Genomic DNA, 56,679 nt, shown 5'->3' on the forward strand with positions numbered 1-56,679 from the left:
TAAAGTTAGTTTGTCTAGCATCTAAAAATAAAAATTGACGTTTCACGTTGTTTGTTTCGTTCAGTTTTCAAAGAACTACTTGGTCGCTCATTTGCGACTTCCTTATGTTAACATCTTCGTTTTTCGATGTCAACTAAGTTTTTTAATTTCTTTTTTGTCGTTTTCTGCGTTTCCGCATCAGCGACGGTTATTAATATATCATGGTGAAAATTGAAATGCAACACCTTTTATAAACTTTTTTTAAAACCACCCACATTTCTTTTTTAATATCATATACTTAAACGAAATATCTCTTTCATGTATAAGCAATTCCTACATATATTCTATATAAAGTTACTCTATCAAAAAACGTTTCTTTCTATAATAAACGTTTTATTCCTATAAAATATCATACAAGGAGGAATACATATGGACTATACCGATTTATTACTCAAACTAGGTCTCTCGGCTATTTTAGGATTCGCCATCGGTTTAGAACGTGAATTAAAACGTAAACCACTTGGTTTAAAGACTTGTTTAGTTATCTCTATTATTAGTTGCCTCCTCACTATTGTTTCTATTAAAGCAGCTTACAATTTACCACATACCGACCATATGAATATGGACCCCCTTCGACTTGCTGCTCAAATTGTATCAGGAATTGGTTTTTTAGGTGCAGGTGTTATTTTACGAAGAGGAAACGATAGTATTGCTGGGCTAACGACCGCCGCCATGATTTGGGGTGCTTCTGGTATTGGCATTGCCGTTGGAGCTGGTTTCTATATTGAAGCGATTTTCGGAATGTGCTTCCTTATGATTAGTGTAGAACTTATACCATTAACGATGAAATTTATAGGACCTAGGTCATTTCGTCAACGTGATATCGCAGTGAAACTTGTTGTACGAAATATGGACAATATCCCGATCGTAATTGAAGAAATAAAAGAAATGGATATAAAAGTTAAGAACATGAAGCTCAAAACATTGGAAAATGGTTCGCACTATTTACATTTAAAATTGTCTATCGATCAAAAAAGACATACTGCTGATGTTTATTATGCTCTTCAACACCTTGAAAGTGTTCAACAAACTGAAGTTGAAAGTATGTAATAGAAAACAAACTCTCTTTTAAATTAGAGAGTTTTTCTTTTTTCTATAATGGTAACAATGAATGTAGTCCTGCAAAGTAAGGAGGAATTAGCAATTGAAATCCCGTCCAAATTTAGTAGATACATTTCGTGATTCCATTATTTTTCGTTTAATTTGCTTTATTGTTGTACTTACTGCTTTTTCCGGCTTTCTTATACATAGATTAGAACCATCGCACTTCACCACATGGTTTGATGGAATTTGGTGGTCAATCGTTACAATTTTCACTGTTGGCTATGGTGACTTTGCCCCACATACACTAATAGGCAAACTCATCGGTATGAGTATTATTTTATTTGGAACCGGTTTTTGTTCTTATTATATGGTTCTATTCGCCACTGATATGATTAATAAACAATATATGAAAGTTAAAGGAGAAGAAGCTGCGACTGCTAGCGGTCATATGATTATTGTCGGCTGGAACGAACGGGCAAAACATGTTGTAAAACAAATGCACATCTTACAACCAAACCTTGATATCGTTTTAATTGATGAAACACTTTCTTTACTTCCAAAACCATTTCATCATTTAGAGTTTATAAAAGGTTGTCCACATCACGATCAAACGTTATTAAAAGCTAACATTACAACGGCACACACCATATTAATAACGGCTGATAAAGAAAAAAATGAAAGCTTAGCTGATACACAGTCCATCTTAAATATTTTAACTGCAAAAGGACTTAATCCAAACATTCATTGCATCGCTGAACTTCTTACTTCGGATCAAATTCAAAATGCAACGAGAGCTGGTGTATCAGAAATTATAGAAGGAAATAAATTAACGAGCTATGTATTTACCGCTTCTCTTTTATTTCCTTCTATTTCAGGTGTACTATTCTCACTTTACGATGAAATCTCTGATAACAAATTACAACTGATGGAGCTTTCTCCGCCTTGCACCGGACAAACTTTTGCAAATTGTAGCTATACTCTTTTAAAACAAAACATTCTCTTACTAGGTATAAAGCGTGACGATCAATATATGATTAACCCAGTCCATACCTTCATTCTTATCGAAAGCGACATACTCATTGTTATTCACCATTAAAAAAGTGACGCTCTAGTTCCTGTACTAATACTTTCCCAATATTAATATACTTACTTTTCACATGTCCATCTGGATCTTTCGGCTCAGCAAATTGATCAAATCCGCTCGTTCCAGCTGTTAAAGCATTCACATTATCATCTAGTTCGTCTTGATACACATGCGAAAGAATATACGGCGTTTCAAGACGGACTATTACACCAGGCACATCTAATTCCCCATCCACAGCTGTAAATGGCACTCGTAAAAATTGATAGCCATCTTCTTCGTCGATTTTGTAATCAAAGCACCCTTTATCGTAATCCCAATTGCCACCAATACTATATCCAAGTGGTTTCATAACCTCTTCTAACTTATATAACGCATATGTATGTCCTTTTAACTTTGATTGAATCGGAATCAAGCCCATCCCTCCAAGACTTTTCCTTTAGCATACCCATTCTAGTTTGAATATACCGATGGACATTTCAGTAAAATAATAAAAAGCGACCGGAGATCCGGTCGCTTTTTATTATTTTAAACGCTCTTCTAATTCTGCTTTCAATTCTTCAAATCCTGGTTTACCAAGTAAAGCAAACATGTTTTTCTTGTATGCTTCTACTCCTGGTTGGTCAAATGGATTTACGCCTAATAAGTAGCCGCTCATCGCACATGCTTTTTCGAAGAAGTATACAAGGTAACCGAATGTGTACTCATTTAATTCAGGAATATTTACGATTAAGTTTGGTACTCCACCATCGCTATGTGCAAGTAATGTACCTTCGTATGCTTTTGTGTTTACGAAGTCTACAGTTTCACCAGCAAGGTAGTTTAATCCATCTAAATCGTTTTCTTCTGATTCGATTGTCAGTTCATGTGTAGATTTACCCACTTTAAGAACTGTTTCAAATAAGTCACGACGACCTTCTTGAACGTATTGACCTAATGAGTGTAAGTCAGTTGAGAAATTTGCTGAAGATGGGAAAATACCTTTTTGATCTTTTCCTTCACTTTCACCAAATAACTGTTTCCACCACTCAGCGAAGTATTGAAGTGCTGGCTCATAGTTAACAAGCATTTCAATTGTTTTTCCTTTATTGTATAAAGCGTTACGAACTACTGCGTATTGATAAGCTGGGTTTTCTTCTAGTTCTGATGCCCCGAAGTCGTCATGGCCAGCAGCTGCCCCTTTCATCATCTCTTCAATATTTAAGCCACTTACTGCGATTGGTAATAAACCAACTGGCGTTAATACAGAGAAACGTCCTCCAACATCATCTGGAATTACGAATGTTTCGTAGCCTTCGTTATCAGCTAATGTTTTTAATGCACCACGCGCTTTATCTGTAGTTGCATAAATACGTTGGCGAGCTTCTTCTTTTCCATACTTCTCTTCTAATAACTTACGGAAAATACGGAATGCAAGTGCAGGCTCTGTTGTTGTACCTGATTTGGAAATAACGTTAATAGAGAAGTCTTTACCTTCTAATACATCCATTAAATCTTTCATGTAAGTGGAGCTAATGTTTTGTCCAACAAATAGCACTTGTGGAGTTTTACGTTGTTCTTTAGAAAGCGTATTGTAGAATGAATGGTTTAACATTTCGATTGCTGCACGTGCTCCTAGGTAAGAACCACCGATACCTACAACAAGTAAAATGTCAGAGTCATTTTTAATTTTTTCTGCGCATTTTTGAATGCGAGCAAATTCTTCTTTGTCATATTGAAGCGGAAGCTCTACCCACCCAAGGAAATCGTTCCCAGCTCCAGTTTTTTCGTGGATTGCATGATGTGTTACTTTCACTGCATCACGTAAATAAGTGATTTCATGTTCACCGATGAAGGATAACGCTTTAGAATAGTCGAACGTTACGTGTGTACTCATCTTTTTCCCTCCAATTATGGATATGTATTTCTGTATTCACTTTAGCGAAACTGAAGTTGTAAATCAAGCGATTCAACCAGTGTAAACGTAACCAATATATATTTTTTAGAAAAAGTTCATTTTTTGCATAAAAATTCGCATTTTTCGGTATAGATGTATATACATCCTTTTTTCACACATTTTTTATGTATAAAAACAACATAACTGCACCATTCTATAAAAGAGTTGATTAACTCAGCGCTTGCTCATGCTTCACAATTAAGGGGGGCTTTTTCATGAGTACATTGCAACGTATCGCATTAGTCTTTACTGTAATTGGTGCAGTAAACTGGGGACTAATCGGGTTCTTCCAGTTTGACTTAGTAGCAGCCATTTTCGGCGGACAAAACTCAGCTCTTGCACGTATTATTTACGGCATCGTTGGTATATCTGGGCTTATCAATCTTGGTTTACTCTTTAAACCATCTGAAAATCTTGGTACACACCCAGAAACAAACGAAATTCGATAACCAGTATGTCCTCTTCACCTCCGACATACGAATATGATTGCATGCAATCATATTTGCAAATATATATCATAAGATAAAGTAAAAGAGGAACGCTCATATGCGCTCCTCTTTTACTTTGTTAACTCGGACTCTTCAATCCATTCTGTCAGCTTTTCTCGCAACGTATTAAATCCGTCCTTAGATGGATTCGGTATAAGAATCCTTCCTTGTTTTCTTTTCGCCGCTTTTAACGATAAACTCATTTTTCTGTGCTCTTCATCAATTGAAAGTACTTTTACTTCTACTGTATCGCCGACTTTCAAAAAGTCATGAATATCCTTTACATATCCATTTGTAATTTCAGATATATGCACAAGTCCTTGTGTTTCTGCATCTAACGCTACAAATGCACCGTAATCTTGAATTCCAGTCACTTTCCCTGTTACAACCACTCCTGTTGTATATTGTTCTGACATATGAAACACTCCCATACGTTTACCATTTTCTCTACAAATGTAGATTGCAAAACAGATGTACTTATTTTAAATATCCGATTAATTAGTACGCCTGTTACGTATCGCTGCCTAACAGGCGCATACCTTATATTAGTAAATTATACCACTATGACAGAACTCATTCAAAATTCACGAAAAAATTTCCTGTAGCACGTATAATTCTCCAATATTGGGATAGAATACTAACACATGGCTTTCTAGTATTCCCCCCCTTTTATGGACAAAACGTATTATGTTTTGTCCTTTTTTTATTCTCAACGAACCGTTCCATTCTCTTCATTGCTTCCATAAGTTGTTCAAGCGATGTTGCATACGAACAACGAATAAATCCTTCACCACTTTCTCCAAATACACTTCCAGGTACAACAGCCACTTTTTCTTCTAGTAATAACTGTTCTGCAAATTCCACTGAAGTTAGTCCAGTTGAGGCAACAGAAGGAAAGACATAAAACGCTCCGCCCGGCACATGACACGTTAATCCCATCTCATTGAAAGATGTCGCCATAAAATTACGGCGTTTCTTATAGCTATCTCTCATTCGAATGACTTCATCATTCCCTCCGCGTAATGCTTCAAGAGCTGCGAACTGGGACATCGTTGGTGCACACATCATGGAATATTGATGAATTTTAAGCATCAACTCTGAAAATTGAACGGGAGCTGCGATCATACCGAGACGCCATCCTGTCATCGCAAATCCTTTTGAAAATCCCGAAATTAAAATCGTATGTTCGCGCATGTTTTGAATGCTCGCGAAACTCGTATACACTTCGTCATATACAAGCTCTGCATAAATTTCATCAGATAATACGATTAAATTGTACTTCTCAACCATTACTGCTAACTTTTCTAGTTCGGATTTGTTTAACATTGCACCTGTTGGATTATTAGGGGAACAAAGTAAAATTGCCTTTGTTTTCGCTGTAATAGCTGCTTCAATTTGTTCGGGTTGTACTTTAAACTCTTTTTCTAAAGTAGTCGCTATAGGAACTGGAACTCCTCCAGCTAATGTTACAAGCGGTGCATAAGAAACGAAGCTCGGTTCAATAATGAGTACTTCATCATCAGGATTTATAATGGCACGCATCGCTACATCTAACGCTTGGCTCGCTCCAACTGTAACAATGATTTCATCGTTTGGATCATAAGATACTGCAAATTGTTTTTTTAGATACTTTGCTATTTCTTGACGGAGCTCCAATAATCCTGCATTTGCTGTATACGCTGTATATCCTTGCTCTAAAGAACGGATACATGCTTGCCTTACATTCCAAGGTGTAACAAAGTCAGGCTCTCCCACTCCAAGTGAAATAACACCTTTCATACTTGCGGCTAAATCGAAAAACTTTCGAATACCAGACGGTTGTAAAGATTCTGCTACTCTAGATAGTTCAAACTGCTTCATGGTGTCACCACAATCCGCTTATCATCATCGTTTTTTTCATAAATAATTCCCTCATGTTTATACTTCTTCAAAATGAAATGAGTTGTTGTAGAAACGACAGATTCAATCGTTGCTAATTTCTCAGAAACAAACATCGCTACTTCTCCCATCGTCTTTCCTTCTAATGTAATAGAAAGATCATATGTCCCTGACATTAAATACACGGATTTCACTTCTGAATAGCGATAAATTTGTTCAGCAACTGCATCAAACCCAACACCGTGCTTCGGCGTAACTTTCACATCAATCATCGCTGTTAAACCCGTATGTTCTTTTACTTTTGTCCAATCAATATGTGTTACATAATCCACAATAATCTTTTCACTTTCTAATTTCGCAACCATCTTCTTCACTTCTTCTGCTTCTATATTTAACAGCTTTGCCAATGTATCTACAGACAAACGACTACTTTTTTCAAGACAAGCCAATAATTCTAATTCCTTTTCAGTCACCATATAAATCATCCTTCCTTTTCGTTTCTGTCTAAATTATACAAATACCCTTTCCAGTTTGAAAAGAAGATTTTTTTAGAGAATTATGTCAAAATAAAGTGAAACTTTAATCAGTGGAAAGGTTCATCCCGCTGATTATTAGTTGATCCAATCGGGCATTTACGGACAGTTGCTTTCCAACTTATATTCTTTGCCTTAGCTGTTCTTCAAGGTGGAAAGCTTACTGTCCTTTAATGCGGGGTAAAGTGAAACTTTAATCAGCGGAAAGGTTCATCCCGCTGATTATTAGCCCACACCAATCGGACTTTTACGGGCAGTTAGTCTCCCCCTATCTTCTTTGCTTCAGGCATTTTTAGGGGCGGGAGGCTTATTGTCCGTTAACAAGGGATAAAAGTGAGAGGGGATGGAACCGTGAAACCAAAAGTATATATCGCTGAACCAGTTCCAACATTTGTAGAAAACTATTTATCAGAACACTGTGATTATGAAACATGGAATCAAAATGAGAAAGTACCTCGTGATGTTCTATTAGAGAAAATACAAGATAAAGATGGGTTATTAAATTTCGGATCTGCCATAAATGAAGAATTGTTAAATGTTGCACCGAAATTAAAAGTAGTGAGTAACATTTCTGTTGGCTATGATAATTTTGATTTACTAGCGATGGAAAAGCGAAATGTCATCGGAACGAATACACCATACGTATTGGATGATACAGTAGCTGACCTCGTTTTCGCTCTTATGTTATCTGCTGGTCGTCGTGTTTGCGAACTCGATTCCTATGTGAAAAATGGTGAGTGGAACGCTGAAATCGGAAAAGAACATTTCGGACTAGATGTGCACCATAGTACAATCGGTATTATCGGAATGGGACGAATTGGTGAGGCCGTTGCAAAACGAGCAAAATTCGGATTTGATATGGATGTTCTTTATTATAACCGTCGCCGTAAAGAAGAAGCAGAGCAAAAATTCGATGCTACATATTGTGATTTACAGACGCTACTAAAACAGTCTGACTTTATTGTTCTTCTTACTCCATTAACAGATGAAACGTATCATCTTATCGGAGAAAAGGAATTTTCATTAATGAAAGAAACAGCAATCTTCATTAATGCTTCTCGCGGGAAAACAGTAGATGAAGAAGCTTTAATCCATGCCTTAACAGAAAAGAAAATCTTTGCAGCAGGCATTGATACTTTTACACAAGAGCCGATTCAAAAAGATAATCCGCTCTTATCATTACAAAAGGTTGTGACTTTACCGCACATCGGATCTGCGACATTAAAAACTCGGCAGCAAATGGCCATGACAGCCGCTGAAAATTTAGTTGCAGGGTTACAAGGAAAAACACCGCCTAATATTGTTCGCGGGTAATGATGAATAAGTGAAAGGCAAGATGACAATGTCATCTTGCCTTTTTTTGTTAACATATTTTTTTCTACCTTGGAGATGATATGAACAAAAATCAATGGAGTGACAAAAAATGAATCATGAATATACTTGTCCTTATTTCACTTTTTCCACTCGCGGCACTACTATTCATTACGAATTGTATGAACATAAAAATAAAACAAAACGTCCTACTTTCGTACTCGTTCACGGCTTTTTATCTTCCTCATTCAGTTACCGCCGTCTCATTCCTTTACTATCGAAAGCAGGAACAGTACTGGCTCTTGATTTGCCTCCATTCGGAAAAAGTGATAAGTCTCATCTCTTTAAGTATTCTTATCACAATTTAGCAACCATTATTATCGATTTAATCGAACATTTATCTCTCTCAAATATTGTGTTAATTGGGCATTCTATGGGCGGGCAAATTTCTCTCTATGTAAACCGTATACGTCCTGAACTAATCTCAAAGACGATTTTACTATGTAGCTCTAGCTATTTAGCACGCGCAACCTTACCTTTACTGTATTCTTCTTATTTACCGTTCTTTCATTTATACGTAAAGAACTGGATTATAAGGCGCGGAATTGTTCATAACTTAATGAATGTCGTTCATGATCACTCATTAATTGATGATGAAATGAAGGAAGGCTACTCCGCTCCTTTTTATGACAACCGTATATTCCCCGCCCTAACTCGCATGATACGAGACCGTGAAGGTGACTTATCTTCAACTGAATTACAAAAAATTGAAACGCCTATACTACTCATTTGGGGTGAAAAAGATCGCGTCGTCCCTGTACATGTAGGACACCGTCTCCATAAAGATTTACCGAATTCAACATTTATCTCTTACGAAAATACAGGGCATTTACTACCTGAGGAAAAGCCTGAACATGTTTATGAAGAAATTATCGCTTTTTCCGCGCAATAAAGTGAAACTTTAATCAGCGGAATGTTTCACCCCGCTGATTATTAGCCCGCACCAATCGGGCTTTTACGAGCAGTGGGTCTCCCACCTCACTTCTTTGCCTCAACCGTCTTTTTAGGTGGGGGTCTTACTGCCCTGCAAATAGCGGGATAATATAAAAAAGACTGTCGGAAATTCCGACAGTCTATAATGAGCAACTTCCGCCTTCTTTTAATACAAGTAACTCTTCAGCTAATTTCTCACATTTTTCAAGCGCAGGTACTTCCTCAAAAGACATAAAGTATATATGTTGAATCTTCTTTGCAATATATTTCGAATCGTCAAACACAGTTACGACGTTCACTACATCGCTCGCTTCTGTTTCATAAAACTCCGGTCCCATTCGAAACGGATCCCAATTCTTCACAACCTCTATCATCTTTTCATATGTACCCATCTACTTCCCGCCTTTTCACTTTTTAATACTTTTCTTTATCCTATCACATCAGCTATTCTATAAGAAGAGAGAGAACTTTCATAACTTAGCAGTTTCACAGAAGAAAGGGGCAAACATATGCAGCTATTTCATAAAACGGTAAATCGGCGCGGAACACATAGTACAAAATGGGATACTTATAAAAACGAAGAACTCATTCATGCCTGGATTGCCGATATGGATTTTGAAGTACCAAAACCAATTCAAACTGCATTACAAAAACGTATCGAACACCCTATTTTTGGCTATACACTTCCACCTGAACATATTGGAGACATTATTTGTAACTGGACAAAAAAACAGTACAACTGGGATATTCAAAAAGAATGGATCGTATTTAGTGCGGGGATCGTTCCAGCTCTTAGTACGAGCATACAAGCTTTCACAAAAGAAAACGAACCCGTTCTTGTACAACCACCTATTTATCCTCCATTTTTCGAAATGGTTACAACAAACAACAGACAATTATGCGTGAGCCCATTATATAAACAAAATGGCGCATATATGATAGACTTCGATCATTTAGAAAAACAATTTCAACAAGGGATTAAACTAATGCTTCTTTGTAGTCCTCACAATCCTATTGGACGCGTTTGGACGAAAGACGAGCTAATGAAGCTCGGAGCGTTATGTACAAAATATAATGTAATTGTTGTCTCAGACGAAATTCATGCCGATATTATTTACGGAGATCGTACTCATACACCATTCGCCTCTTTATCTGAAGAATTAGCAGCACGTACCATTACTTGTATGGCTCCAAGTAAAACATTTAATATAGCTGGATTACAAGCATCTATCATTATTATTCCAAATGAAAAACTACGTAATACCTTTACGTCTATTCAATATAGACAAGGGTTCCATGGGCTAAATATATTTGCTTATACAGCGATGCAAAGCGCCTATACAGAATGTAATGATTGGCTAAATGAAATCCGACTATATATAGAAGATAACGCTCAATTCGCTTGTGAATATATCAAAAATCACATACCTACTCTTTCCGTAACGAAGCCCGAAGGTAGCTTTTTATTATGGATTGATTGTTCTCACCTAAAACTTTCTCAAAACGAGCGCACCACGTTACTTGAGGAAAAAGGAAAACTTATCGTCGAACCTGGTGAAAAGTACGGATTAGGCGGCGAAGAACATATTCGAATTAACATTGGCTGCCCACGATCTGTTTTAGAAGAAATTTTAAACAGACTGCGCCATACGTTTTCATAATAAGAAAGGAGCCTGCCCACGAATCAATTTGGGGCAGGCTCCTTTCTCAATTGTTGTCGGTAAATTGATATATTTTAAAAATCGCTGATATATGTTGAGTTGCGGTCGATATATTCCCATAATTGCTGATATATTTCCGATTACGTTTCACAAAGAAAGCTACCATCCACGGTAGCTTTTACTTTTTCTTCATATCCGACGCTTTTTTTACAATCACACCGCAAGCAATTCGATCACCAGATTTACCCGTTGGTTGTGTCATGCCATCATCAGGGTTTTCAGTAATAATAATAGACGCTCCATCTTTTCTATGAATCGTCGTTTTCCCTTCTTCAAGCGTTATGTGCGGTGCATCGATATCCGCTTTAATCTTTCCAGAACCATCTGCAATTACATTCGGTAAATCACCATTTTCCGCACCCTTCGGATTGAGTAAGCCATGCTTTTTATTATCTGGATTAAAATGATTACCAGACGATTCAAAACGAGGCGCTTTACACTCTCCAATTTCATGTACATGTATGCCGTGCGGACCAGGTGCGAAACCTTCCCCTTTAATCGTAATTTTCACTCCACTTGTTTGCTGAACTACTTTCGCAGTCCCTACTTCATCTCCTGAAGCATTATGTAATTTCACTTCAATTTCTTTCGGCTTTCCTTGGTCACAACCTGCCATCAGAAATAATAAACAACAACTGAAAAAAAGCCGTCTTTTCATTCTATTCCCTCCAAAATACATTCTGCCCTTAGATTGTCCGAGCATAGAGGGAAACATACAAAAATGAATTACCGTTTCTTTTCAGCTAAAAGCTTTTCTTCTACTTTCTGTAATCGCTCTGCTTCTCGTTTGGACACACGAATGAACATACGCCACGTAGCAACGGCACCAATGATAAATAGAACGCAAACAATCCCTGGAATAATATATTCTGTTTTATCTTCCGGAAAATATAAAGGCATCATATGAAACACTCCTTATTGTAGGATTCAAAAACCATCAGAATTTTCTGTTATATTATTTTAAATTATAGTTGAACCAATTCATATTCTCAAGGGGGCGTTCCGAAAGCGAATGATTTCTTTGACTCCTTCTCCTACTTTCCTTACTATAAACTTGAGGTGAAAAATATGAGAGAAACATTTGAAATTGGTGAAATCGTTACTGGTATTTATAAAACGGGCAAATACATCGGCGAAGTTACAAATAGCCGCCCTGGCAGTTACGTCGTAAAAGTATTAGCTGTTTTAAAACATCCGGTGCAAGGTGACTTACATAACGTAAAACAAGCTGACGTACCATTTTTCCATGAAAGACGCGCTTTAGCTTTCCGTGAACAGACAAACATTCCCGAACAAATGGTGAAGAAATATGAAGGAGAGATTCTAGATTATACAGATTCACTCAAATTAGCATTAGAAACTCAAATAAATTCATTTTCTGAAGATGATTCACCTTTTGCGGTTCGTAGTCTAGAAACATTAGAGCAGTTAAAACAAGACTACAAACTTTAAAAAACAAAACGACCAAATTACATACTGTGCAATTTGGTCGTTACTGTGTACTCACTTTCTTTAACACTTTTGAAAAGTCCACGAGTTCCCCTAATGTTGGAGGTGCTGGTTTCACTAAATACTCTTTATCTTTTTCTACTAATTTAAAAATATTGTACGTCGTCATCGCATCATCTAGCGCACAATGATGCTTACCCGTTCCTACTTTTCCATACGCCTCAATCGCTTTCCATAATCCTGTTTGATTTCTTTCTCCAAAAAACTTCTTATACTCAAGCGATAAATCACGACACTGTCCGAAAAACGGAAAAGCTACTCCCGACATTTCACAATTATGCTTCAGCACTTTCATATCCATATTTCCCCACGTTACAATGGTCGGTTTACATCTTTTTTCGTATTCTGCAAGTTTATCAATGAGTTCAGGAAATGAAATTCCTTTATCCACGATTTCTTGTTTAATTCCTAAAAATTTCTTGCATCGATCCGTTAAAGAAGGAAATGTTTTCGGCCTGACATGTGATGAATACGTATCTTCTACCTTACAACCTACAACCGAGACGAGTCCTACCTCAATAATTTCTGGGAAAAATCCTTTTGGTTTCTTTCGATGCTGGGGCATCGTAAACTCAAAATCTAAAAATAAAAATCGTTGTTCATCCATACGATCCCTTCCTTATCATCTTTGTCATTCCTTTCTATTTGACACTCCTACACGAACAAGCTCGAATGCTAATTCCATTTTAAATATTCAGATTGGATGTATCTTATATATATGTCAAATGCCCACAAATATTTTTAAAAATGAGAAAAAATGACCTATGCAGAAAATATGACAAAATCCCTCCTTTCATTTACATCCGCAGTTTTTCTACTTTATAATGACGTTATGTGTGTTTCATCTAGTTAATATTTGACACACTAAGAAAAATGAATGAAAGGAGATGAGATTTTTGCACGAAACAACGCAAGAACTCGCTAACTGGCAGTATTATTTTGCTATCGCAGTCTTTTTAATTACATATGCCATTATTATTTCTGAAAAAATTAATCGCGCTGTCATCGCACTTCTTGGTGCAGCACTCATGGTAATTGTGGGGGTCGTCGATTTACATAACGCCTTTACGAAACATATTGAATGGGGAACGATTACGCTACTCATCGGTATGATGATTTTGGTGAACATTACGAGTAAATCCGGTGTTTTCCAATACGTTGCCATTAAAGCAGCAAAAGGGGCACAAGGAAATCCAATTAAAATTTTAATTTCCCTTTCCCTACTTACCGCGCTTGGCTCCGCATTTTTAGATAACGTTACAACTGTACTTCTTGTTGTTCCAGTTACTTTATCTATTACGCGCATCTTGCAAGTAAATCCTGTTCCTTATTTACTTTCTGAAATTATTTTTTCAAACATTGGGGGAACAGCAACATTAATTGGTGATCCGCCAAATATTATGATTGGTTCTGCAAATAAGCACCTAGACTTCAATGCTTTCTTACTGAATCTAGCACCAATCGTAATTATTATTATTGCAGTTACAGCAACAATACTTTACTTCATGTACCGTAAACAATTAATTGCTGATCCTGTACAAGTTAAAAAATTAATGAGCTTAGATGAAAAACAATACATTAAAGATCCAGTATTAATGAAAAAATCTTTAACAGTACTTGGACTTACAATTGTAGGTTTCATGACTCATTCCATTTTCCATGTTGATGCAGCTATTATCGCCTTGACTGGTGCTACTGTACTTATGCTAATCGGTGTGAAAGAACATGAAATTGAAGAAGTATTCGCAAGCGTAGAATGGGTGACAATTTTCTTCTTCGCGGGACTATTCGTACTCGTTGGAGGACTTATCGATATCGGTCTTATCAAAATGTTAGCTCAAAAGGTAGTCGGAATAACAGGCGGAGATATTTCTCATGCATCTATCCTTATTCTATGGGTATCTGGTATCGCCTCTGCAACAATCGATAACATTCCATTCGTTGCAACAATGATTCCACTTATTAACGATATGGCAGTTGGGCTAGGTTTATCACCTTCTGACGCACAAATCGACGTATTATGGTGGGCATTAGCATTAGGTGCTTGCCTAGGTGGAAACGGAACTTTAATTGGGGCTTCTGCTAACGTAATCGTAGCCGGAATCGCAAGTCGTGAAGGACATAAATTTAGCTACATGGAATTCCTTAAAGTCGGCTTCCCAATTATGATTGTTTCATTAATCATTTCTCATATTTATATTTATTTACGCTATCTTATGTAGTAGAAAAAGGGCTGTCCTATGTGGCAGCCCTTTTTTCTTGGTCAACGAAATATCAATTAACCAACAAAGAGCTGTTCCAAAATAACTTCGAAACAGCTCCCCGCATATATCTACTCGTTATATCTTACCGGCTCATTTCGGATAATGAATAAATGAATCGGCAAGAAAACCGAAAATGTGATTACATGAATAATCGTAAATAGTATAGAGTTCGTTCCGTATCTGTCTAAAATAGCGTAGATGAGATAAATGGACAGCACAATCGATACGGCTGTTGCTAGTAAACTTATAATTGGTACGAAGTTAAAGATAAAACATGCGACATATATACCGAATACTTTCCACCCTGCCTCTTCTTTCAAGAAATCTGGTAATTTATCCTTCGCCAAGTCACCCCACGTCTTACTATTCAAAAATGGAATAAACGCAAGAACCCCATCAGTTGCACCATCATTTTTTGCCATCGTATAAAGTGCAAAAGCCGTTAACAAATACGAAATAATTGCCCAAATTATTATAACAAGAATAAACGCAAAACTAAGAGCAAAGAAACCTGCTAGTACGCTCTGATCTTCCATCTTATCCTCTCCCCTCTCTTTTCAACATATTTCATTACATTGCAAGTTATGTTTTAAAATTTAACCAAACTCTTTGTATAATAAGAGAAGAAAGGTAATAAGAGAGGAGAAACACTTATGCATCCATTTGTACAAGCATTACAAGAGCATTTTACAGCTCATCAAAATCCTGAAAAAGCAGAACCAATGGCTCGTTATATGAAAAATCACTTCCCATTTCTAGGTATTCAAACACCGGAAAGACGCCAATTATTAAAAGACGTCATTCAAATACATACTCTCCCAGATAAAAAAGACTTCCAAATTATCGTACGTGAACTTTGGAACTTACCAGAACGTGAATATCAAGCTGCCGCACTTGATATTATGCAAAAATATAAAAAGCATATAAACGAAACTCATATCCCATTTTTAGAAGAACTTATTGTTACGAAATCTTGGTGGGATTCTGTTGATAGCATCGTCCCTACATTTTTAGGTACTATCTTTTTACAACATCCCGAATTAATTTCTGCATATATTCCAAAATGGATTGCATCAGATAACATATGGTTACAACGTGCCGCTATTTTATTCCAACTAAAATATAAACAAAAGATGGATGAAGAACTTCTTTTCTGGATTATTGGACAACTACATTCTTCAAAAGAATTTTTCATTCAAAAAGCGATCGGCTGGGTTCTTCGCGAGTATGCAAAAACAAAGCCTGATATCGTTTGGGAATACGTGCAAAATAACGAGCTTGCCCCGCTCAGTAAACGTGAAGCAATTAAGCATATTAAACAAAATTACGGAATAAATAACGAAAAAATAGGCGAGACTCTATCATAGATAGACGCGTTCCTCTATTGAGATTTAAAAAAGAACGTGTTAGAATATGTTCATTATTATTAATATAAGTAGCGATGACGGACTTATAAGTACTTGCACAAAAAGCGATTCAGGGATAGTGAAAGCCTGAAGACGCAAGGAAACGGCAGTCTCGAGCATTACATGATAAAGTGGATGCACCTTTTGTGTATCAACTAGGGTGGAACCGCGGGCAAACGCTCGTCCCTAGGCAAATATGCCTTGGGATGAGCGTTTTTTTATGTTTTTCAAAGCATATACTGCTCATTTCACAAGTACCAGAGCACGTCATCGCCAATACGTTAACTTTCAAAAGGAGGATTTTATTATGTATTCAATGGAACAAGTTGTAAACTTAGCGAAACATCGCGGTTTTGTTTTCCCTGGTTCTGAAATTTACGGTGGTCTTGCAAACACTTGGGATTACGGTCCACTTGGAATCGAATTAAAAAATAACGTTAAAAAAGCTTGGTGGAAAAAATTCATTCAAGAATCTCCACACAACGTTGGTTTAGATGCAGCTATTTTAATGAACCCAAAAACTTGGATCGCTTCTGGTCACGTTGGTAACTTCAACGATCCAATGATCGACTGTAAAAAATGTAAAGCGCGTCACCGTGCTGACAAATTAATTGAAGATGCATTAGATGCAAAAGGCATTGAAATGGTTGTTGACGGTCTTACTTTCGACCAAATGGCCGACTTAATGAAAGAACATGAAGTAAAATGTCCTGATTGTGGTAGTGAAGAGTTCACTGAAATTCGTCAGTTCAACTTAATGTTCAAAACATTCCAAGGTGTTACAGAGTCTAGCACAAACGAAATCTTCCTTCGTCCTGAAACAGCACAAGGTATTTTCGTAAACTTCAAAAACGTACAACGCTCTATGCGTAAAAAACTTCCATTTGGTATTGGCCAAATTGGTAAGAGTTTCCGTAACGAAATCACGCCTGGTAACTTCACATTCCGTACACGTGAATTCGAACAAATGGAACTTGAATTCTTCTGTAAGCCTGGTGAAGATTTAGAGTGGTTCGCATTCTGGCGTGAAACTTGTAAAAACTGGTTACTTTCACTTGGTATGCATGAAGAGAGCATGCGTCTTCGTGACCACGGTGAGGAAGAGCTATCTCACTACAGTAACGCAACAACTGACATTGAATTCAAATTCCCATTCGGTTGGGGCGAACTATGGGGCGTTGCATCTCGTACAGACTTCGATTTAAAACGTCACATGGAACACTCTAACGAAGACTTTAACTATATCGATCCACAAACGAACGAGCGTTACGTACCATACTGCATCGAGCCATCTTTAGGCGCAGACCGTGTAACATTAGCGTTCTTATGTGATGCATATGAAGAAGAGCAATTAGAAAACGATTCTCGTACAGTTCTTCGTTTCCACCCTGCTTTAGCACCATACAAAGCAGCAATCTTACCATTATCTAAAAAGCTATCTGAAGGTGCTACTGAAGTATTCGCAGAACTAGCTAAAGACTTCATGGTAGACTTTGATGAAACTGGTTCTATCGGTAAACGTTACCGTCGTCAAGACGAAATCGGTACACCATTCTGTATCACATACGACTTCGACTCTGTTGAAGACAAAGCTGTTACAGTACGTGACCGTGACACAATGGAACAAGTTCGTATGCCAATTAGCGAACTAAAAGGTTTCTTAGAAAAGAAAATCCAGTTCTAATTATAAAAAAAGAGGCAGCTCATTAGAGCTGCCTCTTTTTTATTTTTCACGTTTTTCTTTAATTGCTACTGTACATCTTGAAATACATATTAAATCATCATTTTCATCAATGATACGAATATCCCAAACCATCGTTGAATGTCCTCTATGTATCGGTGTCCCGATTGCTGTTACGATTCCATCTTTCTTTGAGCGAATATGATTTGCATTAATTTCTAGACCGAAACAAATACATTTCTCTTGATCAATTAAATTATATGATCCAACACTTGCTACTGTTTCCGCTAACGCTATAGAAGCACCACCATGTAAAAATCCAAACGGCTGATGCGTACGCTCGTCAACAGGCATCGTAGCAACTACTTTATCTTCTGTCATTTCTAACAACTCAATTCCAAGTGAGTCCATTAAAGTTTTTGCCATATCGTTTTCGCCTTCTCTCTTTAATTAAATGTATAATTTTACCTATTTATTTTCAAACTACCTATAACACTTATATAAGGAGGTTTCACCACAATGAAACAGAAACTTTGTATACTATTGCTCATGCTCTCCTTGCTGACTATTGTACCAAATTGTGCAATGGCAGCCAAAGCATCTAACCTGACAATCGATGTTCAGACTATAACGCAAAAAGGTAAGAAACCTTATATAGAATATCAAATTAGTAGGCCTTCTTTTCACAATTTTTCCGATTCTAAATTTCAAAATAAGCTCAATTTCTATTACAAAAAATCTACTGACAAATTTAAAAACAAATTAGAAAAAGAAGCAAAAAAATATTATAAAGAAACAGAAGGGTCTAGTACACCCTTCCATCCGTACGTGGCGAATGTTGATTATAAAATCTCCTTAAATAAACCACCTTTTCTCAGCCTATATGTGAATTACTATCAATATACGGGCGGGGCACACGGCCTTTATACGTGGAAAGCAAACACATTTGATTTAAATGAAAAAAAATTACTACGCTTAGACGATTTATTTCAACAAGAAGATAAATATAAAGAAGTAATCCGTGCAGAAATTGTAAGGCAAATTAAACAAAATGAAAGTATTTATTTTCCTGATGCAACGGAAAAAGTAATGAGTGCTAAAAAGTTTCACTTCTTTTTAGAACCAAACAATCTCGTTATTTATTTCCCTTTATATGAGATCGCTCCTTATTCAAGCGGCATTCCACAATTTCGTATTCCGTATACGTTGCTAAGAGACTATTTGAAGCCTTCTTATCAAAATAATTTGATTGACAACAAGTAAATATTTTCGCTACGATAATGTTAACCTAAAAACAACAGGAGGTTAACATTATGAGAATATTTCATGTTTTAGATTTAGCATTAGCTGCCATGTTTGTTGCTCTTATGGCCATTGGTGCAAATATTGTATCTTGGGCGCCATTCCTGCAAATAGCGGGCGTTCCGTTATCTATGCAACCATTTTTCGCAATTTTAGCAGGCCTTCTTCTTGGAAGTAGACTTGGTGCATTATCAATGACTGTGTATATGCTAGTTGGCGTAGCCGGCGCACCAATCTTCGCTAACTTCAAAGCCGGATTCGGAGCACTTTTAGATCCTACTGGTGGTTTTATTATCGCATTTATTATCGTTGCTTACGTATCAGGAAAAATAGTAGAACAAAAAGAAAGACCAACATTCAGTATATTTGCTATCGCTTCTTTCACAGGAATCATTTTAACTTATATTATCGGTACTACTTACATGTACGGGGCGGTCAATCTCTTCATGGGCGGTAATATGAGTTATAAAGCTGCCTGGATGATTATGATGTGGTTTGCAGTAAAAGATATTGCATTTACAATTATCGGTGCTATTATCGCACCTCGCATATACTATGCTGTACGCCGTTCTGCTTATCAACGTTCTCATTCGACGATTTCTTAATAAAAAAGAGTTATTTCAGTACACTGAAATAACTCTTTTTTTATATTAAGACTCTTGATTCGTTTGTTCGTCTAAAATTCTCTTCATCATTGTAACCATGTCACCACGTAATTCTGGGTGTTGCAGGGCCATTTCAATTGTCGTTTGAACGAATCCTAACTTTTCACCAACATCGTAGCGTTTTCCTTCGAAGTCGTAAGCAAATACTCGTTGAATTTCATTTAAGTTTTGAATTGCATCTGTTAACTGGATTTCACCGCCAGCACCGACATTTTGCTGTTCTAAGAACATGAAAATTTCAGGCGTTAAGACGTAACGTCCCATAATTGCTAAGTTTGATGGTGCTGTACCTGCTGCTGGTTTCTCAACGAAATTACGAACTTGGTAACGACGTCCTTCCTGCTCTAATGGGTCGATAATTCCATAGCGATGTGTTTCATCTTCTGGAACCGTTTGTACACCAATAACAGAAGAAAGTGTTTTATCATATTCGTCCATTAACTGACGTAAACATGGTTTTTCAGCTTGAACGATATCATCACCTAATAAAACAGCAAATGGCTCATCACCGATGAATTTACGTGCACACCAAACTGCGTGTCCTAATCCTCTTGGTTCTTTTTGACGGATATAATGAATGTCTACCATTTTTGAAGAAGCCTGTACTTTTTCAAGTAACTCATACTTTTTCTTTTCTAATAAATTTTGCTCTAATTCAAATGCATTATCAAAATGATCTTCAATAGATCGCTTTGTTTTACCAGTAACGATAATAATATCTTCGATTCCTGATTGTATTGCTTCTTCGACAATATATTGAATAGTTGGTTTATCTACTATCGGTAACATTTCTTTTGGCATTGCTTTTGTAGCTGGTAAAAAACGTGTTCCTAATCCAGCTGCTGGGATTATCGCTTTTCTTACTTTTTTCATAACAAAATACCCTCTCTTCTGTCAGGATCAATAACAATTATTTCCTTACATAGAACAAAAGGGAAGTTTTGCTTCCCTTTTGTTCTGACTACCTAAAATTAATTTATATTATAAACGATTCATAATATCTTCTTTAATAGTAAGTAACTTTTGTTCACTATTTTGTAAAGAATTATCTTTTACACCGAAGTAAAACTTGATTTTCGGCTCTGTTCCAGATGGACGTAAGCAGAACCAAGAACCATCTTCTAATTGATATTTTAACACATTTGATTTCGGTAAGTGAATCTCTTCTTTATGTCCATCTTGTAAAGATGTAACGATGCTTGCTTTATAGTCTTCAACCGCTACGACTGTTAAGCCTGCTACTTCTTTCGGAGGATTTTCACGGAATGTCGCCATCATCTCTTGAATTTGTTCCGCTCCATCTTTCCCTTTTAACGTTAATGACACAAGATCTTCACGGAAGAAACCGTACTTCTCAAATACTTCTAATAAACCATCATATAACGTTTTACCTTGTGATTTGTAGTATGCAGCTACTTCACATGCAAATAAAACAGACTGTACCGCATCTTTATCACGGCAGAATGGACGGATTAAATAACCATAGCTTTCCTCATAACCGAATTGGAATTCATATTGTCCGCTTTCTTCATACTGTTTAATTTTCTCACCAATAAATTTAAATCCAGTTAACGTATCAACTGTATCTAAACCGTATGCTTTTGCAATTGTACGACCAATTTCAGACGTTACGATTGTTTTTAATACAACACCGTTCTCTGGAAGCGTTCCGTTTTCTTTCTTTTGAGATAGTAAGTAATCAAGCATTAATGCACCTGTTTGGTTACCAGTTAATACTTGGAACTCACCATCATGATTACGAACTGCTACACCTAGACGGTCTGCATCAGGGTCTGTTGCGATTAGCACATCTGCACCAATTTTTTCACCGTCACGAATTGCATATTCAAACGCTGCATGCTCTTCTGGGTTCGGTGATTTTACTGTAGAGAAGTTTGGATCTGGTAACTCTTGCTCTTTTACAACCGTTACATCTGTAAATCCAACTTCCTCTAAACCACGGCGTACAGAAAGATTTGATGTTCCGTGTAATGGTGTAAAGATGATTTTTAAGTCTTTCCCTACCTTTTGTACCATTTCTTTATTAATAATGACATCGTTCAATTCTGCAGCATATGCATCATCTACTTCTTGTCCAATAATATGTAATAAACCGTCAGCTTTTAATTGCTCTACATCAGCTACTTCAACTGTTAATTCATCTTCTACTGCATTTACGTAACTAATTAACTCATCAGCTTCTTTTGGAGGCAACTGTCCACCATCGTCACCATATACTTTATAACCATTATATTCAGGCGGATTATGGCTTGCCGTAAGAACGATTCCACTTACTGTATGTAAATGACGAACTGCGAAAGAAAGCACCGGCGTTGGGCGTAAGCTTTCAAATACATATGTTTTAATACCGTGTGCACCAAGTGTTGCAGCTACTTCCATTGCAAATTCAGGTGATTTATGACGAGAATCATATGCTACAACAACACCACGTTTCTTTGCTTCTTCACCTAATTTTTCAATAAATTTCGCTAATCCTTGTGTCGCTTTACGAACTGTATATACATTTAATCGGTTCGTACCAGCACCAAGTTCACCACGCATACCACCTGTACCGAACTCTAAATTTTTATAAAAGCTATCCTCAATTTTCTTCTCATCTTGCTTCATGTTTTCTAGCTGTTCTTTTAATTCTACGTCTAATTCTGCATATGAAAGCCAGCGACTAAATTCTTGTTTCCAATTCATATCTCTATCTCCTCCCGCTTGTCATACCTTTATTATATGAAAAAAACAACCTGTATCTCAATATTTTATAAAATATAGCAGGATTTTACTAGGAATATTTGTATACACTATGGTTAAATACTCCACCAAAGGGAATGAGGATTATGCAAGAATGGGGCTTGTCCGAAGAGCTCAAAATACAAACAAAGCAAATGATTGAAAGCGCTGAAAAAGAATTATCTATTATGAGGCAAGCGATTGATAAAGAAGATGAATGTATTTTATGTAAAATGGAAGAGATTCATCATATGTTGGCAAATGTACAAACATTGGCAGCTACATACTATATTCAGGCGTATTTATCACCTTATACAGAAAGCTCACATTTTATCACAACTGCTGTCCAACATTTAAGTGCCCGCAAACATGGTGCTCTTATCGTTGTGGAACGAAACGAGACGCTTGAATCTTGTATTCAAACTGGGACAACATTAAACGCTCATTTAACCGCACCGTTACTCGAATCAATTTTTTATCCAGGTAATCCTCTTCATGACGGAGCCGTTCTCGTTAAAAATAATCATATTGTTTCAGCAGCTAATATTCTTCCGTTAACGAAAAGTACAGAAGTTGATCCTGAACTAGGAACACGTCACAGAGCTGCAATTGGCTTATCAGAGAAAAGTGATGCACTTATTTTAGTTGTCTCTGAAGAAACAGGACGTACTTCCTTTGCTTTAAGCGGGACGTTATATACGATTTCTTTATAAGACGAGTCTTTCACTATGCCACACGTTTTTAAACAGCATAATAGTAAATGAAGTTGTATCGACTTACCGACAAAAACTGATCACACTCGTACCATATCAATAAGAAAAGACTGCCTCAAATGTTTGAGACAGTCTTTTCTTCAAAAATTATTCTTCCCCGAAACGCTCAACAAGTGTTGCAAGTGTACGTACCATTGCACCTGTCGCCCCGGCCGGCCCTAAATCATGTGCTCCTGATGTTTCAGATGTTCCAGCGATATCTAAGTGTACCCACGGTGTATCTTCAGCAAATTCACCTAGGAATGTACCTGCCATAACCGCATGTCCTTCACGGCCTGGTGAGTTATTTAAATCAGCAAACTTACTATTTCGAACGCGTTCTTTATCACGATCAAAAATTGGTAATTGCCAAATTGATTCATCCGTTTCCATTGAAGCTTCTAGCACTTGCTCAAACAACTCTTCATTGTTTGTCATTGCGCCTGTCGTATGATTTCCAAGTGCAACAATTACACCGCCTGTTAATGTCGCAACATCAATAAGGTAGTTTGCACCTAGTTTTTTCGCATACGTAATACCGTCCGCTAACGCAAGGCGACCTTCTGCATCTGTATTTAATACTTCAATTGTTTTTCCGCTCATAGATGTAATTACATCGTCTGGCTTAAATGCTGTACCACTTACAACGTTATCAGTTGATGGAATAACAGCGATCACATTTTGCTCTGGGCGAAGTTCACCGATAATTTCCATCGCACCTAATACAGCAGCAGCACCGCCCATATCACCTTTCATACCGACCATGCCTTCACGTGGCTTTAAAGAATAACCACCTGTATCGTATGTGATTCCTTTTCCAACAAATCCAATGACATCTGTCCACTCTTCTTTTCCTTTATAAATAAGAGCAATCATTTTTGGCGGCTCTGTACTACCTTGGTTTACTGCAAGCAACGCACCCATACCAAGATCTTCCATTTCTTCTTTCTCAAGAACTTTATAATCCATATCATACTTTTCCGCTAAATCAACAGCATACTCAGCAAGCTTCGTCGCTGTTAATACGTTTGGTGGCATATTTACAAGTGTACGAGCCGAATTTGTTGCGCGTCCATGCACATAGCCAACTGTTAATGCAGCTTCAATTTCCTGTGCATCTTCCGCTGTAATAGCAGTGAACTTCTCTAACTCTACACGATCCTTTTTATCTGATTTATACGTTTGTAATTCATATGTACCAAGACCTTGTACTTCTGCCGCTATATGAGCTACATCAATCACATCTAATTTCTCTGTTACGAAAGAATCAAGTAAGATTGCTGCATCTTGTACTTTTGCTGCCTGTAACGTTTTAAACGCCTTACCAAGAGCGGCACGTAACGTTTCTGTCGTATAAGATTCTTTCTTTCCTAAACCGACGAAATAATAGCGTTTTACATTTGTTTTTCCTAAACTATGTACTTTTGAAATAGCTTTCTTCTTAGTAGAAAGTTCTTTCTCTTCTAATAAAACTTGTAATTGCCCTTCAAACGCTTTGTCCAGTTCTTGTACAAAACTACTCGTTTTCTCTTCTTCAAATAAGGCGACAATTACCGCTTCATGACCTGCTAATTCTTTTTGTACTTGAAACATGTTCAGACCCCCTAAATTTCTCTACTCTGCCTTTATTATAACTTTATTTTCGATAAAATGCGACAATTCTAACTTCTGTTACATCCTATATAAAGTGAACCTTTAATCAGTGGTGTTTTTCTTCATCCCCCACTGATCATTAGCCTTCACCAATCGGGCTTTTATGGGCAGCCCGCCCCCCGCCTAATTTCTTTGCTTTCGCTGAATTTTGAGGTGGGGGTTTTACTGCCCACAAATAGCGAGGTGATCCATCTTTCTTCTATTATCAAATAAAAAAGTCTAGCGTAATTACCACTAGACTATCTTTGTTTTAAATATTGGCCACGAAACACTTGCATCGTTTCGTCTTCATTTAACATCGTTAACTCTTCTTCTGTAAACTTACCATTTCCTACCTTAACTACATATACATTTACTTTTTTCTTACCCCATTGGCTATAAACATCTTTCACCGTATCATAATATAAATCGAGACGGTTTCCTTTTATAGCACCGCCCTTATCAGCGACAACCCCATATCCGTAATCTGGCACGAATAAAATCGTTCCAATCGGGAATACACGTAAATCCGCAGCGATTGTAGAATATAAATCCCTTTTCGCTTTAACACCTGAATATGTAATACCATACTCTGGATGTCCTGGACTCTTACCAGTTGACTCCACTCCTGACGTATAACCAGTTGCAGTCATTTCAATTGAACGATATTTAGACCAGTCATTTGCCTGCTCTAAAGCATTTATCACTTCTTTACTCGGAGCAACATTTCTCTTAACTTCTGCTGCATGTACTTCTTTTGCACTCGTTCCCTCATATTTCTTTACAATCTCTAATAAAGAAACTCCTGTGAAAGCCTTCCATGTTACGCATAATGCGGATACAAGTAAACAAGTCATCATAATGCGAATACAATATCGTTTTAACATTTTTATATTCCACACTCCTTCATCGTTAATCATTCCCTATACGATGAAGGAATATGCAAAAAAATAATCTCCAAATTGATTGGAGATTAAAACATTTGATACCCACTCTTTCGAAGCTTCTTAATTACGATTCCTGCCAAAGCAGCACCTACTAATCCAGTAGATAAAATAAACATATCGGCTTGTCCTAAATGCGATACACTTGTCCCAAATGAAGAAAATGTTTCTTTCGGCTTTGAAAAATAATCCCACACACTCGCCTTATTAATAATAAGCATACAAACAATCGGATATACAATAACCATTACCCATGTAGCTCGCAAAATCATGTTGAGTAAAAATCCAATTCCAAAAAACAAAATAAAGAATAACATCATTGAAATAAGTAGTACCGGTATACTCACTCTTTCTCCCTCTCCTTCGCATGCGCCGTAAATACGTGATAGGCTGTATAACCAAATTGCTCTCCTGGATTTAATGTTTTGTCCATTTCAAGATGTAGTTCTGATCTTCTTTCTAGCAAATATTTAATAAGTACAGACGTATTGGGATCGTCAGCAATCGTATCTGGATGTAAAAATGCTACTTCAGACAATTCCTTCTCCTGTACAATAATATTTTCCCCTTCAGGCTTCAAAAGGAAAATAATCATATTATCACTAATTTCATTACGGATAACGCCCGACCGAATACCTATAATCCCCTTCACATGAGCGACAATTCCTGTCTCTTCTAATACTTCACGTTTCACAGCTTCATCAACCGTCTCACCTTCGTTTACAAAACCAGCCGGTAAAGACCATTTCCCCTTTAATCCACTGTATTTTTTCTTAACAAATAGCCACCTGCCATCTTTTGTAGCTACTAAACCACTAACAGCTAACCACACTTTCCCTCGTTTCTCCATGATGTAATAACCTCCTCCACCGGAACGGACAGAATATTCTTTCTTTTTTATATATTATACTATATTTTTAATATGAAAAAAGCAGAAACAGCTCTTAGCCGTTTCTGCTTTTTCTATTATATATTAAAAGAACTTTAATTTACCTTTTTTAAGAACTAATAAAGGTCCACCTAATAAGAATAGGTAACGGTTATCAATTACTTTCTTCATGAAGGAAGCTTTCCAACCTGTTAACTTTTTACCCATAACAACGCCCATTGCATCGTCATGACCTAAAGAACATACAGATCCTTTATTGTCGAATGCGAATTTTTTCATTTCGCCCTTACCACGAACTAACACAGTTAAGTTATGTGCAATGTTGTAACCTTGTTGAATTGCAATTTGTGCTGTTGGTGGATATGGACGGTTAATTTCTTCGTTAATGATTAACGCTGCATCACCAACCATGAATACATCTTCGTATCCTGGAGCGTGCATGTACTCATCGACTTTTACACGTCCGCGCATTGCTTCAAAGCCAGACTCTTCCACAATACCGTTACCACGAACACCTGCAGCCCAAACTACTGTTTCAGACTTAATTAATTCAGTGTCATCGCCATTCGCAACGATAATACCTTCTTCAGTTGCTTCTTTAATTGCTGTACCGATGCGGAATTCTACACCTTTTTTCTCAAGTTGTTTTACAGCGTATTCTACTAACGCTGGATCGAAACCTGGAAGTGCTGTTGGAGCAGCTTCTACACAGATGATACGTGCTTTTTCACGTGGTACATTGTACTCTTTGCAAAGTTCAGGAACACGGTTTGCAAGCTCACCTACGTACTCGATACCAGTAAATCCAGCACCACCAACAACGATTGTTACTAACTCATCGCGTTGTTCAGTTGCATATTTAGCGAAACTAGCTTCCATATGCTCACGAATTTCACGAGTTGCATTAATGTTAGCGATTGAGAATGCATGCTCTTTTAATCCTGTAATTCCGAATGTTTCTGATTCGAAACCAAGACCAATTACTAAGTAGTCATACTCTAACTCGCCGTCTTTTAAGATAATGCGTTTTTCAGCAGCTTTAATTTCTACTACTGTATCTTGTACAAAGTTCACTTTATTTGTATCGATAACGTCTTGAATATCTAGACAGATTTTTTCATCTTGTAATGTACCAGCTGCACTCTCATGTAACCAAGTCGCTTGGTAGTGATAGCTGTTGTTGTTTACTAACGTAATTTCAGCTTCATTTACAGATAATGCTTTTTGCAGACGAACAGTCGTAATCATCCCGCCATAACCTGCACCTAAAACTACGATTTTTGGAGTCTTCACCAAATCACAACCCTTTTCTTTATATAATAGTAATGAAAAATAATACCAAGTACTAAAAACTCTATTTGTCAAGAATGTGGAATTTATCACATTCTATATCGTAACAAAACGCAGTCAAAAAATCGTACGAATTTTGTCATAGAAATTTAACATAATACTTCCCTATATTAGTCGGTTTTATTCCATAATTCAAGCACCTAGCGAATTATCAATATTTTAAAATAACATAGCGTTTACAAGGGTTTTTCAGCCTTTTTTTCATGTATTTTCCTTTCTGTATATTTTATACAATGTAAAAAACATCTATGCGGAAACTTACTTATAATTCAGTCGTTTTCAGAAGTATTATGAACTGAAATATGCTATCATTTATTTGAAAGTATCATCATTTGCAGGATTTTCATGTACATATGAACAATATATGAAATCAATATCAAAATTCCATCTATAGGGGGAATGAAAGTGGCAGAAAATCAAAAAGTTTACGACATAACAATTATTGGTGGTGGTCCAACTGGACTTTTCACAGCATTTTATGGCGGTATGAGACAAGCAAGTGTAAAAATCATTGAAAGCTTACCTCAACTTGGAGGACAATTATCCGCACTCTACCCTGAAAAATACATTTATGATGTAGCTGGATTCCCAAAAGTGCGTGCACAAGAGTTAGTTGATAACTTAAAAGAGCAAATGAAGAAATTTGATCCAACAGTTTGCTTAGAAGAAGCTGTTGATACGCTTGAGAAACAAGCTGACGGTATATTTAAACTTGTTACGAATAAACAAACTCACTATTCTAAATCAGTCATTATTACTGCTGGTAATGGTGCTTTCCAGCCACGCCGCTTAGAATTAGAGGGGACCGCAAAATACGAAAAGAAAAACTTACATTATTTCGTTGATGATATGAATAAATTTGCTGGCAAGCGTGTTGTTGTATTTGGCGGCGGAGACTCAGCGGTAGACTGGACAATGATGTTAGAACCGATTGCTGACAAAGTTACAATCGTTCATCGCCGTGATAAATTCCGTGCACATGAGCATAGCGTCGAAAGCTTAATGAATTCTCGTGCAGAAGTAAGCACACCGTACGTTCCAGTTGAACTTATTGGTGATGATAAAATTGAACAAGTCGTTCTTCAACACGTAAAAACAGAAGAAAAACTTATCATCGATGTTGATGACGTAATTGTAAATTACGGCTTCGTTTCTTCTCTTGGCCCAATTAAAAACTGGGGCTTAGATATACAAAAAAACAGCATTCTCGTGAACTCGAAAATGGAAACAAATATTCCTGGCATCTACGCTGCTGGTGACATTTGTACATACGAAGGAAAAGTAAAACTCATTGCTTGCGGCTTTGGTGAAGCACCAACAGCAGTAAACAATGCAAAAGCTTACTTCGATCCAAACGCAAAACTTCAACCAATGCATAGCTCCAGTATGTTTTAATATAGAACTACGAAGAACCCTTTTCACATATGAAAGGGTTTCTTTTATATCTCCTCAAAAAAGTAACACTTTCTAAAAAGCTCTACTTCTCCCCAAAAACATGTTACACTAAAACAGAACAAACGTTCTTATTTAAAAGGAGGAATTTTCATGATTAACGAACCCATTATCGTAAAAAAAGAAGCTTTCCAAGCAATCGGTGTTTCTCTTACAACGACAAATGAAAAAGAGGCGTCTACTGAAGGAAAAATCCCAGGGCTTTGGAACAAATACTTCCAAGAACAAATGATGCATCACATCCCAAATCAACAAACAAAGGAAACGTTCGCTTTCTATTCAAACTACGAATCAGATGAAACTGGCACATATAAATTTACAATCGGTATGCCCGTTTCTTCATTAAAAGACGTTCCAGAAAATATGACAACTTTAACAATACCTGCCGCTACATATGCGGTATTTACATCGAAAAAAGGCCCAGTTTCTGAAGTCGTGTGCGAAGCTTGGGAATACATTTGGCAATGGTCGCAAGAAAACAAACGTGCTTTTACAACAGATTTCGAACTGTATGATGAAAAAGCGGTAGACCCAAATAATGTGCAAGTAGATATTTATATCGCATTAGCTTAAAGAAGATACTCTTTGGTATCTTCTTTTTTTGTCGTTAAATAGCTACTGGGCAAATTCATTATTATTGTCTACAATGAGAAAGTGCAGTATAGAAATATTAGAAACTGTATAAAGTGAAACTATACTCAGTGGGGGTTTTGTTCATCCCCCACTGAGTATTAGCCTTCACCAATCGGACGTTTACGGGCAGTTGGTCTCCCACCTAACTTCTTTGCTCGAACCGAATTTTGAGGTGGGATTTTTACTGCCCGTTAACGCAGGGTAAAACGATTGTTAATAGGTTTTTTAGTTTAAATTTGTCACATAGAAAGGAAGCAATATGGAGGAACTACAACAAAATAAAACTGCTCTAGAAGGAAGCGGAAAACCGTTATTAAAAAATACGAATTTCCTTTTTCTTTGGGCAGCTACTCTTTTTTCAAGCTTTGCTTTAGCCTTTTTTACTTTTTCACAAACGTGGTACATAGCAAAAACATTAAACCTTGAGGCTTCACTCGGTGTTGTTTTCGTAGCTCTTAGTGTTCCAAGGCTTATTTTTATGATTATCGGCGGCGCTGTAGCTGATAAATTCCCGAAAAAAAATATTATGTTTTACTCCAATATTATTCGAGCGATTCTTGTCGCAACCATTCTCACATGGTTCATCGTCGGTGATGTAACACTATATACATTTGCTTTATTCGCTTTATTCTTTGGACTTGCTGATGCTTTTTTCTGGTCCGCAGATGGATCTATTCTGCCCGAACTTGTAGAAAAAAGCCGCTTAACGCAGGCAAATTCACTTACACAAATGACGAATCAAGCGTCGGTCATCTTGGGCCCTGTACTTGGTGGAATTCTCATCAAATTTACGAACTATGAAACAATCTTTTCGATTACGATTTTACTACTGATCGTTGCGGCCATACTCGTTCAAAAAATACAATTTACGATGTCAGAGCAAAAAGATACCGACAAAGGCATGTTTACTTCTATTAAAGAAGGAATCTTATATGTAAAGGAATCACCATTCCTTTCAACTTTCCTTATTTGTAGCGCCTTTCTAAACTTATTTTTAATCGGTCCGATGCAAGTCGGTTTCCCGCTCTTCGTTAAAAATGTCCTGCACGGTGATTCACTTCAGTTCAGTTACTTAGAAGCTGCTGTTGGTGGTGGAATGGCGATAGGCGCTGTCATTGTCGGTTTAAAGAATATTAATCGTAGACGCGGCCTATTTTGCATTATCATGATGCTACTGTCTGGTATATTCTTCTTATCCATTAACTTTAGTACGGTACTTTGGCAGGCATTATTAGCTGGCATGTTTTACGGTATTACAATCGCAATGGCGATCGTTCCACTTATGGCAATGATTCAAGCAACTGTAAAAGAAGAGATGATGGGGCGTGTAATGAGTTTACTTATGCTATCATCAATGGGCTTTATCCCGCTCTCTTATGCATTCACATCCATTGCACTTGCAATAGGAATTCCAATCGTAACCGTTATGAAAAGCGGTGCAATCGCCGTTATCGTCTTCGTACTATTTGTAGCGATTCGTGTTCCAGTTGTAAGGAAATTCGATTAACAAGCAAGAGTCATGTATTATAAGCATGGCTCTTTTTTAAACGGATCAAATAGATGTAGTCCCTTTCTCCTCCTTAATGCTGCTCCCCACTCTAATCCAACCTCAAAAAATAAATCTCGCACTGTACTGTAAAAAAGTGCCCCAATATCTTTACGAATTTCCCCATATTTATGTGCCCTCACAACACTTTTCACGCGCCAAATGAAATTTCCGTTCACTTCTTCATCAGCTAATATTTGCTCTAATAAAACACCTTGCTCTAGTAAGCCACTCTTTTTATACGCAAGTTCCACCTTACTCCAAAATATATTAATCTTCTTCGGATTACTTGTCATCGGCACCAGTGCGTATATAAAAGACTTCGGTATATCGTGACGGCAATACGTTTCATCAAGCTCATACGTTATTTTTCTTTTCTCTTTTATTTGTGGAATGTTTTTAAAAAGAATTGTTTCCCCCTCATATTTTTGCTCATTTTTACTACAGCCAGCTGCATAATCCTCACTTTCACATGCGGACATTTTCATACGGTCATCCATGCGGTCAATTGCAGATATAAGAAAAATATATAAGTTCGCACTATACCCGCCGCGCTTATGTCTTTCTTTTGTCGCAACACGCTTTATAATTCCTAGTTCCTCTAACTTTGCAATGGAGCGGCGTACTGTACGAATACTCTTTCCAACATTCGTCGCAATCGTCTCCATTAACGGACAAGCAACTCCTACTGTTTTCTGTTTCTCATTCACCGCATACTTTCCTAAAAAATGAATAATGGTAGCATCCGTTTTATTTAATTGAAATCGATAATATTTCAAAACTTGTTTTTGATATATATTAAACTCCTCTTTACTTTGAAATTCACTATATGGTTTCATTAAATTATATAAGCTTCCCATTCTTATCACCTCATTTATAAGTAAGAAGCAGGAAGAGAAATTGGCGTGATAGTTAATATTTCTTTATTGGAGATGAAAATATGATTGTAATTAGCGCTTGTTTAGGTGGTATCGCTTGTCGTTATGATGGGAATGACAATCTCATTTCAAAAATAGAGGAACTTCTGCAAAAAGAAGATACAGTCCTCATTTGTCCTGAAGTATTAGGAGGACTACCGACGCCTCGTCCTTCCGCTGAAATTATTGGTGGGAATGGCGATGACGTTTTGGACGGAAAAGCGAAAGTGATGACAAAAGATGGAGAAGATGTCACAGAAGCTTTCGTAAATGGTGCTTATAAAGCATTAGAACAACTTAAAGACTTACACCCAGAATATATTATTTTAAAAGAACGTAGTCCATCTTGTGGTAGTTCTACAATTTACACTGGAGAATTTAACGGGAATAAACAAACTGGTTACGGGGTAACAACTGCTTTATTCAAAAGACATGGATTTACAGTCATTTCAGAAGAGGATTTTGAGAATATAAAAAGGAATTGAGCCTGTTCGTCAATTCCTTTTTTCTTTCTTATTTTGCACCTAATTTTTCTTTAACTTTCGCTGGAAGCTCGTCTTTTTTCACTTCTTCCCAAGCTGTTACACCTTTTTTATCTGAATTGTATACGCGTAAGAATGCTTCTTTGCGAAGATTTTTTGGAGCTGTGAATTCCAATTCTTTTTCTTTACCTTCTTTATCAAATGCAGGTAGCTTATACTCGAATGATTTGTGTATCTCACCGTTATCAGCTTTTTCCTTCTTCTCAATTCCATCAGTCGTAACTTGAACGTAATACTCATCTTTACCCATACGGTTTAAATCACAACCAACTAATAAACTTGCAAATACAACTAAAATACTAAACAGTGCAATGTATCTTTTCATTTTCCTTCACCTCAAATGTTTTTTCTTATATTCTTATCTTAAAGCTCAGGCTTTAAAGAAGAAATTCAAAAACATGACATGAACATTACACTTTTGTAAGATAATAATTATTTCTTCACTTTAGAAATAGTCATTCCAACACCAATTGGAACGAGGACAGATTCTACCTTCGGATCAGTTGCTACTACTTCATTAAACTTCTTCATACACATCAGCCAACTTCTAATTATGCAAAAGACAAAAATCGTAAGAAAATAGGTAAAAAATAATAATTCCTTACTCAACCAACTAGCGATTTCGTTTTCAATATGTGAAAAGGGATTTGTAAACGATGAATTGAATATATATTTATTATTTTCTAACTTTTAGCTGAAAGTTTTTCTATTACATAAATTTCATTATTTCCTAATTTTAAATTTTCGAGAGGAGAAATAATATGAATCCTATTTTATTAGATGTTCCGTTACAAATAGAAACAGACAGACTCATTCTTCGAGCACCACTGCAAGCAGGTGAAGGAAATGTAGTACACGAAGCTATTAAAGATTCAATTAGTGAATTAAAGCAGTGGTTGTTTTTATTCCAGTCAATTCCTACTGTTGAAGAAACGGAAATTCTCTTGAGAAATGCGCATATAGATTTTTTGAAAAGAGAAAGCTTTCGCTATCTTATCTACCATAAGGAGACGAATGATTTTATTGGAACTGCTAGCCTTCACGCAATTAATTGGAAGATTTCTAAATGTGAAATTGGATACTGGATTAACACGCAATTTAGTGGCAGTGGATATATGACAGAAACAGTAAGCGCGTTAACAAACCTTGGATTTCAGTTATTCAAATTTAGAAGAATTGAAATCCGATGTGAATCTAATAACACGAAAAGTCGTGCGATTCCTGAAAAACTAGGCTTTGAGCTTGAAGGGATATTACGCAATGAAGATGTTTCAGCTGACGGCAAACAACTAACTGATACCTGCATCTATGCAAAGATAAATTAGATTAAGACTTTAAAACTCGTTGCACAACATATCTTGAGGCTGATTTCTAAATTTAGAAGGTGGCTTTTTGATTTTTCACGGCAAAAGAAAAGACCTCCTTAACGATTGTATTCCATCGCTAAAAAGGTCTTTCTCTATTTCTGCCAAAAACTTAGCACTCTTCCGGCTTACCAGCATTCGATGCTGTACGGAAAGATGATCCACATCCGCATGATGCGATTGCGTTTGGATTATCAATTGTGAATCCGCCGCCAAGCATCGATTGTTTATAATCAACTTTTACTCCTTTAACAATTGGAGCACTTTCTTTATCGATAACAAATTCAACACCAAAAAATTCAAGAACTGTGTCGTCTTCTTTTGGTTCTACTTCAAATCCTAAGCCGTAAGAAAGACCACTACATCCGCCGCCGTGTACAGCAAGGCGCACGTACTTCTCTCCATCTTCAGCATCTTTTAACATATCTTTAATTTGAAAAGCTGCTTGTTCTGTTACTTCAATCATGAAATACACCATCCTTTCTGTTCTCATTCTATTATACATCTTTACGCTTCTATCTTGTACTCATACACTCCGCGGCAAATTACTTCCGCAGGTCCTTTCATTAACACATTTCCTTCTTCTGTCCATGCAATCATTAAATCGCCGCCAGCTAAATGAACTGTAATCTCTTTACCATGTTCCAGCTTTCCATTTAAAATAGCAGCTACAACTGCAGCACATGCTCCTGTCCCGCAAGCTTGTGTTACACCAGATCCACGTTCCCAAACACGGAAGTTCATCTCGTCATCATTCAAAATTTCGATAAATTCAACATTTACTCGCTCTGGGAACATTTCATGTGTCTCAAGGACTGGTCCAAGTGTTGTAAGTGGCGCTTTTTCTACATCATCAACAAAAATAACCGCATGCGGATTCCCCATTGAAACAGCTGTAAATGCATAACGATGATTATTGTATAAGAAGTTTTCACGAATAAACGGTGTTTCACCTTCACCAAGCATCGGGATTTCTGCACGTGTTAAACGTGGTGCTCCCATATCGATTTTTGCTAATGTAACTACACCATCTTCTACCGTTACTTCAGCCGTTACAATTCCGGCTAACGTTTCAATTGTGAAAACTGTTTCTTCTACTAGTTTATGCTCATACGCATATTTCGCTACGCAGCGTAAACCGTTGCCGCAGCTCTTCCCTTCTGAACCATCGTTATTAAACATGCGCATTTTCACCGGGGCTACGTCAGAAGGACAAATTAAAATCATTCCATCTGCCCCAATACCAGTATTAATATTTGAAACTTTTTCCGCCACAAGAGCTAAATCTTCTTCAAGAATTTGTTCCTCAAACATATTTACATATATATAACTATTGCCAAGACCATGCATTTTTGTAAAAGAAAATTGGCTCATTTGTATTCACTCCAAAAATAATTTGTTATTTTAAGTATAGAATGCATGCTTTTAGAACACAATATGAATGTCCCCCGTTTCTCATATTTGACAACATTTGGCGATGAGCCATTCTTGCACAAATTGTGTAGGAAAAAAGCCCTTCTAAAAGGGCCTTTTTTTATTTATATTCCGTATTATCCTACCCTGCGAAATAATATTTTATCTAATGGAAAAAGGTGCTGCCCATTCGCAACACCTTAAAACATTGGATTTTCATCCAAATACTCATATACATTATTAACAAGCTCTTCTACTGTCGATCCTTGTACTACTTCACCATTCACAAGGGCAAATGGGCCTTCAAAACAAATACCACAATATCCTAAACATCCATACTCCATTACATCTAAATTCGGATCTTTTTCTAATTTCTCTAAAGCTGCTTGTGAACCACTCGCGAGGTTACCTACACAAAATTCAATTAACGGTTTAATCAAAATTCTCCCCCCTGTACTACAAAACAAATTACCTTCTGACTTCATCTATAAGAAGAAAACTAAGCTGTTTCTTGTTGTTTTCATTACACTTACTAAACTATTCAATTCCTTCACTGTTTCACTTCAAAGCAAATATTCTTTTCTATATAAATATATTCACAACACTGCTTTTCGGCCTTCATAATGAAATAGTAACTAGAAAAGGAAAACAGTTTACTTTACTTTTCTTCTTATTGTACAACAGAGTATTCATTCATGCATTGTTATTTGTTCACAAATTCGATATAATTTGATTGAGTAAAGTCGAAATATTTTATTAATATAAAATTTTAGGATTAGGGGACATTTCAACAGAAAAGGGGTAATCCATCATGAAACACCTCGTAATACTAGGTGGTGGCTACGGTGGAATGAGAATTCTGCAACGGCTACTTCCAAGCAACCAACTTCCAGATGATGTACAGGTGACATTAATCGACAAAGTACCATACCATTGTTTCAAAACTGAATATTATGCATTAGTAGCGGGTACAATTTCAGAAACGCATATTCGCATACCGTTTCCTGAGCACCCACGCCTCAATATTCAATACGGCACAATAACAAATATTGATCTCGAAGAAAAAGCTGTTCATCTTGATGGCGGTGAAGCAATCCAATATGATGATTTAATTATCGGACTTGGCTGTGAAGATAAATATCATAACGTTCCTGGGGCAAAGGAATATACACACAGCCTACAATCAATTGAACAAACACGTAAGACATATGAACAATTAAATGGCCTAGAACCGAATGCTACAGTTGCTGTCGTTGGTGCTGGCTTAAGTGGCGTTGAAGTAGCAAGTGAACTTCGTGAGAGCCGTTCTGATTTAAAAATCTATTTATTTGATAGAAAAGATAGAATTTTATTCCCATATCCAGAGAAATTAAGTAGATATGTAGAAGAATGGTTTATAAAACATAACGTTACCATTATACGAAACTCTAACATTACCAAAGTCGAACCAAATATTGTGTACAACCACGATGAACCTCTTGCATGTGATGCAATCGTCTGGACAGCTGGTATTCAAGCAAATGAAGTTGTTCGAAACCTTCCGGTTGAACAAGATGGTAGCGGACGGGTTGTTTTAACAAAATATCACAATATTCCAAATGACGAGCACGTTTACGTTGTAGGAGATTGTGCAGCACTTCCACACGCACCATCTGCTCAACTTGCTGAAGGTCAAGGAGAACAAATTGTCCAAATATTATTAAAACGTTGGAATAATGAACCACTTCCTGATGAACTACCTGTTATTAAATTAAAAGGTGTTCTCGGTTCCCTCGGCAAAAAACACGGATTTGGTTTACTAGCAAACCAACCATTAATGGGACGTGTACCGAGATTATTAAAATCCGGTCTTCTTTGGATGTATAAATATCATAACGGTTAATACTTTACGAGCTGTCTACTATGTAGGCAGCCTCTTTTCATCAGTTGAAAAAATTTTTTTCATAAACAGAAATTATCAGAAATATTTTTCTCAATATTTATTCACAAAATTTTCTATTTTTATATTAAAAACTATTGATGAAAAGTGTATGCTATTTGTAAGTTGTTTTTATTATTTCCTTTAAGACCGAATTCATTCGGTCTTATTTTTTATGTGATAAATACTTTTATAGGAGGCATTACATTTCACTTATGAACTTGACGAAACTATACGATCGAATAGAAGCGAAGAAGAAAGAATTGATCTATCTCGTTGAAATGTACGGATTCACTCATGATAAAGTAATTTCTTTCAGTCAAGAATTAGATTGTTTACTTAACTTATTAATAAAACTCAAGACGAAGAAAAAACGTTGCTCTTTATAACCTTATTTTTCTATTTCTCTCTCTTTTTTGATACGATATAACTAGAATCAGAAAGGAGCAATTTATGTTTATATTAAAAGACGTTACATATAAAGATATACTACACATTCCTTATTTACAGATTCAAAAAGAGACAATCACTTGTATTATCGGTGAAAGTGGGAGCGGAAAGAGTACATTACTTCGCATGTTAAATGATTTACAATCTCCAACATCCGGTACAATCGAATATAACGGAAAACCAATTTCTGATTATCCCCCTATTCAATTACGCCGTGACGTAGTTATGCTCGGACAAACTCCACCTATTTTTGACGGAACAGTTAAAGACAATCTATTAATGGGACTTCGTCTTTCTGAAAAACCATCTCCAAGTGATGATACTTTGCAGAATGCATTAACGACTGTTAGCTTAAATAAAAATTTAGAAGACAACGCCGCTTCATTATCAGGCGGGGAAAAACAACGGCTTGCTTTTGCTCGCATCATACTTATGGATCCGCCTGTCTATTTATTAGATGAACCAACTTCGGCATTAGATAGTGATACAGAACGCCGCGTTATGAAGCAATTCACTATACTCGCAAGAGAAAAGAAAAAAACCGTTATCTTCATCACGCACTCGCAACAACTTCCAGAAGAAATTGCAGACGATATTATTGAAATTAGTAAAACAAACGGTGCAACTAGAAAGGGAGTGCTCTCAGTTGAAGGGCGTTATTGAACTCCAAATTTGGCAACTTGCTGCTGCCTATATTTTCATTCTTATTTTAATCGGACTTGTAAGATTAAAAGGGATACCTCGCGAGAAACAAATTGCGATCGCAACATTCCGTATGACCATTCAGCTCGTACTTGTTGCATATGTCCTTACATACATATTTGAAAACAGTAATCCATTTTATACAATTGCTCTCATTACCTCTATTACTACATTTGCTATTTTTAATATTTATAAACGAGTTAATATTCCGCTGTCCAAAGAATTAAAACGTGTAGCCGCTCTTTCCATGGTTGCGGGATCAATCGGACCATTACTACTATTTATCTTTGTTATTATCGGGCATAATCCGTGGTATGCACCGCAATATATCGTTCCTATTGCCGGCATGTTAATCGGTAATGCTATGACCGGTATTTGCCTCGGGGCAAACACCTTTTTAAACAATATGAAATCTCAAAGAGATCATATTGAAGGTACCCTTATGCTCGGCGCAACACCGAAAGAAGCAACTGCTCCCCTCATAAGGGACGCTTTTGATTCTGCTATTTTACCAACAATCAATTCCATGGTCGGTATGGGAATTATAAGCTTACCCGGTATGATGACCGGTCAAATATTATCCGGTGTATCACCGTTTACAGCAATTCAATATCAAATTGCTATCATACTCGGTATTTCAGGGAGTACTGCTTTCGCTGTCATTATCTTCTTACAGCTTGGATATAAAACATTCTTTAATAAGCGCTGTCAGTTGAAAGAAATTGACTATGATGCGAGGTGAATCGTGCGTAGTTCACGGCGAATGAAATTATATTAACGATTTTTTCAATATATCTATCATAACTTACAATATATCAACGATTTTTCAAATATATCTATCATAACTCAGAATATATCAACGATTTTGTACGAAATATCGATTTACCGACAAAAAGTGACATAATAAAAAGAGGAGGCGAATAGCCTCCTCTTTTTATTTGTCTTACGCCTTCTTAACGAACTGTGATTTTAACTTCATAGCTCCGAAACCGTCGATTTTACAATCAATATCATGATCTCCATCAACTAGACGAATACTCTTTACTTTCGTACCAATCTTCACAACTGAAGAAGTACCCTTTACTTTTAAATCTTTAATTACAGTAACAGCATCACCATCTTGAAGAACGTTTCCGTTTGCATCTTTTACAACTTTTGCACCATCATTATTTTCAGCTTCTGCTTCTTTGCCCCACTCATGAGCACATTCTGGACATACGAAAAGAACGCCATCCTCATACGTATATTCTGAATTACATTTTGGACAATTTGGTAAAGTAGCCATAAATTCATTTCCTCCGTTCATTATTTATACGTAAAAATCAAATTTGATGTTTACATGTCGATAAATAAAATTTGTATAGCATTTCTTTATAGTGCCATAGTCTTACGTTATTGACAAGCCTACCTCAAATTCTCATTTTTTATTGTATTTTACAAAATTTCAATTCGTATGGTGTTTACAATAAAAAAGAAGAACCTTCACAAGATTCTTCTTTTCAAAATGAATGAGTTCTCACTAGAACCCCCAACCATTCTCTTCAATATAAAATTGATACTCTTCTAACTCTTCTTCACTTAACTTCTTATTATTCTCATATACTTCTTGCCATTCAAAGTAACCTTCACTGAAATAAACAGCGAATTTAATTTTTACGTTTTTCTTCTCTGTATAGTCATAACCAGTAAACTCTACTACGTCATACTCTTTTTCTTTCTTCACGAACTTCCAAGTTGGATTATCAGTCATAACCTCTAAAGTAAATCCTTCATCACTTGAACGAACAACATTTTTAATATTCGGCTCAGTTGGTAAAAGAGAAAGTCCGAACATAGCTCCACCAAACACTATCCCCACTATAACTTGTAAACCAATCATACCAGCAGCACTAGCGCCGCCCTTTGATTGTAAGTAATACGCCTTCTTGTGATCCGGCATATCTTCTTCCTTATGTAAAACTCGAATAGCATGCTTATAATATAAACGGTTTCCTTGCCATCCAGTAAATATCATCATTCCTAATTGAAGAACTAAACTAACTGTTAAATAAATCCCATCTGAAATATCTATAAAAGGAGTTACAACGATACTAGGTACCGCCAATAACGTAAGTATAATAAACAACTTATACATTTTACGATAAGCTAACCAAAAAGTTGGGAAGAAAAATGCTACCCAATTCCACGTATTCCCTTGTGCTGGATTTTCTACTTTTCCCCATTTAAAGTCATAATACGCCGTATTCTTTTGAACAATCTTATGTAACTCTTGTGGAGAAATTGTTTCTTGTAAAACAGTGTCTTTCACGTACATCATCCTTTTCTTATTTCTATATACAGGTATTGTATATGTACAAAAAGAAGGAATCTAACAAAAAGTACATATATTTCATAAAAACGAGCGGAAATCGAATATATTCCGACAATTATCCGTTTATTATTTAATTTTACTTTAAAATATATTAAAATACTTATGAATCATACGTTTAATACACTAAGTTAAATGTTTTGTATGTTCACAAAAAAAGATGCCCCAAAATCATTTGGACACATCCTACTCCTATTATATAAATTACTATTATGGTATGGTCTAACCTAAAATCTCGACTTAAAAGACTTCACAAATTAACTTTCTACTATTTAAAACATATTTCCACTTACACAACTAATAAATAATCTATCATTAATTTCCTCAATTGATACAATAAAATCTATTTTAACAACATTTTTAGGGAGTTTCATTATATCTTTTACTTCGCCACATTCAGCATCAAGTATTATTAATTCTAAATTTGAAGTAACAATATAAATTTCCCCATCTTTATATAACAGAACCAATTATTGCATAATGTTTCACATGAAACTATCGACATTCCGGATTACCTTTCTACCATTTTCGACTGGTTTCAAACGTGGGCTTCTTATGAAAATTTAACAAAAATAAATATACATTCCATTACTCCGTTACTAGCTGTCGTTCCAATATTACAAGAAAAAGCGTGTCTGCTTCTTACCTGTTTTTCTTTCTACAAATTAAAACAGTACGAACAAGCTAATCACTATTTACAGCAATATTCACATTGCTCTGTGCATCTTAATAACGAGAAAAAAAAGTATTCTTTCATGAAGTTGATATGTATATGAAAAAACTAGTAGAAAGCACAATGTAAATGTACATTGTGCTTTCTACTAGTCCTTTATCACACTTTTTATATTTCCTCCTACAACTACCAAGTAATATTCATTTCTTCAAATGACGCTTTACTCACTTCTAACCTTTCACTACCCTCCGTCCCAATCATTGCTACTTCCTCTTTAGACAACTTAATTTTCTCGTTTGGATTTTGGATTTTTCTCTCATACACGAATTGTAAAAGTTCTATTTGTTCCGCTGTCAGTTCATACTCTTCTTCCAGTCTTTCAATTGCTGATTCCGTATCAAGTAATGGAATTTCTAATAAAAATCCACCGTGCTCTTCCATCTCTTCAAATGGATCAATTGAATACGCACCGCTATCCTCAATCCAAAATGCAGTTGTAATAAAAGGAACTGTTTCGCCTTCTACTTCTTCTAATACGTATTGAAGTGCTTCCTCTTTCGCAATGTCTATTACTTCCAAAGGTGCCCCTTCAAAATAATTTGCCGCATCAATCCACTCTTCAATTCTCTCGCTATTCACATCTTGCAGACATACGATCGTATAATCCGGATGAAACGTAATTGTCCCTCTTCCGCCTTGACTATCTTGCATATTATAGTTAAACCCATCCCATGAACTTTCATGCGAGAAATCAGGAGCATGTGCTACAAAAATTGCATCTGCAATCGACTTTAAGATACAACCTTTCCATAGTTGTTCTTTATTTATATGTAATTTATATTTACTCATCTGCTTTCCTCGCCTACATATTTTTTTATATTATCTTTCGAATTCTCATTCCGTGTAAAGTACTTTTTCATTATATAACAATAGTAAAAGCATCCTTCATACAAAGGATGCTTTCATTATTTTCTCTACCACTTCCCCCTACACTCTTCAATCATACTAAGCAAATATCTCTTCGTCATATCAGCCCTTCTCCAAATAGAAAGTTTCTTCTTCTCCTTTGGATCATACCTCATTCGCTCTACTTCTTTTAATAAAGGCTCCCATTCTTTCGCTGAGCGTTCTAACAAGTATTGCAATCCTCTATCTTTTGAAACAATTGTTTTATGATCTAACGTATATAAAATACGCCCCATCGTAACGACAGCTGATTCTACCCATTCTTCTATGAAAAACAAATAAGGACGCTTCGCTTTTTCACTCCAGTAATGTTCTACGTTATATTTCATTGTATTTACTACATCATCCCACTTTATTTGAAATGGAAGGTCTTCTACTTCTTTCCCGATAACTGTAATGCCTTGATTTTTTAATGTCCACCATGTGACCGCATTAATATCCCAATGACCTATATTCGCCTTACCATCTGCACAATACACGTACTCATTTATTTCATGATTGTATTTCCCTAAGTCAGCAAGCGGAATATACATACCGTCCATTCTTTTACCTAGCGTACTTTCACTCATTTTCTTATGCAGTTCTACAATTTGTTGTTTTTCAGCTTCATTCACGGAATCATTTAGTACTGCAACAAAATCAACATCGCTCGTTTCTATATGAAATGCACCTAGCGCAATAGAGCCGTAAACATATACTCCGACTATTTTTCCATCTAAAAAAATTTCTTTTAACCCTACTATGTACTGCTCCATTAACTGCTTTACTTCTGCTGGTAAAGCTTGTTTTATTCCATTCTCCACATCTATCCCTCCATTAAAAAAAGCCTTCGCAAATTCGCAAAGGCTTCCTGCTTTATAAATATTTCTCGATTTCCTCGTAAACATCCTTCAAACGAGGATTTCCTTCTCCAACAATCTCTCCATTCACAAGAACGACTGGATAAAATAAATCTTCTTCTACTACGCGCTCTGCGAATGCTTTTTTATCTTCATCTTCTTGTTCTTGTTGAAAATCAATATACTCGAAATTAAATTTATTTTCTTGTCCTTCATATTTACGACCAATCGCCGCTTGTAACCACTCAAACGTTTCTGTTGAAGATGGCATTCCGACGCAGCTCGCACAAATTACTTTCGTCCCATACACTTGCACATTAACCATTTCTTCTCCCCCACTTCTTGTTCTAACAGTATATTCAGATGTCTTAGTACATAAGCACATCATTTTACAAACTTATTCCATACCCCTATACTGAAAAAACACGTTGTACACATGATAAAATATTTCGACAATAAAACAAGAACAGAAAAAATAGATTTTCCCCTCTATCTTGATTATAATAAAACTGATGAAAGGAGTCGATAAAAATGGAAAACCCACATATGCAAGAACAAGTACTAGAAGTACTAGATAAATTACGTCCGTTCTTACTTCGCGATGGCGGAGACGTTGAATTAGTAGACATTGAAGAAGGTATCGTAAAATTACGCCTTATGGGTGCATGCGGAAGCTGCCCAAGTTCTACAATCACACTAAAAGCTGGTATCGAGCGCGCGTTACTTGAAGAAGTACCAGGCGTTATTGAAGTAGAGCAAGTATTTTAATTAAAAGCGGAAGCGGCTCGTTCAAAATGTGCCTCGGTGGAAGAAGCGAAGCCACCGAACATTTTAGCCGCTGGAGCTAGATATTAATTAAAAGCAGAAGCGGCTCGTTCAGAATCGCTTCCTAGAAAGAGACCCCAATGGGTCTCTTTTTTTATTCAAATAACACTTCTACTTTAACATCATAAAACAAAATTGGAAATCCTTCTCAAAAAATGCGATAATTAATACTATATAGTGAATCGTTCACACATATAAAGTGAAACTATAATCAGTGGGTGTTTACGGGCATCCCGATTCCCACAAATAGCGGGATGAAGTAAAAAACATAGGGGGACGACACATGCCAAAAATGGGGAACACTTTTTTAACAATTCAAGAACTAGAAGAGAAAAAAGAATATTTATTAGGCCTTTCGTCCGTTATACCAACATGGAATACAAGCTATCAATTTTTATTTAAAGAAATCCAGCAAGAATTATTGAGTAAAGTAAATGAAAAAATCGAAAGAAATCAATTCATTTTAAATATATGTGCAGATCAACAGGTAGGAGCATAATGTATTACATACAATTGCGGTATAAAAAAGAGACCTCAATCGGTCTCTTTTTTATACTTTTAAGATAGCCAATCTAATTTTCTAATCCCTAACTTATCAATTGGCAAACGAAGTGATCCATAAAAATTCCTCATAAATTGCTCAGAGCGGTTCACATCATGTAAAATAGCTTCTAAGCGATCTCTATATATACTTTTTTGTTCTTCATTCCCAGTTTGGTAATATCGTTCGACCGTTTCAAAATAGTGGAGCGGGAACAGGAGCCTTGCAAATAATAAGCGCCAACCAAATGAGGATAGCGAATAATTGCGTTCATAATCTGTAACAAATTGAACGATTGTTTGCTCCCAGTCTTTCTTCTTTTCAATCATTATATAGCGAATCAATTCTGCTATATCTCGAGTGGGATGATCATACACCCACTCAAAAGGAAGTTTTAGACGCTTCGTTTGATGCCATAATAAAGGTGTAAATCGCTCCTGGCAAATTGTTGCCGCATCGGTCATTTGTGGCGTATCATCCATCTCTGTATCGACAACATACTGAATTGCATTTTCCGCAACTCCTAAATAATACGGGAAGGATTCGATAAACAATTGATCGAATACGTCTGTAGGGTGGTTCATCACTTGTGATTGCCAAAATTTTTCTAATTGATCGAGCCTTTTTTCCCATAACGCTTTCCATTCACCAATGCGGCTTAATTGCTCAATTTCTTCTGGAAAGAATGCACCTCGTTTATGGAATATAGAAAGCTCACTTCCTAATGACATAGCATGTCGTTCTAACGTGCGCATACCTTTTAATAAGCAGTAATTTTGTTCTTCTATCTCACTTACATAGTAGCCGTGTATAGTCGGAACGAAAGTCGCTACAGTCATATCCCCTTGCTGGTTCATATAGTCACTGAGCTTTTTCATCTCTACAAGTACTTCTTCCTCCATTTTTCCAATTGGAACAAGTACATAAATTTTGTTGCGAATCCAAAAGCTTTTATAGGGGCCAAGGGGGATTAATTCTTTAACATGCATGTGATAATGCTCATAAATATGCTGAATCATCGCAGTCGCCACCTATGGTTTTTCTTTATATATATGAGCTTGTGCTCGCCTTTCATTCCTATGCACATGATAAAGCAACGAAACGTATACAAATACTAAAAAGAAAAAAAGGTGATAAACATGAAAGAATCAAATCAACTACAAGAAAGAGCATTACAACTATTACAAGAACGCGGTGTAACAATTGACGATATTGCTGAACTTGTTCATTTTCTTCAAAAAAAATATCATCCAAATTTAGAGATGTCAGAATGCCGTTATAACGTTGAGCGTGTATTATCAAAACGTGAAGTACAAAACGCACTAATTACTGGTATCGAACTCGATGTCCTTGCTGAAAAAGGAATGTTAAGTGCGCCGTTACAAGATATCGTAAAACGTGATGAAGGCTTATACGGAATTGATGAAGTTATCGCACTTTCTATCGTTAACGTGTACGGCTCTATCGGTTTCACGAACTTTGGATATATCGATAAATTAAAACCTGGTATTTTAGAATACTTAAATGATAAATCAACTGGCAAAGTGCATACATTCCTTGATGATATCGTTGGCGGAATCGCTGCCGCTGCTTCAAGCCGTTTAGCGCACCGAGCTGATCACTCGGAATAATAATAATGCTTTCTAGACCGTCAGTTTTATGCTGACGGTCTTTCATATTCCATGAGCATAAATTCTCTTCCGCGGCTCAAAAATATAGGTCCTTGCTGAAAACCTATATTTTTATATAGCGTAATTGCTCTTGTATTAAATGTTGCTACACTTAATCGAAACATTTTTGCATTAAACTCTTTCGTGGCAAACGCTATTCCAGCTTTGAAAAATTCTTTCCCCATTCCTTTCCCTGTTAACGCCGGCTTCATACCAAGTCCGATATCAATCAGATTTTCTCCACCATATAAATTAGCATCTCTTCCACCTGGTACTTGTGCATTTTCTCCAAAACAAAAATAGCCGATGAACTCTCCTTGATCGTCACAACAGCCATAATACGTTCCATCTAATAGCTCTTCTATCACTTCTTTCTCGCCTGAAAAACTATATAAATTATATGGTTCCTCGTAGGTCCACGTATTTATCTCATTTGCTTCTTCTACCGTTAACTTATGTATATCCATCCTTCTCTCTCCTTATCAAGTGTTCTATATACTCATTCATTCTCCGCACCTTATTTCCCTCTAATTGAAATATGCAGAATTGCATGCACACAAACATTACACAAATGGTACAATTTATTTGAATCGCTGTTGCTACACTTCTTGATTAAAGAAAAGGCGTTAAAACGGAAATTAGCGTCTTATCGAACTCAAGCAATTGACACATTTTGTCATCATAAAAGACACTCGAAAGAGTGTCTTTTTTCTATATTTCATAAGGACTTACTCATTCCCCAAAATAAACGCATAAAATAATGTAACTCTTTACACGCATGAATCCCTTTCTAAAAGTTGTGAAGTACGTTACGGGAGATTCAAAATAAAAAGCACTCTGACTAGAGTGCTTTTCACTTTAAAACAAGGAGGTTACATATATGGATAGTACTCTCGTATTTAACTTCGGTATTGGTATTGTCATCATTTTATTTGTCTTCTTTGTTCTTTGTATGAGCGGGGTATAGCAATCTTTTATGCCGATAATTCCTTTAAAGTATCACTTAATTTGAACTTTCTTAATTGTAATGAAGCAATCATCGCTGCCCCTGCTCCAAGCACCACACTAGCAAAAGCTAATATGCAAACTTGATTATACGGAATGATAATAACCGTTAAATCTAAGCTTGATAACACAATATAACTAAACAAAATCCCGCCAAAAATGCCAATACAACCAGCTATCGCTCCAAGTAAAGTTCCCTCTAATAAAACAATCCGTCTCATTTGCTTCGGAATAGCCCCTACCGCACGAATCATACTAATTTCAGCACGTCTTTCATGTAAACTTGAGACAATCGCATTCATTAACCCTATTCCAGAAATAATGAAAACAATTACAACTAACAAGCGAATTAACATCATCATTTGCGATAATAACTGCTCCTGTTCTTTCAATAACTCATGGCTATTAATAACTTCTACGTTCTCTTTATTATTTGTAATTTGTTTTACTTGCTTCTTAATCTCTTCAAATGATTGATTAGAATTTGTCATAACTTGAATTGCTTCATATCCTTGCACGTAAAACTTATCACGAACCCATTGTTCATTTACGAAAATGTCTAATCCTCTTCCCCTTAATCCTTGCTCAATAATCGAAACGACTTTAATCGTTTGTTTTTCTTTCCCCTTCCCTTGTACTTCAATCGTATCATGCAACTGAATCCCTAATGTTTTAGCAGTTCTCTTCGTAACGACCCCCTCACCATCTTGTAATGGCTTATTTAAATCTTGTCCTGTAATCACTTTCGCTTTTGTTATTTTTTGATAAGCAACAATATCATTCCCCACAACTTCTATCACATCATATTCAAAATCATCTTTCCTCACATTTTCATACCATTCTTGATCCGCTTTTTTAAAATCATAATTTATAAGCTTCGCTGTAAAGTCAGTAACATTTGCTACGCTCTCTTCTACACCATCAACTTTTTTAACCTTCTCCATCCAACTAAATGGTAATACTTCAGTACTTTGCGACTCTATTGGAATTCTTATTACTAAATCAGCTGGTAAATGTTTTTGTAACCCATCTTTCATGCCTTCGTAAATAGAGTTTATATACATCGTTCCAACAAGTGCTAACATAAAACCAAATGCTAGTATAGCAACCGATACAGCTGCCTTATGCCGATAACGAATTACATTCCGGCTGCTAATCGTCGTTTCAATTCGTAATATCATTTGAAGTGGTTTTGCAATCACTGGTGCTATCATCCGAATAAATAACGGAATCGCAAATAACAAACCGACCGCAAATAACAGCGCACCTATAGCACTTGGATTAAAACCTATATACCGCTCTAATACGTTACCCGTTAGTCCAATAACAGTACCAATGATTAGAATGCTACCACTAAAAGCACTCCACCTTTTTTCTTTTTTCTCATTACTAGGAAGACCTGGCCTAAGCGCTTGAACTGGTGGAATCTTTCTAACCATGAAGGCTGGTATAATAGCCCCTATAATAGACATAACAATTCCTAGTAAAAACGTAATGAGTAAAATCTCGCCTGAAATCGAAAATGATTCTTTCCCTGCCTCCTCAATATTCACCCATTTATTAATAAATGATGCGGCGATTGTTTGAGTACCTGCTCCAAGAATAACTCCTGCTAGCGATCCGATTGCCCCAATACATAAAGCCTCTAATAAAACGACTAATATAATTTGATTTGGATTACTACCAAGTGCACGTAATAATGCCCATTGCTTAAATCGACTTCTGACAGATAAGAAGAAACTTCCCATTATTAAAAGGGCTACAACAAATAAGGCAATACCACCTAAACTAAAAATTAATGGCTTCATTACATTTAGTCGTTCAAATGCCTTATCTACATAAGTACGTTGGTCCACCTTTATATTTTCAATCTTTTTATGTACATCAAAAGCAATTGCTTTTTTCACATTTACATCTTGTACTTTCACTTGAACAAGATTGAATTGATTTGGTAAATTTAATTCTTTTTGAAGCCAATGGATTGGAAAATAAGCACTATGTCCCATTGACGCCATTAACGGTGGATTTAAAATACCGACAACTTTCACAGTCTTTTCACCATGCTGCGGAAATGGCAGTTTAATCGTATCTCCTACCCGTATATTTTCACGATCTGTATACCCTTTTGTCAGTGCTACTTCAGCACCTTCTTTCGGATATCGTCCTTCTAATATTTTATAAGAATGCATTTCTGGAGAATCTTGCTCAACACCCCAATAAGATGGCTTTCCCGATAATTCTTTATAATGTGGAAAAGGATACGGTATAAGTGCTTTTGATATTTTTTCAGCATTTTCTAAGCCATCTATTCCTTTTAAACTTTCATTATTTAAATACATATCATTTTTTATATAGCCAAATTGTAAATTATAATCTCCATACCGACTTACTACTTGTTCCTTCACACTTTGCTCTACTGATTGATTGCCTAGCAATAACATCGTCGCTAACATAACACCTAAAGCTGCACCGAGGGCAATCAACATATTTCGCAACCAATTTTGTTTCATCGATTTTACCGCATACTTAATTACCCATCGCATCACCTTTACCTCCTACTTTAAAGTGACAATTCATAATCTCTTGAATGTGGATAACTTGTTGCGGGATATTTCGAAATTTCCATCCTTTACTTTCAGCATGCTCATGAATCACCTCACCATCTAATAAGAAAACGACTTTATCAGCATGGGCCGCTACGAACGGATCGTGCGTTACAATGACAGCTGTTTGCCCTAATTCATCACATGCATTGCGAAGTGCCGCAATAATATTTTTGCTGTTTTCTGAATCTAATGCCCCTGTTGGTTCATCTGCTAATATAATAGCCGGCTCATTTGCAAAGGCTCTTGCTATCGCAACCCTTTGCTGTTGCCCACCTGATAACTGTGCTGGTAAATGCTTTTCTTTTCCTTTCAATCCAACGAGCTCTAATAAACGATTTGCTGTCACCGTTGCCTTCTTTTGCGAAACATTATCTAATAATAAAGGCAACCCTACATTTTCCTCCGCATTAAACACTGGAATTAAATTAAACTGTTGAAAAATAAAACCGATTTTATGCCTTCTAAATAAAGCGAGCTCTTTTTCTTTTAATGTTGAAATCTCCGTACCATCAACTCGAATACTACCTACTGATGGAATATCTAATCCACCTAACAGCTGAAGTAAGGTCGTTTTCCCCGATCCACTTGCCCCCATAATACAAACAAAATCTCCTTTTTGAATTTGAAGATTAATATCTTTTAAGATCTTTACTTTACTATCTCCAATATCAAACGATTTTTCTAACCCTTCAATTTCAATAATATTCATCCCGATATCCCCTTCTCTCTCTATTTACCAATCTATATATTCTATTCAAAAATGCAAAATCCCTACTATTTTGTATTTTTTTGTCACATACTAACATTTATATTAACCGGCATTAAGTGCCCGATTAGTGTAAGCAAATAATCAGTGCGGGATGGATAGCCCCCACCAATTAAAATTTCACTCTATTTCTCACGTCAGAAAAGTTGACTCTCGCAACGAAAGTAACCATAATAGTTACACGAATATATAAAAACTATTCACATATCCACAAGTAGGAGGAAGAACAATGAAACATGTAATCGTTTATGCACACCCGAATACAGAAAGCTTTAACCATGCAATTTTAGAAACTGTAAAAGGTGAATTAGAAGGAAAAGGTCATGAAGTACACGTTCGTGATTTATACGAATTAAACTTCAATCCAGTATTAGGTGCTTCCGATTTCATCTCATTTTCCCAAGGAAACACACCAGAAGATATTAAAGAAGAACAAAAGCATATCACTTGGGCTGATAGTATTACATTCATTTACCCAGTTTGGTGGGCGGGTCTTCCTGCTATTTTAAAAGGATACGTTGACCGTGTATTTAGCCACGGCTTCGCTTATGCTTACGGTGAAAATGGTATTGAAAAGTTATTAAGCAGTAAAAAAGGATTGTTATTATCTACGATGGGAAATTCGGAAGAAGTATACACAGCAGGCGGTATGTTTGATGCAATGAAAAAAACAGCAGATGTTGGTATTTTTGAATTTACAGGCATTGAAACACTTGAGCATACATTCTATACAAGTGTTCCTTCTGTGGATGACAGTGTGCGTAAACAATATCTTGAAGAGGTTAAAGATGTTGTGAATCGTGCATTTTAATAAAAAAACTCCGGCTTTAACAACCGGAGTTTTTCATTTCATCATTAATTTCGGAATATACCTTTGAAGAATGCTTTCTAATTCATTCATATCTTCCTGTCTAATAAGTAAATTCACATTGTCATTCATTTTTTCTCGCCCGCGATATAAAAATATATTTTCTTTTGGATTTTCCCATGTTGATGTTTTATAGCCTTTCAATTCTTCGTATGAATAAAAGTTTAATCCGTCTACTACACCTTTTTCATATATTTTTACACTTTTAATAAGATGGATCGCTATTAAAGTCATAAAACAACTTGCTACAGCATAACTACCTGACTGAATGAGAAACTGTTCAAGTGTGCCAATATCACCACTTACGTATTGAGCATATATATACATACATTGTCCGATAAAGTACGCTGGTCCAAGTAAGGCAATCCAACGTCGTTTCACCCGAGGATATGCTGCAATAAGCTTTCCCGCGCTTTTTTTCATTTCATTTATTTTATATATCTTCCATAGAATAAAAAACAAAACACATAATGTAAAAACAAACATAATACATGACATCCAGTACATTCTTATTCTCTCCCCCTTACATCATTACATTTAAATTTTACATTTTATATACTTATAGTACATATGCAATTATGCATAAAAAAACAGGTAACCTCTTCCGGTTACCTGCATTTCATTACATCTTCTCAATCCACTCCGTCAAGTTATGCACAACTTGCGTCGGTTGAACTTCGTATTCTGTTAACTTCTCCACAGTTGTGACTCCAGTGTGGACAAGAAGGGTATGCATACCAGCATTTACTCCCGCTAAAATGTCCGTATCGTAGTTATCCCCAACCATTAATGCCTCATCTTTTCCTATGCCAAGCACTTTTAACGATTGTTCCATAATGATTGATTCTGGTTTTCCGATAAAGATTGGCTCCACACCTGTTGATACTGTAACAACTGATGTTAATGAACCGTTACCTGGTAATAATCCACGCTCAGTTGGAATAGCAATATCTCCATTTGTAGAAATAAACGTTGCACCATTACGTACAGCAAGACATGCTTTTGCTAATTTTTCATATGTGATGTCGCGATCTAAACCAACAACAACGAAATCAGGGTTTTCATCCACAAGTTCAAATCCTTTTTCCACAAGAGCATCATGTAAGCCTTCTTCACCAATCATGTATACAGTTGCATCTTGTTTACGTTCATAAATGAAATTCGCTGTCGCCATACTCGTTGTGAATACTTGCTCTGCTTTCGCTGGAATATCGAAACGAACAAGTTTTTCTGCAACTTGTTCTGGTTTACGAGTTGAGTTATTCGTAACGAATAAATACGGAATGCCACGCTCTCCTAATGCTTTCACGAAGTCGCTTGCTTCTTCAATTTGTTCTTCACCACGATACATCGTACCGTCTAAGTCAATTAAATAACCTTTATACATCTATTATGTCTCTCCTTCTATGCTAGAGTTCTCATCTATCATACCACTCTTATATTACCCCCTTTTCCAAAAGAAAAAAACGCTTTACCTTAAAGCGCCCCAGAACGTTCATTTTTTCTCTTTTACTTGGTAAGAACAACTACAATCACCCTCGCACATGTTTGCTAGCGTATTTACATCTGCATTCGCAAATAAACGCTTATACATCTCTTTTTCATCTGCACATACTTGCGGGAATCTCTCTGCAATTTCCTTTAACGGACAGTTTTGCTTTTCAATTACGAAAGAGTTCTCTCCATCTCTCTTTATTTGAACCATATAACCATTTTTCTCTTGCATTGCTGCTACCTCTTGCACTTTATATGCTAAGTTCTTTTGATTACTGATTCTCTTTTGCAATTTTTCTTCCATTCGCTTCGTTCTTTCTTTCAAAACGTAACGAAGTATTTTTTCATCGCCCATTCGAGCTAAATCTTCTAGCATATCAATCGCAAATTGCTTATATTCTTTCGGGAATGTATCTTCTCCCTTTTCACTTAACCCATACAAATAAGTTGGTCTTCCGACATGTTGCCTGACCATCTTAGAATAAATGAACCCATCTTTCTCCAGATTACTTAAATGTCTTCGGATCGCCATTTCTGTAATCTCTAAAACGTCAGCTAATTCTGCTACCGTATGCTCTCCCTTTACTTTCAACAATTGGACAATCTCGTCTTTCGTAGTGCGTGCTTCCCCCATGCTTTACCCTTCTCCCTTTTCCCTTTTCTTTCTCACATACAATATAAGATCCCCAAAAGGTATTCCCGGGGATCTCATAAGCATAATTATTCTGGTACAAATGCAGATACAGGCCCTAATTCCTTCTCTAAATAACTGCGAATATTTGCCGGGTAGTTCTCTACCACCGCAATATGTTTTTGAATCGTCTTATATAATTCATCATGATTCATTTGAATATAATCTTGCGTAAGCATTTTTCGAAGAAGGATAATTTCTTTCATTCCTTGTCCTTCTTCTGCACTTATCACTCGCTCGTCCATTAAAATATCGATAATATCTTCATAGCTTCCTGGATCGCGCATAATAAATCCATCAATCATCGCATTCCCTACATCTAATACGCAATCAATCATAAGATGGGCTATGCGCTCTAATGCATAAAATTCAAACTCGGTTTCATATATCTTCTTCTCTTGAAATGTATTTGTTGCTCGTTCTAAACATACTAGCATTTGTTCTATTTTTTTTCTGTCTACGAAGTACATTCATGTCACCTACCTGGAAATTAAAGCATTTACATTTTAATTGTAACGCTTTCTTCTGAAAAAATCGACAATTTTTCGAATTCACCTTTTCTCCGTTATTTGTTATAGTTATATTTGTATGATTTTTGAAATTGGAGGAATGAAATCTTGGAACGTGAACTCGCACTAGAAATTGTCCGTGTAACAGAAGCAGCAGCATTAGCATCCGCACAGTGGATGGGCCGCGGAAAGAAAAATGAAGCAGATGATGCAGCAACTACAGCTATGCGTGATATGTTCGATTCAGTAAACATGGCAGGTACAGTTGTAATTGGTGAAGGAGAACTTGATGAAGCACCGATGTTATATATTGGTGAAGAACTAGGAACAGGTAACGGTCCAGAAGTAGATATAGCCGTTGATCCATTAGAAGGTACAAACATCGTTGCAAAAGGTCTTGCAAATGCAATGGCGGTTATCGCAATCGCAGATAAAGGAAACCTTCTTCACGCTCCTGATATGTACATGGAAAAAATCGCGGTTGGTCCAAAAGCAGCTGGTAAAATTAGCTTAGATGATCCAATTGAAAAAACAATTGAAATTGTAGCAGAAGCTAACAATAAAAAGATTCGTGATCTAACAGTTATCATTCAAGAACGTGAACGTCATCAAGATATTATTGACCGTGTTCGTGCAAAAGGGGCTCGTGTGAAATTATTTGGTGATGGCGATGTTGGTGCATCAATCGCAACAGCACTACCTGGAACAGGTATCGACTTATTCGTAGGTGTTGGCGGAGCTCCAGAAGGCGTTATTTCTGCAGCAGCATTAAAATGCCTTGAAGGTGAAATGCAAGCTCGCTTAGTTCCAATGAACGAAGAAGAAGAAGCTCGTTGTCGTGAAATGGGATTAGAAGATCCTCGTCAACTTCTTATGTTAGATGACTTAGTATCTGGTGATGATGCAATCTTCTCAGCAACAGGTGTTTCTGCTGGTGAGTTATTAGACGGCGTGAAATTCCTTGGCGGAGATTTAGCTGAAACATATTCTATCGTTATGCGTTACAAAACAAGAACAGTACGTTTCATTAAAACGCATCACCATTTAGATCATAAACCACACTTAAACTTAGATATTTAATAAAGGAGCCATGTGTATGGAAGAACGTTTCTTTCTGTACGACGATACTGTCGCTACAAAAACTCGTTTCGTTAGCTTTATGGGAGAAAATGAGCGTCATGATTTAGCGCTTTTATACTCCGATCGTCATTACGGTAAAACAATTGTCCTTGATATGCAGAGCAATAAATTTGCAATCATCGGTCCTGACGATTTAAACGAACCAGGCTACTTAGAGCACGCATTTTCTATGACTGAAGAAATTGCAGAAGAATTACGCTCATTTTTATTTGAACTTATATAACTTATCTCAAACACCAGCTATTTTAGCTGGTGTTTTTTCGTTGTAAGAGTTTTGAATTTTCACTCTTCTATGTTATAATTAAGAGTAAATCTATTTGGATAGAAAGGACGTTATCTACGTATGCCAACATTTACTTTGTAATGGACCAGCAATTGGATAGCATTACTCTCAAAAAAGCACTGTGCTTTTTCAAGGGAGTAGTCTGCCCATTCCCATTACAAAGGAACGTAACGCATCTGTAGTATGATGTTTACGGAGGTTCCTCTTTGGGGAACCTCCTTTTATTTTTGTCTACTTCTCATGTCTTCATACTACAAGACATCCAAATAGCTGTATTACGTTCCTTTACCACTACTATAAGAGGTGAAGGAAAATGCAGAAAGTACAACTTTCTTGGA

At 36.4% G+C, this 56,679-nt stretch carries 66 protein-coding genes and 2 pseudogenes (1 of these 68 only partly in view); 30 read left to right on the forward strand and 38 right to left on the reverse strand.

Features of this window, described 5'->3' with window-relative positions; translation table 11 throughout:
- The first annotated feature begins 408 nt into the window (after positions 1 to 408).
- Entirely contained in the window at positions 409 to 1,089 is a 681-nt protein-coding gene (locus JDS95_RS22440) for an MgtC/SapB family protein (RefSeq protein ID WP_000386692.1), read from the forward strand.
- Positions 1,090 to 1,183: 94 nt separating this feature from the next.
- Positions 1,184 to 2,179 (forward strand): potassium channel family protein, encoded by a 996-nt coding sequence (locus JDS95_RS22445; RefSeq protein WP_000842336.1) that lies wholly within the window; start codon positions 1,184 to 1,186, stop codon positions 2,177 to 2,179.
- On the opposite strand, the gene JDS95_RS22450 is transcribed toward JDS95_RS22445, so the two are convergent.
- Together JDS95_RS22450 and JDS95_RS22455 are read right to left on the reverse strand one after the other, a co-directional pair.
- Positions 2,166 to 2,579 (reverse strand): YugN-like family protein, encoded by a 414-nt coding sequence (locus JDS95_RS22450; protein ID WP_199690800.1) that lies wholly within the window; start codon positions 2,577 to 2,579, stop codon positions 2,166 to 2,168. The genes JDS95_RS22445 and JDS95_RS22450 overlap by 14 nt on opposite strands.
- A gap of 108 nt (positions 2,580 to 2,687) precedes the next feature.
- Complete coding sequence (locus JDS95_RS22455) at positions 2,688 to 4,040, reverse strand: glucose-6-phosphate isomerase (protein ID WP_199690801.1); 1,353 nt, start codon at positions 4,038 to 4,040, stop codon at positions 2,688 to 2,690.
- Between the two features lie 275 nt (positions 4,041 to 4,315).
- Here JDS95_RS22455 and JDS95_RS22460 point away from each other — a divergent pair, with 275 nt between their 5' ends.
- Positions 4,316 to 4,549 carry a DUF378 domain-containing protein gene (locus JDS95_RS22460; RefSeq protein WP_000105788.1) on the forward strand — a complete coding sequence of 78 codons (234 nt, stop codon included), beginning with the start codon at positions 4,316 to 4,318 and terminating at the stop codon, positions 4,547 to 4,549.
- Positions 4,550 to 4,659: 110 nt separating this feature from the next.
- Here JDS95_RS22460 and yugI read toward each other — a convergent pair whose 3' ends face one another.
- The 3 genes from yugI to JDS95_RS22475 form a co-directional block, all read right to left on the reverse strand.
- On the reverse strand, positions 4,660 to 5,004 hold the full coding sequence (gene yugI / locus JDS95_RS22465) for a S1 domain-containing post-transcriptional regulator GSP13 (RefSeq protein WP_000003767.1): 345 nt from the start codon (positions 5,002 to 5,004) through the stop codon (positions 4,660 to 4,662).
- Between the two features lie 253 nt (positions 5,005 to 5,257).
- On the reverse strand, positions 5,258 to 6,448 hold the full coding sequence (locus JDS95_RS22470) for an aminotransferase (RefSeq protein WP_000808548.1): 1,191 nt from the start codon (positions 6,446 to 6,448) through the stop codon (positions 5,258 to 5,260).
- The gene (locus tag JDS95_RS22475) at positions 6,445 to 6,942 is read right to left on the reverse strand and encodes an Lrp/AsnC family transcriptional regulator (RefSeq protein ID WP_000255688.1); all 498 of its coding nucleotides are present in this window, start codon (positions 6,940 to 6,942) and stop codon (positions 6,445 to 6,447) included. Before JDS95_RS22475 ends, JDS95_RS22470 begins: the two co-directional genes overlap by 4 nt.
- A 384-nt stretch (positions 6,943 to 7,326) precedes the next feature.
- On the opposite strand from JDS95_RS22475, the gene JDS95_RS22480 reads away from it, so the two are divergent.
- Positions 7,327 to 8,313 carry a 2-hydroxyacid dehydrogenase gene (locus JDS95_RS22480; RefSeq protein WP_391509443.1) on the forward strand — a complete coding sequence of 329 codons (987 nt, stop codon included), beginning with the start codon at positions 7,327 to 7,329 and terminating at the stop codon, positions 8,311 to 8,313.
- Between the two features lie 109 nt (positions 8,314 to 8,422).
- Positions 8,423 to 9,262, forward strand: a complete 840-nt coding sequence (locus tag JDS95_RS22485) for an alpha/beta fold hydrolase (protein ID WP_001015213.1) — start codon at positions 8,423 to 8,425, stop codon at positions 9,260 to 9,262.
- Positions 9,263 to 9,443: 181 nt separating this feature from the next.
- Here JDS95_RS22485 and JDS95_RS22490 read toward each other — a convergent pair whose 3' ends face one another.
- On the reverse strand, positions 9,444 to 9,695 hold the full coding sequence (locus tag JDS95_RS22490) for a YugE family protein (RefSeq protein WP_000537646.1): 252 nt from the start codon (positions 9,693 to 9,695) through the stop codon (positions 9,444 to 9,446).
- A 117-nt stretch (positions 9,696 to 9,812) separates the two neighbouring features.
- On the opposite strand from JDS95_RS22490, the gene JDS95_RS22495 reads away from it, so the two are divergent.
- Entirely contained in the window at positions 9,813 to 10,964 is a 1,152-nt protein-coding gene (locus tag JDS95_RS22495; protein ID WP_098820182.1) for a MalY/PatB family protein, read from the forward strand.
- Between the two features lie 178 nt (positions 10,965 to 11,142).
- Here the strand turns inward: JDS95_RS22495 and sodC are convergent, their stop codons facing one another.
- On the reverse strand, positions 11,143 to 11,682 hold the full coding sequence (gene sodC, locus JDS95_RS22500) for a superoxide dismutase [Cu-Zn] (RefSeq protein ID WP_000829097.1): 540 nt from the start codon (positions 11,680 to 11,682) through the stop codon (positions 11,143 to 11,145).
- Positions 11,683 to 11,750: 68 nt separating this feature from the next.
- Entirely contained in the window at positions 11,751 to 11,927 is a 177-nt protein-coding gene (locus tag JDS95_RS22505; protein WP_000982764.1) for a hypothetical protein, read from the reverse strand.
- A 165-nt stretch (positions 11,928 to 12,092) separates the two neighbouring features.
- Between JDS95_RS22505 and kapB the strand changes: the two genes are divergently transcribed.
- A complete protein-coding gene (kapB, locus tag JDS95_RS22510; RefSeq protein ID WP_001209335.1) occupies positions 12,093 to 12,476 on the forward strand; it encodes a kinase-associated lipoprotein KapB in 384 nt (127 codons plus the stop codon).
- A 40-nt stretch (positions 12,477 to 12,516) separates the two neighbouring features.
- Here the strand turns inward: kapB and kapD are convergent, their stop codons facing one another.
- Entirely contained in the window at positions 12,517 to 13,140 is a 624-nt protein-coding gene (gene kapD / locus JDS95_RS22515; protein WP_000344367.1) for a 3'-5' exonuclease KapD, read from the reverse strand.
- Positions 13,141 to 13,429: 289 nt separating this feature from the next.
- Here kapD and JDS95_RS22520 point away from each other — a divergent pair, with 289 nt between their 5' ends.
- Entirely contained in the window at positions 13,430 to 14,755 is a 1,326-nt protein-coding gene (locus JDS95_RS22520; RefSeq protein WP_000545233.1) for an ArsB/NhaD family transporter, read from the forward strand.
- A 110-nt stretch (positions 14,756 to 14,865) separates the two neighbouring features.
- Here JDS95_RS22520 and JDS95_RS22525 read toward each other — a convergent pair whose 3' ends face one another.
- A complete protein-coding gene (locus JDS95_RS22525) occupies positions 14,866 to 15,333 on the reverse strand; it encodes a hypothetical protein (protein ID WP_000390112.1) in 468 nt (155 codons plus the stop codon).
- A 117-nt stretch (positions 15,334 to 15,450) separates the two neighbouring features.
- Here JDS95_RS22525 and JDS95_RS22530 point away from each other — a divergent pair, with 117 nt between their 5' ends.
- Positions 15,451 to 16,164 (forward strand): DNA alkylation repair protein, encoded by a 714-nt coding sequence (locus JDS95_RS22530; RefSeq protein WP_000553335.1) that lies wholly within the window; start codon positions 15,451 to 15,453, stop codon positions 16,162 to 16,164.
- Positions 16,165 to 16,510: 346 nt separating this feature from the next.
- Complete coding sequence (locus tag JDS95_RS22535) at positions 16,511 to 17,887, forward strand: glycine--tRNA ligase (RefSeq protein ID WP_000287143.1); 1,377 nt, start codon at positions 16,511 to 16,513, stop codon at positions 17,885 to 17,887.
- Between the two features lie 39 nt (positions 17,888 to 17,926).
- Here JDS95_RS22535 and JDS95_RS22540 read toward each other — a convergent pair whose 3' ends face one another.
- The gene (locus JDS95_RS22540; RefSeq protein WP_001140604.1) at positions 17,927 to 18,310 is read right to left on the reverse strand and encodes a hotdog fold thioesterase; all 384 of its coding nucleotides are present in this window, start codon (positions 18,308 to 18,310) and stop codon (positions 17,927 to 17,929) included.
- Between the two features lie 93 nt (positions 18,311 to 18,403).
- Between JDS95_RS22540 and JDS95_RS22545 the strand changes: the two genes are divergently transcribed.
- Both JDS95_RS22545 and JDS95_RS22550 read left to right on the forward strand, forming a co-directional pair.
- Positions 18,404 to 19,147 carry a DUF3298 and DUF4163 domain-containing protein gene (locus JDS95_RS22545; protein WP_000810658.1) on the forward strand — a complete coding sequence of 248 codons (744 nt, stop codon included), beginning with the start codon at positions 18,404 to 18,406 and terminating at the stop codon, positions 19,145 to 19,147.
- 50 nt (positions 19,148 to 19,197) lie between these two features.
- Positions 19,198 to 19,791: a biotin transporter BioY gene (locus tag JDS95_RS22550; protein WP_085451240.1), complete on the forward strand. Its 594-nt coding sequence runs from the start codon at positions 19,198 to 19,200 to the stop codon at positions 19,789 to 19,791.
- Between the two features lie 45 nt (positions 19,792 to 19,836).
- Here the strand turns inward: JDS95_RS22550 and galU are convergent, their stop codons facing one another.
- A complete protein-coding gene (gene galU, locus JDS95_RS22555) occupies positions 19,837 to 20,724 on the reverse strand; it encodes a UTP--glucose-1-phosphate uridylyltransferase GalU (RefSeq protein ID WP_000757816.1) in 888 nt (295 codons plus the stop codon).
- A 108-nt stretch (positions 20,725 to 20,832) separates the two neighbouring features.
- A complete protein-coding gene (locus JDS95_RS22560) occupies positions 20,833 to 22,557 on the reverse strand; it encodes a phospho-sugar mutase (protein ID WP_199690802.1) in 1,725 nt (574 codons plus the stop codon).
- Between the two features lie 143 nt (positions 22,558 to 22,700).
- Here JDS95_RS22560 and cdaS point away from each other — a divergent pair, with 143 nt between their 5' ends.
- Positions 22,701 to 23,306 carry a sporulation-specific diadenylate cyclase CdaS gene (gene cdaS / locus JDS95_RS22565; protein ID WP_001158745.1) on the forward strand — a complete coding sequence of 202 codons (606 nt, stop codon included), beginning with the start codon at positions 22,701 to 22,703 and terminating at the stop codon, positions 23,304 to 23,306.
- Between the two features lie 147 nt (positions 23,307 to 23,453).
- On the opposite strand, the gene pepA is transcribed toward cdaS, so the two are convergent.
- The 5 genes from pepA to JDS95_RS22590 all read right to left on the reverse strand — a co-directional run bounded on the left by pepA (position 23,454) and on the right by JDS95_RS22590 (position 28,103).
- Positions 23,454 to 24,938 (reverse strand): cytosol aminopeptidase, encoded by a 1,485-nt coding sequence (gene pepA, locus JDS95_RS22570; protein ID WP_199690803.1) that lies wholly within the window; start codon positions 24,936 to 24,938, stop codon positions 23,454 to 23,456.
- Positions 24,939 to 25,237: 299 nt separating this feature from the next.
- The gene (locus JDS95_RS22575) at positions 25,238 to 25,864 is read right to left on the reverse strand and encodes a 3D domain-containing protein (RefSeq protein WP_000920107.1); all 627 of its coding nucleotides are present in this window, start codon (positions 25,862 to 25,864) and stop codon (positions 25,238 to 25,240) included.
- Between the two features lie 86 nt (positions 25,865 to 25,950).
- The gene (locus JDS95_RS22580) at positions 25,951 to 26,268 is read right to left on the reverse strand and encodes a YuiB family protein (protein WP_000027018.1); all 318 of its coding nucleotides are present in this window, start codon (positions 26,266 to 26,268) and stop codon (positions 25,951 to 25,953) included.
- Positions 26,265 to 26,771: an NUDIX hydrolase gene (locus tag JDS95_RS22585; protein WP_199690804.1), complete on the reverse strand. Its 507-nt coding sequence runs from the start codon at positions 26,769 to 26,771 to the stop codon at positions 26,265 to 26,267. The genes JDS95_RS22580 and JDS95_RS22585 overlap by 4 nt, the downstream gene beginning before the upstream one ends.
- 123 nt (positions 26,772 to 26,894) lie before the next feature.
- Positions 26,895 to 28,103, reverse strand: coding sequence for an NAD(P)/FAD-dependent oxidoreductase (locus tag JDS95_RS22590; RefSeq protein ID WP_000856608.1), 1,209 nt, complete (start codon positions 28,101 to 28,103; stop codon positions 26,895 to 26,897).
- 462 nt (positions 28,104 to 28,565) lie between these two features.
- Here JDS95_RS22590 and JDS95_RS22595 point away from each other — a divergent pair, with 462 nt between their 5' ends.
- The 3 genes from JDS95_RS22595 (at position 28,566) to JDS95_RS22605 (ending at position 31,752) form a co-directional block, all read left to right on the forward strand.
- Positions 28,566 to 29,555: an NAD(P)/FAD-dependent oxidoreductase gene (locus JDS95_RS22595; protein WP_000829781.1), complete on the forward strand. Its 990-nt coding sequence runs from the start codon at positions 28,566 to 28,568 to the stop codon at positions 29,553 to 29,555.
- A gap of 150 nt (positions 29,556 to 29,705) precedes the next feature.
- Positions 29,706 to 30,185: a GyrI-like domain-containing protein gene (locus tag JDS95_RS22600; RefSeq protein WP_000606664.1), complete on the forward strand. Its 480-nt coding sequence runs from the start codon at positions 29,706 to 29,708 to the stop codon at positions 30,183 to 30,185.
- Positions 30,186 to 30,504: 319 nt separating this feature from the next.
- Positions 30,505 to 31,752, forward strand: a complete 1,248-nt coding sequence (locus JDS95_RS22605) for an MFS transporter (RefSeq protein ID WP_000391933.1) — start codon at positions 30,505 to 30,507, stop codon at positions 31,750 to 31,752.
- A 17-nt stretch (positions 31,753 to 31,769) separates the two neighbouring features.
- On the opposite strand, the gene JDS95_RS22610 is transcribed toward JDS95_RS22605, so the two are convergent.
- Positions 31,770 to 32,651 carry a helix-turn-helix domain-containing protein gene (locus JDS95_RS22610; RefSeq protein WP_000535232.1) on the reverse strand — a complete coding sequence of 294 codons (882 nt, stop codon included), beginning with the start codon at positions 32,649 to 32,651 and terminating at the stop codon, positions 31,770 to 31,772.
- 80 nt (positions 32,652 to 32,731) lie between these two features.
- Here JDS95_RS22610 and JDS95_RS22615 point away from each other — a divergent pair, with 80 nt between their 5' ends.
- Positions 32,732 to 33,193 carry a 2-thiouracil desulfurase family protein gene (locus JDS95_RS22615; RefSeq protein ID WP_000635467.1) on the forward strand — a complete coding sequence of 154 codons (462 nt, stop codon included), beginning with the start codon at positions 32,732 to 32,734 and terminating at the stop codon, positions 33,191 to 33,193.
- 28 nt (positions 33,194 to 33,221) lie between these two features.
- Here the strand turns inward: JDS95_RS22615 and JDS95_RS22620 are convergent, their stop codons facing one another.
- On the reverse strand, positions 33,222 to 33,575 hold the full coding sequence (locus tag JDS95_RS22620) for a YxeA family protein (RefSeq protein ID WP_000833163.1): 354 nt from the start codon (positions 33,573 to 33,575) through the stop codon (positions 33,222 to 33,224).
- Positions 33,576 to 33,682: 107 nt separating this feature from the next.
- The gene (locus JDS95_RS22625) at positions 33,683 to 33,787 is read right to left on the reverse strand and encodes a hypothetical protein (protein ID WP_000335909.1); all 105 of its coding nucleotides are present in this window, start codon (positions 33,785 to 33,787) and stop codon (positions 33,683 to 33,685) included.
- Positions 33,788 to 34,011: 224 nt separating this feature from the next.
- On the opposite strand from JDS95_RS22625, the gene JDS95_RS22630 reads away from it, so the two are divergent.
- Positions 34,012 to 34,575 carry a GNAT family N-acetyltransferase gene (locus JDS95_RS22630; RefSeq protein ID WP_001068203.1) on the forward strand — a complete coding sequence of 188 codons (564 nt, stop codon included), beginning with the start codon at positions 34,012 to 34,014 and terminating at the stop codon, positions 34,573 to 34,575.
- A 151-nt stretch (positions 34,576 to 34,726) separates the two neighbouring features.
- On the opposite strand, the gene JDS95_RS22635 is transcribed toward JDS95_RS22630, so the two are convergent.
- The 3 genes from JDS95_RS22635 to JDS95_RS22645 form a co-directional block, all read right to left on the reverse strand.
- Positions 34,727 to 35,080, reverse strand: coding sequence for a HesB/IscA family protein (locus JDS95_RS22635; protein WP_000573823.1), 354 nt, complete (start codon positions 35,078 to 35,080; stop codon positions 34,727 to 34,729).
- A 41-nt stretch (positions 35,081 to 35,121) separates the two neighbouring features.
- Entirely contained in the window at positions 35,122 to 35,988 is an 867-nt protein-coding gene (gene dapF / locus JDS95_RS22640) for a diaminopimelate epimerase (protein WP_000077378.1), read from the reverse strand.
- 239 nt (positions 35,989 to 36,227) lie between these two features.
- Positions 36,228 to 36,467: a YuzB family protein gene (locus tag JDS95_RS22645; RefSeq protein ID WP_000595027.1), complete on the reverse strand. Its 240-nt coding sequence runs from the start codon at positions 36,465 to 36,467 to the stop codon at positions 36,228 to 36,230.
- A gap of 371 nt (positions 36,468 to 36,838) precedes the next feature.
- On the opposite strand from JDS95_RS22645, the gene JDS95_RS22650 reads away from it, so the two are divergent.
- The 4 genes from JDS95_RS22650 (at position 36,839) to JDS95_RS22665 (ending at position 39,839) form a co-directional block, all read left to right on the forward strand.
- Entirely contained in the window at positions 36,839 to 37,909 is a 1,071-nt protein-coding gene (locus JDS95_RS22650) for an NAD(P)/FAD-dependent oxidoreductase (RefSeq protein ID WP_000682063.1), read from the forward strand.
- A gap of 251 nt (positions 37,910 to 38,160) precedes the next feature.
- On the forward strand, positions 38,161 to 38,334 hold the full coding sequence (locus tag JDS95_RS22655) for an aspartyl-phosphate phosphatase Spo0E family protein (protein WP_001054622.1): 174 nt from the start codon (positions 38,161 to 38,163) through the stop codon (positions 38,332 to 38,334).
- 64 nt (positions 38,335 to 38,398) lie between these two features.
- Positions 38,399 to 39,058: an ABC transporter ATP-binding protein gene (locus JDS95_RS22660; RefSeq protein ID WP_000470290.1), complete on the forward strand. Its 660-nt coding sequence runs from the start codon at positions 38,399 to 38,401 to the stop codon at positions 39,056 to 39,058.
- On the forward strand, positions 39,042 to 39,839 hold the full coding sequence (locus JDS95_RS22665) for an ABC transporter permease (protein ID WP_000679274.1): 798 nt from the start codon (positions 39,042 to 39,044) through the stop codon (positions 39,837 to 39,839). The genes JDS95_RS22660 and JDS95_RS22665 overlap by 17 nt, the downstream gene beginning before the upstream one ends.
- A 201-nt stretch (positions 39,840 to 40,040) precedes the next feature.
- Here JDS95_RS22665 and phnA read toward each other — a convergent pair whose 3' ends face one another.
- The 3 genes and pseudogenes from phnA to JDS95_RS32175 form a co-directional block, all read right to left on the reverse strand.
- Positions 40,041 to 40,382: an alkylphosphonate utilization operon protein PhnA gene (gene phnA / locus JDS95_RS22670; RefSeq protein WP_000212733.1), complete on the reverse strand. Its 342-nt coding sequence runs from the start codon at positions 40,380 to 40,382 to the stop codon at positions 40,041 to 40,043.
- Between the two features lie 234 nt (positions 40,383 to 40,616).
- Positions 40,617 to 41,411 carry a DUF2628 domain-containing protein gene (locus JDS95_RS22675; RefSeq protein WP_002045631.1) on the reverse strand — a complete coding sequence of 265 codons (795 nt, stop codon included), beginning with the start codon at positions 41,409 to 41,411 and terminating at the stop codon, positions 40,617 to 40,619.
- Between the two features lie 326 nt (positions 41,412 to 41,737).
- Positions 41,738 to 41,932 (reverse strand): annotated as a pseudogene (locus JDS95_RS32175) (hypothetical protein); the annotation flags it as partial.
- On the opposite strand from JDS95_RS32175, the pseudogene JDS95_RS22680 reads away from it, so the two are divergent.
- A pseudogene (locus JDS95_RS22680) lies at positions 41,927 to 42,267 on the forward strand (DUF4304 domain-containing protein); the annotation flags it as partial. The pseudogenes JDS95_RS32175 and JDS95_RS22680 overlap by 6 nt on opposite strands.
- Before the next feature lie 57 nt (positions 42,268 to 42,324).
- Here JDS95_RS22680 and JDS95_RS22685 read toward each other — a convergent pair.
- The 3 genes from JDS95_RS22685 to JDS95_RS22695 all read right to left on the reverse strand — a co-directional run bounded on the left by JDS95_RS22685 (position 42,325) and on the right by JDS95_RS22695 (position 44,268).
- Positions 42,325 to 42,987 carry a hypothetical protein gene (locus JDS95_RS22685; RefSeq protein ID WP_000049711.1) on the reverse strand — a complete coding sequence of 221 codons (663 nt, stop codon included), beginning with the start codon at positions 42,985 to 42,987 and terminating at the stop codon, positions 42,325 to 42,327.
- A gap of 125 nt (positions 42,988 to 43,112) precedes the next feature.
- Entirely contained in the window at positions 43,113 to 43,907 is a 795-nt protein-coding gene (locus JDS95_RS22690; protein ID WP_002045632.1) for a nucleotidyltransferase domain-containing protein, read from the reverse strand.
- 52 nt (positions 43,908 to 43,959) lie between these two features.
- A complete protein-coding gene (locus JDS95_RS22695) occupies positions 43,960 to 44,268 on the reverse strand; it encodes a YuzD family protein (protein ID WP_000248598.1) in 309 nt (102 codons plus the stop codon).
- 206 nt (positions 44,269 to 44,474) lie between these two features.
- On the opposite strand from JDS95_RS22695, the gene JDS95_RS22700 reads away from it, so the two are divergent.
- Both JDS95_RS22700 and JDS95_RS22705 read left to right on the forward strand, forming a co-directional pair.
- Positions 44,475 to 44,711 (forward strand): NifU family protein, encoded by a 237-nt coding sequence (locus JDS95_RS22700; protein WP_000431159.1) that lies wholly within the window; start codon positions 44,475 to 44,477, stop codon positions 44,709 to 44,711.
- 340 nt (positions 44,712 to 45,051) lie between these two features.
- A complete protein-coding gene (locus tag JDS95_RS22705; RefSeq protein WP_001125484.1) occupies positions 45,052 to 45,267 on the forward strand; it encodes a hypothetical protein in 216 nt (71 codons plus the stop codon).
- Between the two features lie 59 nt (positions 45,268 to 45,326).
- On the opposite strand, the gene yutH is transcribed toward JDS95_RS22705, so the two are convergent.
- A complete protein-coding gene (yutH, locus tag JDS95_RS22710) occupies positions 45,327 to 46,328 on the reverse strand; it encodes a spore coat putative kinase YutH (RefSeq protein WP_000614221.1) in 1,002 nt (333 codons plus the stop codon).
- Positions 46,329 to 46,448: 120 nt separating this feature from the next.
- Between yutH and JDS95_RS22715 the strand changes: the two genes are divergently transcribed.
- The gene (locus JDS95_RS22715; RefSeq protein WP_000665097.1) at positions 46,449 to 46,940 is read left to right on the forward strand and encodes a phosphatidylglycerophosphatase A family protein; all 492 of its coding nucleotides are present in this window, start codon (positions 46,449 to 46,451) and stop codon (positions 46,938 to 46,940) included.
- Between the two features lie 26 nt (positions 46,941 to 46,966).
- On the opposite strand, the gene JDS95_RS22720 is transcribed toward JDS95_RS22715, so the two are convergent.
- The 3 genes from JDS95_RS22720 to JDS95_RS22730 all read right to left on the reverse strand — a co-directional run bounded on the left by JDS95_RS22720 (position 46,967) and on the right by JDS95_RS22730 (position 51,299).
- A complete protein-coding gene (locus tag JDS95_RS22720) occupies positions 46,967 to 47,446 on the reverse strand; it encodes a GNAT family N-acetyltransferase (protein WP_000351182.1) in 480 nt (159 codons plus the stop codon).
- A 507-nt stretch (positions 47,447 to 47,953) separates the two neighbouring features.
- Entirely contained in the window at positions 47,954 to 50,527 is a 2,574-nt protein-coding gene (locus JDS95_RS22725) for an FtsX-like permease family protein (RefSeq protein ID WP_199690805.1), read from the reverse strand.
- On the reverse strand, positions 50,511 to 51,299 hold the full coding sequence (locus JDS95_RS22730) for an ABC transporter ATP-binding protein (protein WP_001021167.1): 789 nt from the start codon (positions 51,297 to 51,299) through the stop codon (positions 50,511 to 50,513). The genes JDS95_RS22725 and JDS95_RS22730 overlap by 17 nt, the downstream gene beginning before the upstream one ends.
- 286 nt (positions 51,300 to 51,585) lie before the next feature.
- Between JDS95_RS22730 and JDS95_RS22735 the strand changes: the two genes are divergently transcribed.
- Positions 51,586 to 52,167 (forward strand): NAD(P)H-dependent oxidoreductase, encoded by a 582-nt coding sequence (locus JDS95_RS22735; protein ID WP_000683404.1) that lies wholly within the window; start codon positions 51,586 to 51,588, stop codon positions 52,165 to 52,167.
- A gap of 33 nt (positions 52,168 to 52,200) precedes the next feature.
- Here the strand turns inward: JDS95_RS22735 and JDS95_RS22740 are convergent, their stop codons facing one another.
- The 4 genes from JDS95_RS22740 to JDS95_RS22755 form a co-directional block, all read right to left on the reverse strand.
- A complete protein-coding gene (locus JDS95_RS22740; RefSeq protein ID WP_000289890.1) occupies positions 52,201 to 52,731 on the reverse strand; it encodes a hypothetical protein in 531 nt (176 codons plus the stop codon).
- Between the two features lie 115 nt (positions 52,732 to 52,846).
- Positions 52,847 to 53,611, reverse strand: coding sequence for a TIGR01457 family HAD-type hydrolase (locus tag JDS95_RS22745; protein ID WP_085451236.1), 765 nt, complete (start codon positions 53,609 to 53,611; stop codon positions 52,847 to 52,849).
- Between the two features lie 108 nt (positions 53,612 to 53,719).
- Positions 53,720 to 54,352: a helix-turn-helix transcriptional regulator gene (locus JDS95_RS22750; RefSeq protein WP_000503334.1), complete on the reverse strand. Its 633-nt coding sequence runs from the start codon at positions 54,350 to 54,352 to the stop codon at positions 53,720 to 53,722.
- A gap of 86 nt (positions 54,353 to 54,438) precedes the next feature.
- Positions 54,439 to 54,879, reverse strand: a complete 441-nt coding sequence (locus JDS95_RS22755; RefSeq protein ID WP_000273995.1) for a DUF86 domain-containing protein — start codon at positions 54,877 to 54,879, stop codon at positions 54,439 to 54,441.
- Between the two features lie 147 nt (positions 54,880 to 55,026).
- Between JDS95_RS22755 and glpX the strand changes: the two genes are divergently transcribed.
- The 3 genes from glpX to JDS95_RS22770 form a co-directional block, all read left to right on the forward strand.
- Entirely contained in the window at positions 55,027 to 55,998 is a 972-nt protein-coding gene (glpX, locus tag JDS95_RS22760; protein ID WP_000439085.1) for a class II fructose-bisphosphatase, read from the forward strand.
- Between the two features lie 16 nt (positions 55,999 to 56,014).
- Entirely contained in the window at positions 56,015 to 56,281 is a 267-nt protein-coding gene (locus JDS95_RS22765) for a DUF3055 domain-containing protein (RefSeq protein WP_000392613.1), read from the forward strand.
- Between the two features lie 373 nt (positions 56,282 to 56,654).
- Positions 56,655 to 56,679 carry the beginning of a hypothetical protein gene (locus JDS95_RS22770; protein ID WP_001174592.1) on the forward strand. The gene runs 473 nt beyond the window's last position, so 25 of the gene's 498 nt are visible here — the first part of the coding sequence; the start codon lies at positions 56,655 to 56,657; the stop codon falls past the right edge of the window.

This window comes from Bacillus cereus group sp. N24 (assembly GCF_016483345.1).
GTDB classification, from domain to species: Bacteria; Bacillota; Bacilli; order Bacillales; family Bacillaceae_G; genus Bacillus_A; species Bacillus_A toyonensis.

Coding starts and splice junctions, on each gene's coding strand:
- dapF (WP_000077378.1), bottom strand. CDS start 35,988: ATGAGCCAATTTTCTTTTACAAAAATGCATGGTCTTGGCAATAGTTAT.
- JDS95_RS22505 (WP_000982764.1), bottom strand. CDS start 11,927: ATGATGCCTTTATATTTTCCGGAAGATAAAACAGAATATATTATTCCA.
- JDS95_RS22725 (WP_199690805.1), bottom strand. CDS start 50,527: ATGCGATGGGTAATTAAGTATGCGGTAAAATCGATGAAACAAAATTGG.
- JDS95_RS22625 (WP_000335909.1), bottom strand. CDS start 33,787: ATGTGTATGAAGAAGTTTAATGAAGTAGTAGCAACTGATCCGAAGGTA.
- kapD (WP_000344367.1), bottom strand. CDS start 13,140: ATGGATGAACAACGATTTTTATTTTTAGATTTTGAGTTTACGATGCCC.
- JDS95_RS22610 (WP_000535232.1), bottom strand. CDS start 32,651: ATGGGAAGCTTATATAATTTAATGAAACCATATAGTGAATTTCAAAGT.
- JDS95_RS22575 (WP_000920107.1), bottom strand. CDS start 25,864: ATGTTAAAACGATATTGTATTCGCATTATGATGACTTGTTTACTTGTA.
- JDS95_RS22605 (WP_000391933.1), top strand. CDS start 30,505: ATGGAGGAACTACAACAAAATAAAACTGCTCTAGAAGGAAGCGGAAAA.
- phnA (WP_000212733.1), bottom strand. CDS start 40,382: ATGGCTACTTTACCAAATTGTCCAAAATGTAATTCAGAATATACGTAT.
- JDS95_RS22470 (WP_000808548.1), bottom strand. CDS start 6,448: ATGAAGCAGTTTGAACTATCTAGAGTAGCAGAATCTTTACAACCGTCT.
- JDS95_RS22525 (WP_000390112.1), bottom strand. CDS start 15,333: ATGGAAGATCAGAGCGTACTAGCAGGTTTCTTTGCTCTTAGTTTTGCG.
- JDS95_RS22720 (WP_000351182.1), bottom strand. CDS start 47,446: ATGGATATACATAAGTTAACGGTAGAAGAAGCAAATGAGATAAATACG.
- JDS95_RS22485 (WP_001015213.1), top strand. CDS start 8,423: ATGAATCATGAATATACTTGTCCTTATTTCACTTTTTCCACTCGCGGC.
- JDS95_RS22600 (WP_000606664.1), top strand. CDS start 29,706: ATGATTAACGAACCCATTATCGTAAAAAAAGAAGCTTTCCAAGCAATC.
- JDS95_RS22545 (WP_000810658.1), top strand. CDS start 18,404: ATGAAACAGAAACTTTGTATACTATTGCTCATGCTCTCCTTGCTGACT.
- JDS95_RS22765 (WP_000392613.1), top strand. CDS start 56,015: ATGGAAGAACGTTTCTTTCTGTACGACGATACTGTCGCTACAAAAACT.
- galU (WP_000757816.1), bottom strand. CDS start 20,724: ATGAAAAAAGTAAGAAAAGCGATAATCCCAGCAGCTGGATTAGGAACA.
- yugI (WP_000003767.1), bottom strand. CDS start 5,004: ATGTCAGAACAATATACAACAGGAGTGGTTGTAACAGGGAAAGTGACT.
- JDS95_RS22630 (WP_001068203.1), top strand. CDS start 34,012: ATGAATCCTATTTTATTAGATGTTCCGTTACAAATAGAAACAGACAGA.
- JDS95_RS22660 (WP_000470290.1), top strand. CDS start 38,399: ATGTTTATATTAAAAGACGTTACATATAAAGATATACTACACATTCCT.
- JDS95_RS22715 (WP_000665097.1), top strand. CDS start 46,449: ATGAAAGAATCAAATCAACTACAAGAAAGAGCATTACAACTATTACAA.
- JDS95_RS22695 (WP_000248598.1), bottom strand. CDS start 44,268: ATGGTTAATGTGCAAGTGTATGGGACGAAAGTAATTTGTGCGAGCTGC.
- kapB (WP_001209335.1), top strand. CDS start 12,093: ATGAGAGAAACATTTGAAATTGGTGAAATCGTTACTGGTATTTATAAA.
- JDS95_RS22585 (WP_199690804.1), bottom strand. CDS start 26,771: ATGGAGAAACGAGGGAAAGTGTGGTTAGCTGTTAGTGGTTTAGTAGCT.
- JDS95_RS22685 (WP_000049711.1), bottom strand. CDS start 42,987: ATGAGTAAATATAAATTACATATAAATAAAGAACAACTATGGAAAGGT.
- JDS95_RS22675 (WP_002045631.1), bottom strand. CDS start 41,411: ATGTACGTGAAAGACACTGTTTTACAAGAAACAATTTCTCCACAAGAG.
- JDS95_RS22560 (WP_199690802.1), bottom strand. CDS start 22,557: ATGAATTGGAAACAAGAATTTAGTCGCTGGCTTTCATATGCAGAATTA.
- cdaS (WP_001158745.1), top strand. CDS start 22,701: ATGCAAGAATGGGGCTTGTCCGAAGAGCTCAAAATACAAACAAAGCAA.
- JDS95_RS22650 (WP_000682063.1), top strand. CDS start 36,839: ATGAAACACCTCGTAATACTAGGTGGTGGCTACGGTGGAATGAGAATT.
- JDS95_RS22735 (WP_000683404.1), top strand. CDS start 51,586: ATGAAACATGTAATCGTTTATGCACACCCGAATACAGAAAGCTTTAAC.
- JDS95_RS22655 (WP_001054622.1), top strand. CDS start 38,161: ATGAACTTGACGAAACTATACGATCGAATAGAAGCGAAGAAGAAAGAA.
- JDS95_RS22745 (WP_085451236.1), bottom strand. CDS start 53,611: ATGTATAAAGGTTATTTAATTGACTTAGACGGTACGATGTATCGTGGT.
- yutH (WP_000614221.1), bottom strand. CDS start 46,328: ATGATTCAGCATATTTATGAGCATTATCACATGCATGTTAAAGAATTA.
- pepA (WP_199690803.1), bottom strand. CDS start 24,938: ATGTTTCAAGTACAAAAAGAATTAGCAGGTCATGAAGCGGTAATTGTC.
- JDS95_RS22615 (WP_000635467.1), top strand. CDS start 32,732: ATGATTGTAATTAGCGCTTGTTTAGGTGGTATCGCTTGTCGTTATGAT.
- JDS95_RS22460 (WP_000105788.1), top strand. CDS start 4,316: ATGAGTACATTGCAACGTATCGCATTAGTCTTTACTGTAATTGGTGCA.
- JDS95_RS22440 (WP_000386692.1), top strand. CDS start 409: ATGGACTATACCGATTTATTACTCAAACTAGGTCTCTCGGCTATTTTA.
- JDS95_RS22700 (WP_000431159.1), top strand. CDS start 44,475: ATGGAAAACCCACATATGCAAGAACAAGTACTAGAAGTACTAGATAAA.
- JDS95_RS22495 (WP_098820182.1), top strand. CDS start 9,813: ATGCAGCTATTTCATAAAACGGTAAATCGGCGCGGAACACATAGTACA.
- JDS95_RS22740 (WP_000289890.1), bottom strand. CDS start 52,731: ATGTACTGGATGTCATGTATTATGTTTGTTTTTACATTATGTGTTTTG.
- JDS95_RS22550 (WP_085451240.1), top strand. CDS start 19,198: ATGAGAATATTTCATGTTTTAGATTTAGCATTAGCTGCCATGTTTGTT.
- JDS95_RS22750 (WP_000503334.1), bottom strand. CDS start 54,352: ATGGGGGAAGCACGCACTACGAAAGACGAGATTGTCCAATTGTTGAAA.
- JDS95_RS22755 (WP_000273995.1), bottom strand. CDS start 54,879: ATGTACTTCGTAGACAGAAAAAAAATAGAACAAATGCTAGTATGTTTA.
- JDS95_RS22455 (WP_199690801.1), bottom strand. CDS start 4,040: ATGAGTACACACGTAACGTTCGACTATTCTAAAGCGTTATCCTTCATC.
- JDS95_RS22535 (WP_000287143.1), top strand. CDS start 16,511: ATGTATTCAATGGAACAAGTTGTAAACTTAGCGAAACATCGCGGTTTT.
- JDS95_RS22475 (WP_000255688.1), bottom strand. CDS start 6,942: ATGGTGACTGAAAAGGAATTAGAATTATTGGCTTGTCTTGAAAAAAGT.
- JDS95_RS22730 (WP_001021167.1), bottom strand. CDS start 51,299: ATGAATATTATTGAAATTGAAGGGTTAGAAAAATCGTTTGATATTGGA.
- JDS95_RS22490 (WP_000537646.1), bottom strand. CDS start 9,695: ATGGGTACATATGAAAAGATGATAGAGGTTGTGAAGAATTGGGATCCG.
- JDS95_RS22705 (WP_001125484.1), top strand. CDS start 45,052: ATGCCAAAAATGGGGAACACTTTTTTAACAATTCAAGAACTAGAAGAG.
- sodC (WP_000829097.1), bottom strand. CDS start 11,682: ATGAAAAGACGGCTTTTTTTCAGTTGTTGTTTATTATTTCTGATGGCA.
- JDS95_RS22530 (WP_000553335.1), top strand. CDS start 15,451: ATGCATCCATTTGTACAAGCATTACAAGAGCATTTTACAGCTCATCAA.
- JDS95_RS22540 (WP_001140604.1), bottom strand. CDS start 18,310: ATGGCAAAAACTTTAATGGACTCACTTGGAATTGAGTTGTTAGAAATG.
- JDS95_RS22620 (WP_000833163.1), bottom strand. CDS start 33,575: ATGAAAAGATACATTGCACTGTTTAGTATTTTAGTTGTATTTGCAAGT.
- JDS95_RS22635 (WP_000573823.1), bottom strand. CDS start 35,080: ATGATTGAAGTAACAGAACAAGCAGCTTTTCAAATTAAAGATATGTTA.